We start from the raw sequence: 55,169 nt of genomic DNA, 5'->3' as shown, positions 1-55,169 counted from the left end.
GTAAGTGGCTATTTAATGATGTAGTGGAAAGATTGATGAATCAAATTCCACATCCTTACAATTATCTAAAATCCCTTCGCGTTTATTCTACCTAATCCTATTAAAATATTACCCAATCCATCTTAAAAGAATATCAAATACTATGCAAAGATTTGACGAATGGATTAAACAAAATGATACAGGAATGCAGAATGTCGGGGCCGGAACATGAAGCCCTGCACCACTGGTTAGAACCACTTATCAATGAAAGCAACACATTAATTTCAATTACAGATACTACTTTAGCAAAAAACACATTTGATAAAATTGATAAACATTTGGATGTTTACCGTTATTATTTCAAATAAAATTCAGGCTCAATCATTTTTTTGTTGCTTTTATCGTAAAATCAGCTGACTTACTACAAAAATGATGCTTGCATTTTGTTGTTACCCATATGTAATATATAATTATATAAAAGCAATCTACAACTGAAATAACACCTGCTGCTTTTTTTACAATCTATTGATGACGTCATGATTTAATGATCTGAATTCTAATCAAATAGCAGGTCTGTAAGGAAAACATTTCCTACCCACAAAAGTCCCATGCTACACATTTAAAATAAAATTGGATATTTCAAATTTTTTATTATTTTTGTAAGTGAATATTCACAAACTAAAATTTAAATCATGAACGGAAAAAATAACATAGCCATCGATTTTTTTGTAATGGGATTTTTTATGGCATACAGTTTTCTCTTGATTTATTTAAGGGACTTCGCACCGGGTAAAGTAGAGTGTGTGAATTCATCATATAGTATAGGAAAGCATTTTGAAACAAGATTGGCCCATGTTCACGGCAATCTGTTTGCGTTCCTAAATATTCTTATCGGTTATTTATTACTCCACTTTAGCAAACAACTTCAAAATGTTAAAGTCATCTCCTGGTTTGCTTTAACAGGATTGCTCATGCCAATTGGTATTTTATCTGAAGTAATATCTGGGCTTGCCTCCGGCTTTGATATTAATAGGCGCTATTGCTATGACAGCCTCTGTAATCTGGATTGGAATCTCTTTTTATAAAAATGAAAATCATAAAAGCGGTATAAAATGTTAGCAGAAAAAATTTCAGACAGACAAAAAGAAACCATAGAAGCTGCAGGCAGAATATTATCAAATTCCGGTGTAAGCGGACTAACCATTAAAAATCTGGCTAAGGAAATGCAATTTTCCGAAAGTGCCATCTATCGCCATTTTGCCAGCAAGGAAGCAATCATCATTGCCATGCTTGAATATCTTGCGGAGAATATGGATGAACGTTTAAGCAAAGTGATTCTATCAACACAAAAGCCTGAAGAAAAATTCATAGCGTTGTTTCAAAGCCAGTTTTTATTTTTCAAGAAAAATCCTCACTTCGTAGTGGCAGTATTTTCAGATGGGCTAATGGAAGAAAGTGAAGCTATCAATGAAGCTATCTCTAAAATAATGCAGGTAAAAATGAAACATTTGATGCCTGTTATAATGGAAGGACAGCAAAAAGGGATTTTTACCAATGCTATTACAACTGAAGAATTGATGCACATTGTAATGGGTACTTTTCGGCTACAAATGTTTAAATGGCGTATTGCAGATTTTCAATTCGATATAAAAAGGAATGGCGATAATATGTTACAATCTATTCTTACTTTAATTAAAAAGAAATGAAAACATATCTTTTTTATGTATTTACCATTATGCTAACCGGATTTGGTTTGCTAACTTTATTTCTTAGCATCTCTGTGATTTTTGATTTATTCGGTATTAGAGCAATGGAAGGTAATTATGTTTTGTTTGTAGTATGGTCTAACTTCATTAGTAGTGTACTTTATCTGTTAGCTGCTTACGGTTTTTTTCAATCAAAAAAATGGACTATACCACTAATCATAATTGCAGCAATTGTTTTGTTTATTGCATTGATCGGATTATTGATATACATCAATACCGGTGGTATTTATAAAACAAAAACTATCGGTGCGTTGATTTTCAGAATCATTGTAACACTTTTATTTGCAGCGTTTGCTTATTTCTTAAACAAGAAAAATTATATATATGAAAAATAAACATATTTATATTGCAATAGCTTTGTTATTTCTGATTGGTTGTATGAACAATGAAAAACATGTGGAGGAATCCAACAATACAATTGAAACAGGCGATACAGCAATACATATAAAAAGCAGGCCCAATTATACTGCTATTGGAAAGAAAATTGCAGCAGAAGCGCAGTTGGTGCTGGCAAGAAATCTTGCAGATGCAATCAACAAGGGAGGTGTTGCCTATGCCATACAGTTCTGTAATACACAAGCATATCCTAATACAGATAGTATGTCAAAAATATTAAATGCTGAACTTAAAAGAGTTTCCGACAAAAACTGAAATCCTGCCAACAAAGCCAATGAAAGTGAAAGAGAACAGATTGAATTATTGAAAATGAACATAGCAAAAGGAATAACACCCCAACCAAAACTCGTTGAATTAAATGGTAAAATGGTTGGGTACTACTCTATTGTAACCAATGCATTATGTATGCAATGCCATGGAAAAAAAGGAACAGACATTAATGCAAACACTTTAAAAGAAATCAATCAACTATATCCAAACGATAAAGCAACGGGATATGCCATTAACGAAATAAGAGGGTTATTGGTGGTTACCATGAACAAAAATTAAAAAAATACTAAATGAACATTCAGCAATTACATCCGGAAGAAAAAGCAGTTAGTGCTATCTCACTTTTTAAAGGCAAGGAAGGAGTTGTTACTGCTTTGCAGATTTTTCAAAATGAACAATTAAAAGCGCATGTGAGTAAAGTGCCCGCCTTATTAGTTTGCATTACAGGTAAAGCAGTTTTTGAAAATGGAAAAGGTATCAGAACAATACTGTTACCGGGTGACTATAACAACATAGAACCAATGGTGAAACATTGGGTAGCAGCCATAGAGTACAGTAATTTATTAATTATAAAGTAAAAAAAATTTTTAAAATAAAGTTAGTGAATATTCACTTAAATAATACTATCATGAAAAAATTTTTATTCATATTACTAATGGAGATGCTATCGGCACAAAGCTTCAGTCAGGTACTTAGTCTTCAGCAATGTATTGATTCTGCCATCCAAAATAATTATACTGTAAGAATAGCAGCCTATGATATAAAACAGACCGATGCTAAAGTTGAAGAAGCTAAATCAAACTTACTGCCAAAAATAAATACTGTTATCGACTACCGTTATTATATAAACCTTCCTTATCAGTTGCTACCTGCAGGCGTATTTGGCGGCCCGGCCGGTACTTATAAAGAAGCACAATTCGGTGTGCCGAACAATATCAATGCCAATGTTCAACTTAGCTATCCGCTGTACAATCCGGCATTAAAAGCTACCATTTCTACTATAGAAACCGGCACTGAAATAGCCGTTCTTCAAAAAATAAAGTCGCAGGAAGATATTGTTATGGAAGTATCGAATGTGTATTACAATGCGCAAGTCTTATTAAGCCAACTATCCTTTACTGACAGCAATATTGTAAATAGTAAGAACTTATTAAGTATCATGCAATTGCTATATCAGCAAAAAATGGCTACGGGTACCGATGTACAAAAAATTAATTTACAGTTGGCCCAATTACAAACACAAAAAGAAACAGTTGAAAGCCAATACCAACAGGTAATTAATATTTTAAAGTTTTTAATTGGATTTCCACCGGAAAAAAATATCAATATAATGCCTCATACGCACAGTAACACAAACAGTCATCAAAAAGATGATGCACTTACTGAAGTTAAATTAGCAGAAAAGCAAATAAATTTTTTACAGTCAGAAAAAAACACACTGCAAAAATCTAAACTTCCCATCATCAATTTGAACGGATTTTATGGCACTACCGGATTCGCCAATACTGGCGCAAATGATTTTATAAAATTTTATCCTTTAGGGTATGCCGGAGTGCAGGCTATACTGCCTTTATATACTGGTAATAGTGTTAAGAAAAAAATTAAGGGTAAGGAAATTGAAATTGAAAAAGCCAATACAAAATTGGCCATGATAAAAGACAAAAATGAAGTAGATAAAGAGAATAACGTTTACCAGTTAAATATTGCCAAAAGGAATCTTGTTACCATTCAACAACAAATCAATCTTGCACAAAATATTTACACCAATACCCTGCTTCAAAAAAAAGAAGGTATAGCCACATTAACAGATGTATTACAGGCAGATAATGCTGTGAGAGAGGCACAAAAAAATTATATAGATGCACTCATTGCTATAAGCAGGGCAGAATTAGAAAACAAAAAACTAACCGGAAACCTTCTAAATAAATAATCTTTTAAAAATGAAAAAAATACTTTATGCCATTACGCTTCTTGCCATTACAGCCATTGTAATTGCCAAATTAATGAGTAATAAAAAAACTGCGGAAGCTAAGATCTATCATTATAATAAAGAACAGCCAATTCTGGTACTGGCAGATACAGTGCATCTGACTAAGGAAGACATCAAAAAGAGTTATACCGGAAATTTTGATGCTTTTATGGATTCAAAAATCAGTTCTGAGCTGCAGGGTAAAATCAATACCATTGAAGTACATGAGGGAAGTTATGTACAAAAATGGCAGCCCGTTGTTCAATTAGATAATGCGCTACTACAATTGCAATTACAAACAGTAGAAGTGCAAATAAAAGGATTGGAAGACGATGCTAAAAGATATGGCATCCTCTCAAATGCCGATGCCATTCAGGGCATACAATTAGAAAAAGTACAATTGGCCTTACAATCTGCCAAAATACAACGCAACACTCTTTTGGAACAGATAGCAAAGACAACCATCAGAGCCCCATTCAATGGAATTGTTACCATGAAGTTCAATGAAATTGGAGCATTTGCTGCACCGGGTATGCCTTTACTACAAATCACAGACCTTTCACGATTAAAATTTACCATTAATGTTCCTGAAAATGATTTACCATTTTTTAAAACCAACAATACCTACCCCATTCAGGCAGATATATTTCCTGAATTAAACCTATCAGGTAAGGTTACCCTTATTGGTAGTAAAAGTGGAGTCGGCAATTTATATCCGGTTCAGTTTACATTGAATAATACGCCTGATTTTAAAATAAAAGCGGGCATGTTTGGAAAAGTTTACATCAACAATGCTTTCCCACAACCTGCCATTGTTATTCCGGGTAATGCAGTTGTTGGTTCTGATATTCAACCGCAGGTTTATGTAGTTAAAAATGGCAAGGTAGTTCTTCAAAATATCGTTATTGCTTCCAGAAACAATAACCAAATTATTGTTGCTAATGGTTTAATCCCCGGAGATATCGTTATTACAAGTGGACTCATTAACCTGTATGAAGGAGCAAATGTTTCAATTCATCATTAAAAATTGAGAATTACGAATTAATAAATAAAATAAATAATAATTATATGATTCAGGAAAAATTATTTGCCACCGAAAGCAGAATAATGAATTTATATAAAAGTATAATTGATGATCTGCAAAAAATTGTTTTGTCGAAACAACTATTAATGCCGGAAAGCAGCTGTTGTAGTGTTGTTGATAATAGTTTTTTAACCTGTAGAGAATTGCAAATAAACAAGCAAGAGAAGGTATTTACCAATAAAGCAGTTCAATAAATATGAAACAAAGTATTTAACCCATCGTGCATTTGAAACCTTTTTTAAGTATTGCAGCTAAAATCTGTTCATTCTTACAAAAAAAATCATTATAAAGAATTGCAATTCGTAATTTTTAATTCGTAATTGATCATGAACATAACAGAAATATCCATAAAACGCCCATCACTGATTATTGTGTTATTTGGGCTATTTACACTATTAGGCATCATTGGTTTTAAAAATCTGAGTTATGAACTCATGCCCGATTTTAATCAGCCGGTAGTAGTGATAAAAACGATGTACCCGGGTGCAGAGCCGGAAGAAGTAGAAACATCTGTTTCAAAAAAAATTGAAGATGCCCTTTCTAACCTTGAAGGGGTAGATTATATGATTACCAAATCATTACCCAATGCATCTGTTGTAATTGTTAACCTGAAATATGGTACAAATTTAGACAATACCATGCAGGATGCGCAAAGATATATTGATAATATCCGAAAAGATTTACCACAAGATGTACAAAGTCCGGAAATGAGCAAGGTATCTCCTAACGATTTACCCATTATGCAAATCAGCGCTACCAGTAATTTACCCGCTACCGTATTTTATCAAAAAATGAAAGATGATTATTTGCCTCAAATTCAACAAATAAAAGGTGTTGCAGATATTTCGATATTAGGTGGAGAAGAACGTGAAATACAAGTTAAAGCAGATCAGGATAAATTAAAACTGTACAAAGTATCCTTGCTGCAGGTAGTGGAGGCCATTAATCATTCAGGGTTAGATATTCCTGCTGGAAGGGTTCAAACACATGCACTTAGTAATTCGGTTCGGGTAATTGGCAAATTTTCACATATACAAAATATTAAAAATGTACAAATTACCATGCCTTCTCCAGGCAATCCTGTTTATGTAAAAGATGTAGCCACAGTTACAGATGGCATTAAAGAAATTACCTCTGTTAACCGATATAATGGTAAAAATGGCATTGGATTATTAATAAAAAAACAAGGTGATGCCAATGCAGTAGATGTATCGAAAGCCATTCATGCCAAACTTAAAACCATAGAACAGCAAAACAAAGCAGCAAATGTTCAATTTGCCATTGCAGATGACAGCACCAACAATACCATTGAAGCAGTTAATTCAGTTGTGTTTGATTTAAGCCTTGCCGTAATTCTTGTATCGGTTGTTATGCTATTGTTTTTGCGCAGTTACCGCAATGCACTCATTGTTATTGTTGCCATTCCTACCTCATTGGTTACGGCATTTGCAGTAATGTGGTTGTTGAACTACACTTTGAACCTAATGACCTTATTGGCCATGTCATTAATCATAGGTATCCTGGTAGATGACGCTACAGTTGTTTTAGAAAATATTCAGCGGCATTTAGACATGAAGAAAAATAAGAGAGAAGCTGCACTGGAAGGAAGAATGGAAATTGGTTTTTCTGCAATGTCAATCACATTAGTAGATGTAGTGGTATTTCTTCCCATCTTGTTCTTGCAGGTTTTCGTAGCAGATATGCTCAAGCAATTTTCAATTGTAGTAATAACCTCTACATTAACCAGTCTGTTAGTAGGCTTTACCCTAACACCCTGGTTAGCATCAAGAATAGGCAAAGCAGAAGATATGAAGCCAACCAACTTCTTCAATCGTTTTTTACTTTGGTTTGAAAAGCAAATAGATAATTTTATACAGTGGTATGGCAAGCAGCTGGTATGGGTATTAAATCACAAACTCATTACCGTTGGTATTATTATTTTGTTGTTTGTATTTACAGGCGTAATACTGAAACAGAGTATTATTGGCAAAGAATTAATTGCAACCGGAGATCAGGGTAAGTTTAGCTTGTATTTAGAATTTGATAAAACTACAGCACTTCAGCAAAACAATATTGTTTCCAGAAAAATTGAAGACTTTATTATTGCACAACCGGAAGTAGCCACGGTTTTTAGTAATATAGGTGGCCCGAGTACAGGTATTGGCAGCCTTGGTGTGGGTGCAGTCAATAAAACCGAATTTACGGTTCAGTTAAAAGACCCCAAAGAAAGAGGGGGTGAATCTACAGAAGCCTTCATGATAAGATTGCGAGGCGCTTTACAAAACAGCTATCCAGGCATCAATTTCTCCATGGCTGCATTAGGCCTTATTCCGCGTTCGGCTCCAATAGAAATTACATTGAGTGGTAATGATTTAAAAACCGTAATGCAATCGGGCAACAATTTAAAAACTGCACTTGAGAAAATACCGGGTGCAGACAATGTAAAGTTATCGGTAGAAGAAGGAAGCCCGGAATATCAGGTAATACCCGACAAAGATAAAATGCAACGGTTAGGTTTAACTACGGGTTATGTAGGTTTAAATTTAAGAACGGCTTATACCGGAAATGAAGATGCTACTCTAACACAGGATGGTACTGAATATCCTGTTCGAATTTGGCTAGATAATCTGGACAGAAAAAACTTTGAAAATATCAAAACATTAAACATCATCAATCCACAGGGAATACCGGTAAAAGTAGAACAATTTGCCAATATTGTTCAGCAAAATGCCCCATCGTTATTAGAAAGAAAAGATCGGCAGCCCTCTGTTACTATTACTGCAAATGCTTTGGGACGCCCTTCCGGCACCGTAGCAGATGACGTAGTGAGTTACTTGAAAAAAAATCCACTACCTGTTGGTATTGAAATGGCATGGGGTGGAGATATAAAAAGACAGAACGATAGTTTTGGTGCCTTAGGTTCAGTACTGCTCATTTCATTCATATTAATTTACCTCATTATGGTGGCACTGTATGATAGCTTTGTGTATCCCTTTGTGGTATTGTTTTCTATTCCGGTAGCTATTATTGGTGCATTTTTGGCACTCAATTTATCAATGAATCAATTAAGCCTTTTCTCCTTATTAGGATTGATTATGCTGATGGGCTTGGTAACAAAAAATGCCATATTGATTGTGGACTTTACCAACCAGCTTAAAGAAAAAGGAATGTATTATAAAGATGCTTTAATAGAAGCAGGCAAAACAAGAATGCGGCCTATATTAATGACCACGTTCGCCATGGTGATTGGTATGCTTCCTATTGCTATAGCTAAAGGAAGTGCCAGCGAATGGAAAAATGGTTTGGCATGGGTAATAATAGGTGGTTTATTGTCTTCACTTGTTCTAACTGTTTATATAGTGCCGGTGGTTTATTATTTTGTGGATAGAACAAAGGAAAAATGGAACAGAAAATAATAGTAATAATGTCTATGCAAACCTTAATTAATACATCATGAAGAAGGTTTACACTGAATCATTCATGAATTGCTATTGATAATTACAATCTGAAAAAACAGCAGATATGAAAAGATGGAAATTAATATGCATCTTTTTAATTATGACTTTTGGTGATACTTTATTTGCCCAGGATAACATGAAAAATCATTCATTAAAAATTTCATTCGACAATGATTTTTTAAATTTTCGAGGAGATGGTACCGACAGGTATTTTACCAATGGATTAAGGATAGATTATTTTTTTAAAAAAGAGAAAACAAGGTTTCCTTCTTCATTATTGTTAAAAATTTCTAACGATAAGAATCTTTATAGCTGGAGTGTAGCGCAATATATGTTTACACCATCTAGAATTGATATAGCAGATATTCAATATGGTGACAGGCCCTACGCAGGAGCTTTAGTTGCCATACATTCATTGAAGTCTTTTGATTATACTAATAAATTAAAGATTTCATCCGAAATATTTATTGGAGTAATGGGGCCCATGAGTTTAGCAGAGGAAACACAAATATGGGTACACAGCCTCATTCATTATACCAGGCCCAAAGGCTGGGCCAACCAGGTTCCAAATGACATTATTATAAACTATAACATTGGATTGGAAAAGGAAATGATTTACCTGCCTGGTAAATTATTATTCTCCACCAATATCGAAACTTTCAATGGCACTTTGTATAATGCCATGGGGGCAGGTTTTATGATGAAAGTGGGCAGGATCAATAATTGTTTTGTAAAAGATAACGCAAAAAATACCATGTTGAACCATAAAACACAATTTTATGTATTTATGAAACCTTCCGTAAGAGTGATACTAAGCAATGCCCTTTTACAAGGCGGGTTTATTACGAAAACTCATAAAGATTATAAAGGATATATTTTAAACAAAGATCAGATAGAGAGGCTAAATGTATTTGCAGAAGCAGGAGCGGCCTATGAACATCCAAAATTTGATTTGGCCATTACACAAAAAATGCGAACATCAGACTTTAAAGAAGGTAATGCAATAGAAGTAGGGAGCATCTCAATAAACTTTAAACTTTAATTTTTTAAAATCATTCCATGAAAAAATTATTCATTCACAACTTCGTCATTCTCGCCGGAATTCTTTCTTTTTTTATTTTTTCTTCCTTTAAAGAACATTATAAGTATCCAACCTTTTCATTAACAGTTGAAGTAAGTAATCTTAGAAATAATGGAGGTTCTGTGGTATTTGCGTTGTACAACCGTGAAGATGCATTCCCCGATGAACATTATAAAAAGTACTATAAAAAGATTGTTGGAAAAATAGATAATAAAAAATCCTCAGTAACCTTTGAAGACTTGCCGGCAGGAAAATACGCAGTAAGTATTTTGCATGATGAAGATAATAACGGCAAAATTAAAAAAGGATTTATTTTACCAAAAGAAGGTATTGGGTTTTCCAATTATCAATCAATAGGTCTTGGAAACAAACCAACATTCAGCAAAGCATCTTTTGAAATAAACAGTAATCTGGAAATAAAATTGAAGATGATTTATATGTAAATTTATGTTTAAATATTTTTATCGTTCGAAAGAAAATCATTCGAAAAGATGGCGGCAAAGAAATAATAGCCGTGTTCGATCCTTCCTATATTAAGAAAAGCTGGAAGCAAACTTACGGACTGGGTATGTTTTGGAGCGGCGTAAGACAGCGGGCATTAAAAGATATAGAGATAGGCTGTCTTGCTTTTGTTGATGTAACTGCCGGTACAGCCCTTCATGGAGAAGCAGTACAGACACCATCGCCCAAAACATTAAAACAAAAAGATAAGCATTGGTGAATCATTATGTGGAAGTTATAGAAAAGCATATCAACGATATACTTTCGGTAACCTGCTACCTGGCAGTGGATGGCTATTTTATGAAAAAAGAATTTATAACTCCGTTACTTGAACAAGGGCTGCATATTATTACCAAAGCCCGTAGCGATTCTAACCTGATGTATGTATTTAAAGGTGCCCAAAAATCTGGCAGGGGAAGGAAGAAATTGTATGATGGTAAGATAGATACCACCAGCATAGACAAGCGCAGACTGGCTTGCCGCTATAGCGATGAACAAATGAAAGTGTATGCTGGTGTTGTTTATTGTAAGCTGTTAAAACAAATGGTACTTGCTGCATTCATCTACTACTGTGACAATAAAAAGCCGGAAATTATTATCAGCACTGATACAACAATGGATACAATGACGATGTGTAAGTATTATGGGCTGCGGTTCCAGGTGGAGTTTTTGATAAGAGACGCAAACAACATACAGGTCTTGAAGATTGTATGGCAAGAGACGAACAAAAGCTTCATACACATTTTAATATAGCCATGACTGTGGTATCGGTTGCCAAAGCAGCATATCATCTATCAGTGCATCAGACTCAAAGAGGAAGTTTTTCGATGGCTGATATAAAAATGATACACATGAACCAGTTAATCACTAAAAGAATTTTCTGTAACTTAGCTTTAGACCTGAATTGCAGAAAAACAAAACGCATTTATCATCAATGCCTGAACTTCGGAAGGCTAAGAGCGTAGAAAAATTACCGGAGTATTGTTAATGTAAAATGACAATAACTCAAATAATCTAAACCAATTTATACTTTTCACTTACTTAGCAAATATTTACAAAGCAAAAATACCTGGAATGCTTTTCGTACAAATGAAAAAAAATAAATGCATTGTTAAATACCAAAATACAACACTAAATTATATTATCTCCAATAGCAAAGCAATTTGTGTAAGCACCTGTGATATATACAAATTTTACAACCAACTGTGTAACTGTAAAAGATTGTTTCTGTTTACTTTTATGGCATCATCATTGCATTTGCATTTCTATCAGTCGTAATTAAGAAATATCAGGGGAGTACCTTAAAAAAGTATTCAATATTTTGGTATGATTCCAATTAAAATCAAAAACATGAACAAGAAATTTATTGTTATTTTCTTTTTGTTAAGTGCCTTAGCATTTAATCAATTATCGGCTCAGTTTAGCCTTAATGTTAACATTGGCACGCAACATGTTTGGGGGCCAACCGGTTATGATTATGCTGAAAATTATTATTTTCCCGAAATTGGTGCATATTATAATGTAGCCGACCAGCAATATACATATCAGGAAAACAACAGATGGGTTACTACACGTAGTTTACCTTATCGTTATCAAAATTATGATTTATACAATGGGTATAAAGTTGTCATTAATCATCCAAGGCCTTATTTACACGATAATGAATACAGAAGCAGGTATGCACAATACCGCGATGTACACAACCAACCCATTATCCGTGATAGCAGAGATAATAAATATTTTGAAAACAAAGACCATCCTATGCACAATCAATGGAAAGGAAACAATCATGATAACAGGAATAATGGGCACGACAATAATGGCAAAGGATATGATATGATAAAGGCGGGAATGGTAATGACGGGCATAGCAATAGCGAACATGACAACTAAAACTATCAAAATATATTGAAGCAGTTATACTGAATAGCGTTTACCATGCGGCATTACTCTTTTTGAGTAGTGCCGTATTTTTTACTGTATTATCTCATTTCACAGAAGGGGAAAACAGCACACCTATGTTCAGTACAATTTTGAAAAGAAGAATCTTACTGCTATTCTTTTAAAATTTGCTAACTTTCATTGCCTATACCGGTAATTTATTTCCATTTAATAATTGATTAGCCATGAAATATTGGAATGCAGGAAACAGTCGTTTACCAATTGTTTTTATCTTTACTACTTTATTCTTCGGACAAATAATTGCACAGGATGACCATCCCATCATACCAATATGGAAAAATGGTGCTCCCGGTTTTGAACAATTAAAAAACATGCCGGAAAAAGCCAAAGACTGGTGGGTAAAAAACATCAACAACCCAACATTAACTGTATTCTTTCCTACAAAAAATATGACCAATGGTACAGCCGTTATCATTTGTCCAGGTGGTGGCCATTCTGCATTAGTATACAATGCAGAAGGAAAAGATGCAGCTGTATATTTAAATAGTTTGGGTATAACTGCTTTTGTTTTAAAATATCGTTTGTTCAGAGAGGCTGGTTCACCATACACTATGGAAAATACGAAACAAGATATTTTCAGAGCAATCAGATTCATTAAAAGTGAAGCCAAACTGTTACAGATTGATACAGCCAAACTTGGCGTAATGGGATTTTCAGCAGGTGGTGAATTAGCCGCATGGCTATCGTATCATTTTAATGAAGGGCATACTGTTGAGCATGATCATATTGATTCTTTTTATGCCAGACCGGCATTTCAAATTTTAATTTATCCCGGACCACTGGCAGTACCTAAATATGTACCCAACAATGCACCTCCTACTTTTTTATTGGCATCGAATGGTGATACCTGTTGTTCTGAATCAATTGTTCAACTCATGATGTTACACAGGAAGGCAGGAGTACCTGTTGAAATACATTTGTTTCAATTTGGTAGCCACGCATTTAATATGGGAAAAAGATCGGAATATATTACACTTAAAAACTGGCCCTATCGGCTTTCTGATTGGATGAATGATAATGGATGGCTCCATCAGTAAGCATATTTTTTCCATAAAAAACAAATGAACGCATCGAAACAACTATTTACGAAATATTTTTACGCTTTTAATGAAATCAATATTTTTTATCCAACATCAAAACAATATTAGCTATTAGGTAATTCAAAAATAAAATTGCTTAACTTTAAAAAACAGGTTTGTTAATTGAGGAATTTGCATTCAATAGCATTGCAACATTATAATAACAAACCTTATCCTAATCAATATTTTGTGAAGGTTCAACTCAATCCATATGAAAAAATGTATCACCATCTTTGTACTATTCATTATGCTGCAAAACAGTAAGGCGCAAACAAATCATTTAGGCATATTTGAAAGAAATAATGATGTAGGCAATACTTTGCCGGGAAATGCAATTTATAAAACTGATCAACAGGAATATATTGTAACAGGTTCTGGGAGTAATATTTGGTTTAACCATGATGGTTTTCATTTTTTGTGGAAAAAAATATCTGGTGATTTTATTGTACGAACCAATGTAGTCTTTTTAGGGAAAGGTGTGGAAGCGCATAGAAAAACAGGATGGATGGTGCGTAACACTTTAGATAGTACTTCAGCCATGGTGGCAGCGGCATTGCATGGAGATGGGCTAACTTCCTTACAATTTAGAAAAAACAATAATGAAAATATAGAAGAGAAAAGATCTGCTAATTATAACGTAGATGTCATTCAATTGGAACGAAAAGGGAATCTGTTCATTATGTCTGTAGCAAAACAAGGCAACGTATTTACTCGTGACACTATTCTTCTAAACTTAGCAAAAGAAGTGTATGTTGGCTTATTTATTTGTGCACATAATCCTGCTATTCTTGAAAAAGCCTTGTTTTACAATGTAAGAATCATTAAGCCGGCATCTGCTTTACTTGTTCCATATAAAGAATATTTGGGCAGTAATCTGGAAACAATGGAAGTAAGTACCGGAAAACGAAAAATAATTTATCATTCATCCAAATCAATACAGGCACCAAATTGGATGAAAGACGGTAAATCATTGATTTACAACGGGGATGGACTGTTGTATCATTTCAATTTAATTATGCAACTGCCTACAGTTTTAAATACCGGAAGTATTATTTACAATAACAATGATCATGTACTTTCGTTTGATGGAAAAAAGATTGGTATCAGCAGCTATAATGAACAAGGTGTTTCGCTCATATATACATTACCTTCAACAGGCGGTGAACCTGAATTAATCACACCAACAGGGCCTTCATATTTGCATGGCTGGTCGCCAGATGGCAAATGGTTAACATTTACCGGTCAACGTAATAATGAATTTGATATATATAAAATTCCCGCCAAAGGCGGGAAAGAAATAAAACTCACCAATACACCGGGTTTAGACGATGGGCCGGAATATGCACCCAGTGGAAAGTACATTTACTTTAATTCAGTTAGAACAGGCCGAATGCAAATTTGGCGTATGAAACCGGATGGCACTGAACAGGTACAATTAACCAATGATATTTATAACAATTGGTTTCCGCATGTTTCGCCGGATGGAAAATGGATTGTTTTTATTTCGTTTGAACCGGATGTAAATCCATCAGATCACCCATTTTATAAACAGGTATATTTAAGATTAATGCCGGTTAATGGCGGCCAACCCAAAGTAATAGCCTATGTGTATGGAGGTCAGGGAACCATCAATACGCCTTCCTGGTCGCCAGATGGGAAATACATTGCCTTCATTAGCAATAGTAATTAAAAACCATTGTTTTGTCCTACTAAAATTGTAAAATAATAGTTCAAACCCTTTACAGCACCATATTTCAGCCGATTTCAAAAGATGGGGGATTCCCTCCAATTTTGAAACAATCATTTTTTAGCCTGTAATCCTTTACAGCAAAGGATTACAGCGATTTTTTAGTTAAGTTTTGTCGGACAATAATGATTTTCTTCTAAAATTTTTTGCTGCTCTTCTGAAATATCGTCCAAAATTTTTACCATTCCTAATTCAACTATCACATATTTTAAACCCAGTTTTTTCAGCTCTTCTTTCACCATCATTATAAAACGAAAGCTTACCATATATTTTATGCAAAGTTTCAAAACAGATAAGCATTGAATTACAATAAAGATAGCTAAAATAATTATAACCCATTCTAATTCAATTTAAACACATTAAATTAAATTTTACCATTTACAATTTGGTTATTAAAAATTGATGTAAGCTGCTTCCCGCTCTAATTTCTTCATTGGCATTTTGTAAAAGTGTATCGCCGGGCAAAATGTTACCAAATATTTCAATTTTACTATTGTTTTCATTTCCCAATTGTACAGGAACCCAATTTACCTTGTTTTGATGTACACATAAAACAAAGGTTCCGGTAGTGGCATACAAAACAGCAGTTTTAGGAACAACCAGATTAGAATCTTTCGTGTTCAAAGGAATATTAACATCCGCAATCATACCCGGTAATAATTTTTTATCGGTATTGTATACATCCATTTCAATACGCTGTGAACGAAGCTTGGTATCTAATGCACCGGCCAACCGATTAATAGTTGCATGAAAAATAATATCAGGATAGGCTTTTACCGTAAAATTAATTTTGCTTCCCTGAGAAAGATATCGGGAAAATTGTTCGGGTATTAAAACTACTAACCTGAGTTTGTTTCTATCCTGCAATACAAACATAGGTAAATCAGAGCCTTTACCAGATGGGCCAACATACGATCCAGGATTGACGTTTCGTAAAGTAATCATACCTGAAAATGGTGCCTGAATGGTTAAATACTTTTTGGTATCTAAAATTTCCCTGTACGAAGCTTTTGCTGCCTGCCATTGCGCATAATCAGATTTTTGTTTGGCTAATGCAATATCTAAATCGTTCGGAGAAATGGTACCAGGAGTTCTACTGGTCTTTAATAATCTGTTATAAGCTGCATCACTGGCAATATAGATGGCCTCTAAAGATTTTAATTTAGATTCTGCAGCCAATAATTGTGCATTAATTTCCGGCGCTTCTGTGGTTGCCAGTAATTGACCATCCTTTACCTGACTGCCTACATCAACCAACACATCTTTTACAAAGCTGTTAATTTTGGCATAGATATTCACCTCCTGAAAAGCAATTAATTCTCCTGGTAATTTTAATGAACCATCCAGCTTTTCTTTGTACACAACAAAGGCTGGTGTTGCAGTATGGGCCACACTACTATCTTTTTTATTGCCGGCATCTTTAGCAGAATGCCCACCATGGCAACTTTGTACAATAATAAGTGTGGGCAGAAGCAATAGGTACATCCATTTTTTACAAATCATTTTCATGTGTATTTTGATCTAATTCAGGAATATAATGTTTACTCATTTTATCATGTGGATCTAACGAAACAGATTCAGTAGTTGTTTTATTTTGAACCCATGCAAATACCAAAGGCAATATTAACAACACAACAATAGTAGATGCTACTAACCCACCAATTACGGCCCGGCCTAATGGTGCTGCTTGTGCTCCGGCTTCTCCAATACCCGCTGCCATAGGCAACATGCCCATTACCATGGCAACTGTGGTCATTAAAATTGGGCGTAAACGAACAGTAGCCGACTCAACAGCAGACAATACTGCATTCCCATTTTTTATTCGTAACGCCTCTGCATTGGTAACTAATAATACAGTATTGGATATAGAAACACCTACGGACATAATCATGCCCATATATGATTGCAAATTCAAAGTAGAATCGGTGAGCAATAACATGGCAAGAGAGCCTAACAACACAGCAGGTACAGTACAAAGAATAACCAATGAAACTTTAAATGACTGAAAGTTTGCAGCCAGCATTAGAAAGATGACAATGATGGCTGTAATTAAGCCGCCTTGCAAACTGTCTAATGTTTCTGTAAGCACCTGACTTAATCCGCGTGTTTCTACATATAAACCTCTGGGTGGTTTACCGAGTGCTTGTATGGCATTTTCAACATCCTGTGTCGCAGTACCTAAATCTTTTTTAAATATATTGGCGGTAACGGAAAGCGCAGAGATAGCACCAATATCATCATCCTGCCCATAAACGGAATCTTCATGAATTGTTGCCACATCGCCCAACATAGGCCGGTTACTTCCGGGCACTAACGGTATCTGATTGATGTCGGAAACTGATGACATTTTACTTTCCGGAATTTCTACCTGTACCAAATAACTTAAAGATGTTTTGGGATCAATCCAAACATTTTTTTCAGTAAACCGAGAAGATGAAGTTGCAGCAACAAAAGATCGTGAAATTGCGGCGATATTGGTACCTAACTGTGCAGCTCTAACCCTGTCTACATGAATATTAATAGCAGGATAATGAATCGCTTCATCTAATTGTACATCCCGTAAATAAGGTATTTGCTGTAATTTTTGTATAACGCGCTGTGCAAATACTTCATTCTGTAATTTATTTTTTCCGATTATTTTTACTTCAATAGGCGTAGGTGAACCTTGACTTAATATTTTATCTGTTAACTCAATCGGTTCAAAAGAAAGTTTTACCTGCGGCAATACCATATACATTCTTTTACGAATGGCATCTTTTAATGTATCCATATCAAGCGCATATCCTTCTTTAAATGCAACTTGCAGTACTGCTTCCTGCGGACCAGCCATAAATAAGTATATAGGATTTGTTGAAAACTGTGATCCGTGAATACCTATCATGGCAGAAGAAATAGAAACATTCTCTTTGCCAACAATATCATACAAAACATTTAAAGTAGTCAATACATCTTTTTCTGTTTTTTCAATACGGGTACCATCTTCATCGCGAATACGCAACTGAAACTGACCAATATCTGCCTTGGGCAATACATCTCTACCAATCAAAGAAAATAAACCAACAGCTAATGCAACAGACACAACAATATATACAGCAGTAATCCATTTTTTATAAGGCAACAAACTATTTAAAACCTGAACAAACTGAAGTCTGAATCGATCAAATCGAGTAATTTTTCCATCATTATTAAAATCTGCTCTGGTAGCTAGTATTTCTTTTTGCTGCCAGGTATTTTGTTCAGACTCAGGTGTAATAGCAGCAGCTTTAAACTGCTCTGCATCAGATTTTCTTTTTATTTTAAACCATGAAGTACGCTTGGCTGAATCATTGTGCCGGTAATCATCTTTCATGAACCAATTGGCTAACACCGGCACTAGTGTTTGTGACATGATATAAGAAGTAACCATTGAAAATGTAATGGCTAATGCAAGTGGTAAAAATAAAGAACCGGGAATGCCATTCATGGTAAAAGCCGGAGCAAACACTGCCAATATACAAAACAGGATGAGTAATTTAGAAAATGCAATTTCCTGACATGCATCCCATACTGCCAATGCTTTCGGTTTACCCATACTTAAATGCTGGTGAATATTTTCTATGGTAACCGTTGATTCATCTACCAATATACCAATGGCCAATGACAGGCCACTTAAAGTCATGATATTAATGGTTTGATGAAATAGCGAAAGAAATAATACGCCTGAAATAATACAGGTGGGTATAGTTAAAATTACAATCAGTGCACCACGAGGATCACCTAGAAATAACAGCACCATTAAACCAGTTAAAATTGCACCAATAATGCCTTCACTTAATAAGTTTTTAACGGAATTAATTACATAAGTTGACTGATCAAACTCGTACGTTAAATGAACATCTTCCGGCAATAACGATTGGAATCGCGGCAATGCCTTTTTTAAATTTTGAACCACCTCCCACGTAGAGGCACTGGCTGATTTTGTGATGGGCAGATAAACAGAACGTTTCCCATTTACTAAAACATATCCTACCGTAACATCGGCCCCATCTTCTACAGTTGCCACATCTTTTACATAAATATTTTCTGCAGTACCGGTGTATAAAGGAATGTCTTCAAAATCTTTGACCGTATTAATGGTTGCATTGATGGGTGTAAAATAATTTTTATCTCCAATACGCACATTGCCGGATGGAATGGACTGATTATTCACCCTTAGCGCAGCCACTAATTGATCGGGTGTAATATTATGGGCACGCATTAATGCCGGATCTGCTTTTATTACAACGGTGCGGGCATTGCCGCCAAATGGAGCCGGTGATACTAACCCCGGAATTGAACTGAAACCTGAACGGATATAAACATTTGCTAAATCCTGTAACTCGTTATTGCTGCGCGTTTTACTGCTTAACACCAATTGCCCTACGGGTAAGGTAGAAGCATCAAATCGAATGATAAAAGGTGGATTGGTACCGGGTGGAAAAATGGTTTGTGCTCTATTACTGAATGCAGTTACTTCAGCTGCCGCCTGAGCCATATTAGTTCCCTCATAAAACGTTAATTTAATAAGGGTTAAACTTTGAATGTTTTTTGTTTCAATACTTTTTACACCAGATACATACAATAAAAGGTTTACATAATTTTTACCGAAGTAAGCTTCCATTTGATCGGGAGTAAAACCACCATAAGGATGAGAAAGATAAATAACGGGTAAATCAATATTTGGGAAAATATCAATTTTTATAGTACGTATAGCCCTAATACCAAAAAAGAATAAACCGGCAACCAGTACTAAAATAGTAATGGGTTTTCTTAATGCGGTTCTAATTAAATTCATGCTTTAATAGTTGAAATACATTAATATAAATTATTTTATTTGCTGCATTAGTAAATCCCAATCTCCCGAAGCGGCTGCTTTTAGTAAGAGTGCCTGCCATATATTAATACATGCAAGTTTTGCAGACGTTTCTGCCCTATTTACAATATACAATGCCTGTTGCAAATCTATAATGGTAGCTAACCCATTTTCATATAGTACAGATTTTTGCAAAAAAGCATCACGTGCGGCTTTTAATTGAATAGGTACTTCTCGATAACTTTGCAATGTATTTTGAATACGCTGATCTGCCAGTATTAAAGCATCTTGCAATTGCGTATAAGTTTGATCATATTCCTGTTTATATGTCTCCGTTAATTCTCTTTGTGCATTCACCTGTTGTTTTATCTTAGGTATACTCATGATATTAAATGCCAACGATAAGCCGGCAATGTAATTAGAGCGCAGTGGTGTAATGCCATCAAAAAAACTTTTTGAGTAATTGTTGGGCGAAGCAGCACTGTACTGACTGCCAAAACCAGAACCTCTTGTTTGAAAAATACCAAAAAGATTAATACCGGGCAGGATGCTTTTCTTAATTGCATTTGCCTGCATTTCACTTTGCCGAATTTTACTTTCAAAAAATTTTACTTGTGGGTTAGCAGTAATATTAAATGATGAAACAAAATTTTGAGGAATGCGATTAAAAAAAGAAGTGTCTAAGAAAAATGTTTCAGGTTTTTGATTAAGTAATTGTGCCAATGTACTTTCTGCCTGCTGCCTGTTAGAGATAGCATCAATGAGAATTAAATATGCATTGGAATATTCTGAATTGGCAATAGAAGAATCAACCCCGGGATTAAGTCCATTCAAGGTTCTTGCCAATACGGCAGTTCTAAAAGTATCTGCCCGGTTTAAGTTTGCCTGTGCTTCGATTACCAAACCCTGTGCTGTTAATAAATTAAAATATGCTCCTGCCACTTTTACACTTAACACAAATTTTTCCTGTTCAACATCAGCAGAATCTGTTTGTACCACTGCATTAGCCGCTGCAATGCGGGATTGCTTTCTGCCAAACGTAAATGCCTCCCAGTTAGTAGAAATTAAATACAATGATCCAAAAGCTGCATTCCATTGCTGGCTGTTAAATACAGGCCCTGCTGATGAAACACCAAAAGCGCCATAAGGTGCACCGGGCCCATACAAACCATTAATACTTCCATAATTCTGCTGCATACTTGCCAAAATATTAGGCAAGTAATCATTTTTTACATTTTGTAATAAATAATTGGAAGCTTTTAAGTAGTGCTGCTTTGCTTTAATAGTTTGATAATTATTTAACCCGGAATGGATTGCTTCACTTAACAATAATGGTTGTTGCTGAGCATTAGAAAACTGAATTGTCAATATCAAACTGAAAAACAAAAACACAAAAACACATTTGGTATAGTTTAAAACCATATTATCAATTTAATCAACACTTAAAATTTATTCATTCCTAAAAATTAACCTTTAATGAATCACATTTTTTATTCATCATTTTCCTGGCTTGTAATTGTAGCCACAAAATGCCAGGCTTTTTTTGCATCTCTATCAATTATGCTTTGTAATAACTTTTCATGCAAGTCTTGTTTTAGCATAAACAAGTCTGTATCAACAAAAACTTCCTGAAAAAAATTTTTTAGCTGGGCGGCTATTGTTTTATACAAATCACATAAAATTTCATTACTACATGCTTCAGCAATGGCAAGATGGAATGATATATCAGCGTCAATACATTTTGCAACATCATTCCCAATAGCTGCTTTATAACGTTCTTTTAAATATTTACGCATGCAGTTAATTTGCCGGCTTGTTCTGTAAATAGCCGCTTTCTCTGCAATTTTTAGTTCCAGTAATTGCCTTACTTCATTTAGCTCCTCGCCTCGTGCCGACTGCAAGCGATGATACCATGGCACAGGTGTTCCATTTTTTAAAGCAACAAAAGTACCTACACCCTGCTGAACTTTTAAAATTCCGGAATAAGAAAGTATTCGGATGGCTTCCCGAATGGTTGATCTGCCTACACAAAAATATTCCATCAATTCGGGCTCAGTGGGTAATTGATCGCCTATTTTAAATTTTCCTGAGGCAATGTGTTGTTGCAATTTTTCTGCAACCACATCACTCAGCGAATTTTTTTTTACAGGTTCTGTATGCATATATTACATCATATCATCTGATGAATAAAAGTAAATTAATTTTATTACCAGACCAACATCTTTTGTTAAAAAGCATGTTTTATTAACCTATTTTAACTGAATTTTAAATAATTACCTGACAATGAAAAACGGGAAATATGATTACTGAGCCAATGAAACCCTGACTAAAACGCCAGCCCTGGTAACAATAGTAGGTGCAGCAGTTGAAATAAAAGGAGTCACTCTTCGTTGATCAAAAAACAGCCGGAGATTGATACGGTTATTATAAACATAATCAATAGCGGGTTGAATAATGACAACCTGTTGGCCTCCGGTTCCATAGGCTGTGGATTGGTCTATCCTGCTGTTACTGGTTGCATCATTTCTAAACGACAAATCGAGTTTAATGGTTAAATCGTTCTGCAATTTTGCATTCTTCATGCCCGGCAACTTAAACGGTAAACGTAAGCCACGTTTACGCCAATTGAAGCCCGTTGTCCACTGTGTACTGTTTGTTTCACTTAGCTGGTAATCAATTAAACTTAAACTCAATTGTCTGCTTTTGGCATATTCTAATTTTAAACTTAACTGTTTAGTGGTGGTAACTTCAATACCCAGTAACGGAGCAAACTGCTCTTGCATAGTGATATTGGGAACCAAATAATAAGGTATATAGTTACCACTCAGCGTATCTATAAAGCCCGGTGCACCATAACGAAATGGATCCTGATACAATAATGCACTGGAAAAGCTGTTCATACTTAAAGTGGCAGAATAAGCATGCGTAATATTAATGGCTGTAAAAATTTTAGCCAATGCAGGTATTTTACTTAACCCTGTATAGCTTAAGCGCCAATTGGGTTTTGGAAGAATACCACTAAATGGATTGGATCGAATACCCGATCCGGATCCCTTCAATAAAGGGAAAGTAGAAGGATCTTTTTTGGTATAAGCAGATAAAAAAGCGGGTATTAAAACATCTTGGGAATAGCGCCCGTAACCCGTTGCAAATCCGTCTGAAGTAAAAGTTGGATTCTGCTTCCAATAAGGATTTAAATTGGCTACTCTTTTTGAAATAATTTGTCTGTTATTTTCAAACTGAAGAAAAGTAGAAGATAATTCATTGGGATTGGTTTTTCGAAACAATGTTCCTAAAGCAATATAAGATACGCTGAAACCTCCGGCAGTATATGGATTAAGATGTTGCTGCGGCAATCCCAGCCCCGTTGTGTCTTTAAATAATTCACTGTAGTTTTTTGAGAAGCTTTTATTTAAACTTAGATCTACCCTGAATTCTCTAACAGGTTCTAACTGCGCAGTTAATCCTAATTTTTGTTCAAAATTTTGCTGATACAAGTAGTTGAAAGTACCGTCTTTTGTAATTAACCCTTGTGCCGCTTTTCTGTTTAACCAACTACTATCGGGTTGTCGGCCAAACACATAATCTAACCCTGGTTGCATGGTTTTCATGTCCTGCCCAAAAGCAGTGGTATTTCCTAACCAGCCGGGCACACGGCTATTGTAATTTTCGCCATAGTTCACTGATACATTTTTTATCATGGTAACCAAATGACCGGCTGCTCTAACAGCGCCATTCATTTGTGTGGGCTGATTGGCCTGTTGCAATCGCAATGCAGTTCTGTAATCACGCCGTTGTTGCCGCCATTTTCGCAATGCTATTCTTTTCTTTTTACCATGCAACCTGTTACCTGCAGTATCTGTAATCGCTTCTTCCCGGTTGGGTAAAGTAATTCCTAACGGGTTAGCATTTGCGCCATTAGGGCTGCTCACAGGTTTACCGGTTTGGTTATTAAAGAATTGTTTGGGCGGAGGCGGAGGACGATAGTCTAAATTCCGCAACCATTTTGATTTGGTATAAAGCCTTGTAAAATCAAACTGTGTATTTAAATTATTTTGTTGACTGTTTTCTAAGGTATTACCTAATGAAACAGCCAGTAAACTGGCAGCTATCCAGTTATAGGTAGTAGCATAACTGTATCGGGCTGCTATCCAATTAGTGAACGGGAATTTTGCAAGGGGTAAAGTATACGTTGCACTTGCTCGTTGCTGATAAAGGGTTGTTCGGCCACCACTAATAAAATTCTGCCATACTGAATCTTTTTTAGCTTTGGTATTAATCATTCCATAAGGTTCATCTACCCTGCCAAAACTGGTTGCAGAAAAATCGAGATTTACGGAACGTGCTACATCCCATCTAAAATTATAATATTTATCGAACGTAAAATATTTGTTGTAGGTAGTATCTACCAACATTACTTTGGTTTGTTGCTGATCGGTATTAATAATACGGGGAATATACTGCCCAAACTGCCGGTTCACATCGGCCCTGAAGCTAATGAGAGAAGGCCGCAGGTTCACATTAAAATCGCGAATAAAAGAGGTCCATTGGCTGTTTCCTTTAATTATTTTTTTGAAAGGTTCTTTGTATCTGGGTGGTGCATTATAAGTATATCCTAATCCGGCACGCCATTTTACTAAATTATTGAGCAAAGTAGTGGGGTTGTTTTGTACCGTTTGTGTAAAGGAATAGCTGACATCAAAATTACTGAGGCTCCATAAGTGCACTTTGCCTTTTGGCATTACACGTACATTGGTGAAATTGATGGTTTTGATGGTGGTTTGGTCAATTGCTGCATTTTTAATGGAATCGCGTTTGGCTTTTGTTTGCGCTGCACTTAGTTTTTGAGATAAGGTAATATCCAAATCAAATGGATCATATTTTGGTGAACTTACGGTTTTATCAAAACTGGCAAATACCGGCACCGATAACCTGGTGCCCTTCGGTAACAATTTACCCGCATCAATAGCAATAGAGGCATCAAACTGTGTAAAATTATCCAAAGCCCGTTGCCCAATATGCGATTCTAAGGAACCCCAACCTGCCGTATGCATACTTCCGGAAATAGACATTTTTCCCAAATCGGCCAAACCAATATCTACCCTTCCAACAGCTGCATAAGCACCCCTTTCATTAATATTCGATAGCCGTAATTCATCTACCCAAACTTCAGCACTTAGCGGTGTGGTATTGGTGCTGGCATTTTCTACGCCAATTAAAAATGCATTGACTGCACCAATATTCGGGTTACCTAAAACAGAAAATGTTTTATCCCCAATTACCTGCCGATATATGGTACTAACGGAAGCACCACTATTATTACGTTGTAGTTTTAAATTAGTTAATGTTTGAATATCGAAATCGAGGTTATTTTGTGTTGGCCATACTATAGTATCGGAAACAGGCGAATAATTGCCGGGTGGTGTAACCTTTAAAGGAACTTTTATTTCATAATAATTATTCAGATAGTCTTGCCCTATTCTAACCACCAAATTTAACTGATTGTCTTGCAATGCAGTATTTGGAGCCGCTTCCACATGCGCAAACATGAGCATTTTGCCATACAAACGCATATCATAATTGGGCAAAGTTTTAAACACTGCTCTGGAATTTCCCGGAGTAAGATGACCCACCTGTAAACTCAATGATTGTTCATTTTGTAAAATATTGATACCATTATTGCTTAGCTGTTGCACACGCTGAATGCCGGGAGGAATAACATAGTTTACCGGGGTACGACTACTGTTTTCCTCTAAATTTACAGCAAGGGTATTAAAGGTAATTGTGCTGGTATCAATAGGTGTATAAGAACCTGTTGTATCTAATTTAAACGTAAACTGCCGCCATTGATTGCGTACCAGTTCTAATTTTGCGAAGCGCAATACTACTGAATCCTGAAACCCTGTTAAATACATCCGCATAAACTGGATGGATTTAAAATCTGGTATTTGGCCTGTTTTACTGGCATAATCGCTCAATGGTATCCGAAACAAATACCAATTTTCAGTTCCGGTAGTTCCATCTGCATAGGTTACCGGCACTATGCGTTTATCAGAAATATATTTTGTTACGCCTACATCCATACCCGGCGCAAGATTTACCTGATATTCAAAATATTCTTCATCTTCATTTAAAGTATTATCATGGTTTAAATCTTCATTATCAGGATATAAAGTTGCTGCCGGAGAAAAAGGTGATGTTCCGGTAGCAATGGGCGAATTGCCTTGCGGATTATTGAAATTTTTATAACGCTCCAATATTCCTGCCCCACTTGCATCAAAGCTCGGATCGCGATACCATTTATAATCATCATTCGAAGGATCCTGAATGGCACGTTGATAAATAGGTGAATTTGTGCCAAAATTTGCTGTTATTTTAGAAAGATAATCGGTACGTTTTCTTCGCTCCCCATCATTATCTAAACCATCCAAACCCACATCCTGATATACCCTATCGCCAGGATTGTTGCTGAATGCATTGGTTACTTGAATAGGATTCACAGGCACTCTTCCCCAAGTTGTACTACTATCAATAGCAGCGGGTGAGGTAGGGGTATTTAGTCCGTTTTCATAAAAACGTTTGCCATCTTTCAGAATATCTTCACTTACATTACCAAAATCAATCATTAACTGGCCGCCGGTACTATTCGGCAATTTGATAAAAGGATCCTGAATCCAGAATTGTACATACTCAATATTATTGGTTTCAAAATCTGTTTGATCAATAGCCCGCATAATACCACCCCATCTTTTTTTCGGATTTAATAATTTTCCATTGGCATTTACCTGAGAGGGATCATTGTCATAATTATAAGGGCCAATATCTGTAGGATAGTATGCTACATCGAAAGTTGAGGTTTGAGTATTTACAATATTGGTAGTAAGCTGCGGAAATAACTCATTGGTATATACCAGTCTTACACGAGGATCACTCAGTGCTGCCAAATTTCCTCTCAGCGGATTGTTGGGGCTGTTCTTGTCTTGCAAATTCGGTTCAATATTATACCAGGCAATTTTTGCTCTGTTTTTATTATAGTCAACAGAATCTATTAATAATGCTTCCGGAAAATTAGGATTACCAGCCGGAGTGGAAGCCAAAGCCCATGCCGTTGATGGAAACCTTAAATCAATATTAGAAGTAGTTCCCTCAAAATCATCTAAATAAATTAAACCATTATTGCCCGATCCAATTTGGGGTGGATGGCCGGGTTTAAAATAAGCACCTTCGCCATAAGCAGCAATGGTACTCATGGTTTTGGTAGAATAGAAAGGCAGCTTATTCAAAGCTCTCGTCAATCCGGGCCAGTTAGAGTGATAACTGAAATCAACACCATACATGGTATTGCGAATAGGATCTTCACCATAATTCATTTTGGTAAAGAATGGCCGTTCATTCAAACGCTCTATAGTAGCACCAATGGCTAATTTTTTACTGGCGGCATAATCTAACCGTAAACCAAGGAAACCTCGTTGCTGAATACCAAATGAAGCATTGTTTTCATAAGAAACATTTACGGGAATACCGGAATTAATAATAGCCTGATTTAAAATTTTGACAGAACCTAAATTATAATCAATGGTATAATCAACTCCTTCAGTTAAGGTTTGCCCTCCTGCAGTAAGTTTTACTGATCCGGGAGGTATATTATATGCACCGAGATAAATATCGCTTCCACTGGTGCCTTTTGCCTGCCCCTTCATCACAAAGCGGTCTACGTTAGCATAGGTTTGCGCAATGGCTTTAATGGAATCATATAATTGGTAATACACATATTTTTGAATCAGCGCTGCCGGTTGTCCTGCAAAAGCCAGATTTTGTAAATCTTTACCAAAAGGCTCTAGCACGGGAAAGATAATTTTACCTTGTTGAGACAAGATGGTAAAACCTTCCAGATAATCGAAAATACCATCGGGCTGAGGATCATTCTGATTATTTAAGCGGTCTAAATTTAAAATGGTCAATAAAGGCTTTCCTTCAACAGATGGAGCTGATTCAGGTAAATATCTTTTCAAACCACCACTGGGTTGGTTGTATAATACATTCAATTGAAAACCATCTCTTGACACACCGGCCAGATCTAATGAGTATACGTTTTTCATCATCAATCCCCAAATGGGCAAATTGGTGCGGGCTGATGTAGCTTTCAATAATTTTAAATACAATACTTTTTGTACCCCTTGTGTAGAATCTACAGCAACATCCTGCGAAAATTCACCTACCTGATATACCTGCCCATTGTAAGTGTACTGATAAGCCACTGCCAACACATCATTCGGTTGCAGTTGTGCATTCAATGACAAGAAACCAATTTGCGGATTAAAATAATATTCAGTAGGTGCTAATTTGCGTGCAAAAGTTTTTTCATAATCATTTACCTGCGTTAACCCTTTACTTTGCAAAAATGCACCTACAGTAGATGGGTCTCGGTTTTGCGTAATAGCACTATACAAAGTATTGGCGCCATTTTGTGGTAAAGGGCTGCTCGTTAGTGATTGAAAATTGGGATTATAAGGCTGTGGTTCACCCAAATCCATCAACCCTACTATGGCACGTGTATCAGTAGTTGAACCATTTCTGTTGGTTACCCAAACTTCAATGCGTTGTATTTGTACCTGACTATTTACAATCGGCAAATTACTCATGGCCGTATTGTAATTATTACGGAAATATTGTGCTAACAGAAAGTCGCGGTTCTCATCGTAATCATCTAATTTTTTTTGAAAATTGGTGATGGCCGCACCACCCTGCAAAGCCTGTGTTTGCCGTTGCGACTGCTGGTTCGCTAATACAGCAGTAACACTTAATTTACCAAACTGCAACTGTGTTTTTATACCGAACAAATTTTGTGCACTCGACATGAGTGCCCCCTTGGTTTGAAAGGCAATATTACCGGCCTCAATACTTCTGATAATTTCATCGTCCATGCCTTTATAATTCAACTTTAACTGATTGAGATAATTAAAGTTAGCCAGTGTATTATAATTAATGGGAAGCTTTAATTTATTTCCAATATTGGCATTTACATTTAAATTGGTATTCAGGTTAAAATCAAATCCACCGGTTCTCCGGGCTGCTTCCGGCAAAGTGGGATTTAATGTATTTTGACCATTATAACCCATTTGAATATCTACGCTACCCTGAGGTTTTATGTCTACTTTTAAACCATCCGGACCTACACCAAAAATCCGGTCAAATAGTGTATTATAAACTCTTACCGGCGGTCTTTGAACTTTTTTATTGAGTAAGGTTAAAGCATCGGCACGTTGTTTAAAATAATCGTCCTGTTGTTGCTGGGTTCTTAACTTGTAATACTCTTCAAAAGTTAAAGCGGTCGGTTTTCTGAAATAAGTATTCCCTACTTTTTCTAAAATATAATATTGATTGGTTTTGGGGTCGTACTCTACTTTTTGTTTGATATATGAGGTATCATTTAAATCGAACGGATTTTTATTTTGCCAGGATAAAAAATCGCCCCTCCGGTCATGAATAGGAAAACGCAATGAGTTTCCTCCTTTTTTTAGTGTATCAGTAGTTTGGGCAAATAAACATCCATACGGAAACAACAACACCGAAGCAGTTAGTAAAAAAGCAGTAAGCAATAAGGTTCCTTTCTTCAAAAAAAGCAGGCTTGGTTAGGTAAATTTATAGGCTATTGTTATAAGTTTTTTAATGATTGCTTAATAATTTCTTCTAAAGATAATTCAGGTTTTGTTAACATAATTTTTTTAACTGCATTTTCTGCGGCCGGCCGGCCAATACCCAATGCAATCAGTGCCTGAACAGCGTCATCATCTACAGATATTAAGTTATTGGCGTTAGATAATCCAGTAACATCCATTTCTTTTTTGCTAATCTTATCTCTTAGTTCTAATACCAGTCTTTCAGCCGTTTTTTTGCCAATACCCTTTACAGTGGCCAGCAAAGCGGTATTACCCTGCGCTATAGCCTGACTAATTTCATGTGGTCTTAAACCAGACAACATCATTCTGGCAGTAGCAGCACCCACACCCGATACACCAATTAACAGTAAAAACATTTCTTTTTCTGCCGGTTCGGCAAAACCAAAAAATGTTTGCCCATTTTCGGTAATATGTAAGTAAGTGTGTAATAAGCCGGTCGACAAATCTTTGATGGCAGAATAAGTATGCAAACTAATTTGCATTTCATACCCAATACCATTGGCCTCTATAATGGCATGCGCCGGCGATTTAACCACAAAACTTCCTTTTATATATGCTATCATAGTTGCAGGGTCAAAAATAGGGTTTTCATTCATAATATAACCTGCAAATAGGCCAATATGATAGTATTCTAAAATAAAAGCGGATATTTGCGGTCATTTTTACAAAAAAGTACAACAATTATATGAGCAAGATTTCAGCCGCTATTACCGCTGTTGGAGGTTATGTACCCGAAACGAAACTAACCAATTTTGATTTGGAGAAAATGGTGGATACCAATGATGAATGGATAAGAACCCGTACAGGAATAGAAGAACGCAGAATTTTAAAAGAACCCGGCAAAGGCAGCAGCGATATGGCTGTTCCTGCTATCCAGGAAATATTAAAGAAAAAAAAATTACAAGCAACCGATATTGACTGTATTATTTGTGCCACCGTTACACCCGATATGGTTTTCCCCGCTACTGCCAATATTATTGCAGATAAATTAGGCGCCACCAATGCCTGGGGATTCGATTTGAGTGCAGCCTGCAGTGGCTTTTTATTTGCCCTTACTACCGGTGCGGGCTTAATAGAAAGCGGCCGCTACAAAAAAGTAATTGTAGTGGGTGTAGATAAAATGAGTGCCATTATAGATTATACCGACCGCTCCACCTGTATTATTTTTGGAGATGGTGCCGGTGCCGTATTGTTAGAACCCAACACTGAAGAATTGGGTATTCGGGATAGTATTTTACGCAGTGATGGTTCAGGTGCCAAATACCTGCACATGAAAGCAGGTGGTTCTGTAAAACCCGCCACTGTTGAAACTGTTTTAGCAAAAGAGCATTTTGCCTATCAGGAAGGACAGGCTGTATTTAAATTTGCAGTGAAGGGCATGGCAGATGTGAGCGCTGAAATTATGGAAAGAAACAATCTGACTGCAGCAGATATAGCATGGCTGGTACCCCATCAGGCCAATCTTAGAATTATTGATGCTACAGCCAACAGGATGGGATTAGACAAAGAAAAAGTGATGATTAACATTCAACGATATGGCAATACAACTGCTGCTACCATTCCGCTTTGCTTATGGGAATGGGAAGACCGCTTAAATAAAGGCGATAATATTGTTTTATCTGCTTTTGGAGGTGGTTTTACATGGGGGGCCATTTTGCTGAAATGGGCTTATTAAAATAACAATTGAATTTGTTGAGGTGATGGCGGTATTCCATCACCTTTTTTATATTCTAACCCACTGTATATAATCTGTAGATGGCAATTCTGTTACGCCCAATTGCCGTAACATGGTTACCAACTGACCTCTGTGATAGGTACTGTGATTAAAAATATGCAGCAATATTTGCCACAAAGGCTGCTCAAAATATTCTTTTTTTGAATTTTTATATAAAATCACTTTTTCCAATTGTTCATCATTTAAACCATTCATCCATTCCACCCATAGTGTATCCTGACGGGCCAAGCCATTAAGTACATCGCTGGTACTTAATCCGGCATCTTTTAGTTGCCATGCAGTTTGTGGCTCTTCGCGCAGCCGCTGCCACCAAATGGTTTCTGCACCCAGTAAATGTAATAACGTACTGTATATACTTGGAAAACTACTCACCACTATTTGATGGTGCTTTGCCGGTTCTAAATTTTGAATAACATGTATCAATTGCAAATTAGCCCATTGATTATAAATGGCATATGAAATAAATAGCGATTTCATGTTCAATACGTTCTATTCGATCAAAAAAAGTTGTTGATTAAAATTAGATAAAAAACAGCTCAATTCGAACCTTCAATAAAAATAAACCGCATCCCGAAAAATAATCGCAGGTATACTTTAAATTCACCTTTATTTTTGTAACCCATAGTACCATAAAACCAGCCAAATTATGAAGCACATATTCCCCTTTACCGGCATCAGTTCAGTTGCATTGCATAGCACCAGTGAGGAAAATGCCGAGTTTGCACATATTACACCAATCTATGCCACATCTACATTTACTTTTTCTACTGCAGAAGAAGGAATGGAAAGATTTGCAGGGGAAGATAAATCCAGAATTTATGGTCGTTGGGGCAACCCTACTTTTACGGCTGCAGAAGAAACCATTGCAGCATTAGAAGCCTTTGGCATAAAAAACAATAATGGCACACCGCTACAATTGAAAGCATTGTTACATGCCAGCGGACAGGCAGCAATGACAACTCTTTTCATGAGCACACTAAAAGCAGGAGATGCCGTATTATCGCATTACTCCTTATATGGCGGTACTCATGAATTGCTACTAAAAGTTTTATCCAATGCCGGTGTTCACACTATTATTGCAGATTTAAGAGATGTGGCACAGGTGGAAGATATTATCAAAAAAAATCCGGCTATCAAATTAGTGCATTTAGAAACCCCGGCAAACCCAACCATTCAGTGTATCGACATTGCAGCCATTACCCAACTTGCAAAACAACATCATATACTGGTTTCCGTAGATAATACATTTGCTACACCTTATTTACAACAACCTTTTAAATATGGCGTTGATTTTGTTTTTCACTCCACCACTAAATTTTTAAACGGGCATGGTACAGCCATTGGTGGTGTTTTAATTGGAAATGATATTGAATTTATGCAAACACATGCCTGGAAATGGCAGGTTTTACTAGGCGGCAACAGCAATCCCTTTGATGCTTTTTTATTGATGAACGGATTAAAGACACTGGAATTGCGGATGGACCGCCATTGCAGTAACGCAAAAGCAGTAGCTGAATTTTTAGACCAGCACCCGGCCATTGAAAAAGTAAATTATGCCGGATTAGCAACCCATCCTGATTATGCTATTGCAGCCAAACAAATGAAACATCCCGGCGCACTCATGAGCTTTGAAGTAAAAGGTGGATTAGAAGCAGGTAAAAAATTTATAGATAAATTGCAAATGTGTGTTCGGGCAATTTCACTGGGCACATTAGATACTTTATTATCCCACCCCGCCAGCATGAGCCACAGAGGCGTTAGCGTGGAAGAACGTTTGAAATTTGGCATTACAGATGGATTAATTCGGTTAAGTGTGGGTATTGAAAATATTGCAGATATTTTAAATGATTTTGATCAGGCATTATCTTAATAAACATATGAATATTCAAATTAGAAAAGCTGAAAAAAAAGATTGCGCAAGATTATTAGAATTAATTCATGAACTGGCTGTTTTTGAAAAAGCACCGGAAGAAGTAACCGTTACCTTACAACATTTTGAAGAAAGCGGATTTGGTGAAAAGCCTGTTTGGTGGGCATTGGTAGCCGAGGTAGAGGGTGTAGTTCAGGCATTTGCACTTTACTATATTCGGTACAGTACATGGAAGGGGCAGCGCATGTATTTAGAAGATATTTTGGTAACGGAACAAATGAGGGGTAAAAAAATTGGCAGCCTGCTTTTTGATGCGCTTATTCAGGAAGCAAAAGAAAAAAAATTAAATGGAATGGTATGGCAGGTATTGAATTGGAATGAACCTGCCATTCAATTTTATAAAAAGTATAATGCCAAAATTGAAGATGAATGGATGAACTGCTCGCTTCAGTTTTAAAAAATAAAATGGGTAGCTTTCAATAACGGCTACCCATTTTCGTTTATACTTTTTTGGGGCATTTTAACTAACGCCATCTGTTGTAATATTCTTTGCAATTTTTTGAACCAACCCCTGCAATACTTTACCCGGACCTACTTCTGTAAAATGCGTAGCGCCGTCAGCAACCATTGCTTCCACACTTTGTGTCCATTTAACAGCACCGGTTAATTGCACTATTAAATTTTGTTGAATGGTTTTGGCATCATTCACTGCCTGTGCCACAACATTTTGATAAACCGGGCAAACGGGTTCACTAAAATTGGTTTTTTGAATGGCTTCGGCTAATTCTTTTTTGGCAGGCTCCATTAAAGGAGAATGAAAAGCTCCTCCAACCGGCAATACCAAAGCACGTTTGGCGCCTGCTGCTTTCATTTTTTCGCAGGCAATTTCCACTCCTTTAATGGTACCACTAATCACCAATTGTCCGGGACAATTGTAATTGGCAGCCACCACCACTTCGCCTGTTTCCTGTTGTACTTCCGCACAAATGGCCTCAACTTTTTCATCGGGCATTGCCAATATGGCGGCCATAGTAGAAGGTTGTAATGCACAGGCTTTTTGCATGGCATTGGCACGAACTGCCACTAATCGTAACGCATCTTCAAATTGCAACACTCCATTGGCTACCAAGGCAGAAAACTCTCCCAACGAATGGCCTGCTACCATATCAGGCTTTGGTGAAGGCAGCATGGCATAAGCAATCACTGCATGCAAAAAAACTGCCGGTTGCGTTACATTGGTTTGTTTCAACGCTTCATCTGTTCCGGTAAACATGATATCGCTAATGCGAAAACCCAATATTTCATTTGCCTTTTCAAACATTTCCTTTGCAATAGCATGTTGCTCATACAATTGTTTACCCATTCCACTAAATTGCGCACCCTGTCCCGGAAAAACATATGCATGTTTCATTATAAAAAATTTATTGAATTCCTATATTAAAAATTACGATTGCTTTTTAAATGTTTTCATCTGCTGCCAATAAAACATCCATTTAAAATTAATGCAAGTATACTTATAAATTAAAAACCGAAGTATTGTTTTATACAACTATCCTGTAAAATATTTAAAATAGTTTGTATTATATGCATACAAAAGCCGGTAGCAAAAACAACCGGCCAATTGTGCATCGGGCTTTTCTCTCAGAACTTCGTGTTCAATTCCAAATATTTCAGAAATTCATTCCGGGTAGTTTCTTCTTTAAATTTACCTTCGTAAAAAGAGGTAATGGTAGTAGAAGTATCATCCTCAACACCTCGGCTAGCCACACATAAATGCTTTGCATCAATTACAACTGCTACATCGTTGGTACCCAAAATTTGTTGTAATTCGGTGCCTATTTGCATGGTAAGCCGTTCTTGCACCTGTGGCCTTTTAGCAAAATATTCTACCATTCGGTTTAGCTTGCTTAATCCTATTACTTTACCATTGCTAATGTAGGCTACATGCGCTTTTCCAATAATGGGTACAAAGTGATGTTCGCAATTGCTGTAAAAAGAGATATTTTTTTCAACCAGCATTTGGTTATACTGGTAGGTATTATTAAACAAAGTCACTTTAGGTTTATTGGCAGGATTCAATCCTCTGAATATTTCTTTAATATACATTTTTGCCATTCGCTTAGGCGTACCTTTTAAACTGTCATCAGTTAAATCTAACCCCATAATTTCCATAATAGAACGGAAATGTTTTTCGATAGCTTTTGTTTTTTCCTCATCAGATAAATCGAAAGCATCTTCCCGAAGAGGTGTATCTACTGATGTAAGGATGTGATTATCACCCATTTCATCAATCAATACATCGGTTAATTCTGCTTTAGTTTTGCCATTAAGCTGGATACTCGACATAGTTTCGCTCTGTTTCATATAAAAATATTTTTAGTTCTAATTGTTCGTCCAGCTTATCACGCAGCAACTGATAAATAACTTTTGCTATGTTTTCGGCTGTGGGGTTTACTTGTTGAAAGTAACCCGTATCTAAATTCAAATTTTTATGATCAAATTGGTCTAATATTTCTTTTTTTATCAATGCACTCAAAACTTTTAAATCTAACACATAACCGGTATCGGGATTGGGTTCACCGGTTACTTTCACAATTAATTCATAATTATGACCATGAAAATTTTTATTATTACATAAACCAAATACAGTTGCATTTTTTTCATCACTCCATGCATTATTATGCAACCTGTGGGCGGCATTAAAATGTTCTTTACGATATACTGCTACTTTGTTTTGCTTCATAATTTTCCTTTCTGTTACACTTGCTGATGCAATTCACATACAACTGTTCACACAGTTCGGTTGCACACTTCAAAAAAAACCTAAAAACCCAACTGAAAACTTTTTTTACAGGCACTGCATCAGAAGTGTGCTGATCAAGTGGCCTGTACCGATAGAAAGCTTTTTTTAATACACTGAAATATTTATCAAAATTAGCCTGCTAACCAATAGTAACCAATTAATGATTATTTTGTTTAAAAATTTTTTATTTTTTTTAAACAAAACAGCTAACCTGTAATTTTGTCGTATTGTTTTTTTTGCATGGTATTTGAACATCTTAAACTCTTAACTTCATTCAAAATTAATTGAGCATGTACTTACAAAAAGAATTTGAGCAATATGCGATTCATCACAGAAGAATCAGCAGTGCAACATTACATAATTACCGCAACCATTTCAATCCAACCGCTTTAACCCCTTATATCATTGAAGAACGCTCCCTCAATGTTGCCCAAATGGATGTTTTTAGCCGGCTTATGATGGACCGTATTATTTTTTTAGGAGAAGCAATAGATGATTATGTGGCCAATATTGTAACAGCGCAATTGTTGTTTTTAGATAGTACAGACCGCACCAGAGACATACAAATGTATATCAACAGCCCTGGTGGCAGTGTATATGCCGGCATGGGTATTTATGATACCATGCAATTTGTTACCCCCGATGTTTCTACCATTTGCACCGGCGTAGCAGCCAGTATGGGTGCCGTTTTATTATGTGCAGGTGTAAAAGGAAAGCGCACCGCATTAAAACACAGCAGAATAATGTTGCACCAACCCAGTGGCGCTATTGGTGGCCAGGCAACAGATATTGAAATTACTGCCCGTGAAATCAAAAAATTAAAGTTAGAACTGTATGAAGTAATTGCAGAGCATACAGGAAAAGATATTGAAACAGTAGGTAAAGACTGCGACAGAGATTTTTGGATGACTGCACAAGATGCCAAAGCATATGGATTGGTGGATGAGGTTTTATTCCGTAATCCTAAAAAAGATAAAAAAGACTAATTGCTGCATTGTCTGCCATTTTTACCAACATTTTAAAGCAAAATATTTATGATTACGAACAAATACATCATTAATCCTTACTTAAATGAAGAAGGAGAAGAAGAAAACAACAATAAGGAAGAGAAAGAACCCATGAGCCCTCAGATGCTGAAAAAAATGGAGAAACTTTTTTTTGAAAGAAGAGCAGTTTATTTGTGGGGAATAGTAGATGATAAAAGTGCCAGAGAGTTGGTGAGCAAATTGTTATTGTTAGATGCAGATAAACCCGGAGAAGAGATAAAATTATACATCAATAGCCCCGGCGGAGTAGTTACCAGTGGCATGGTAATTTACGATACCATTCAACTCATCCAATCGCCCGTAAGCACTATTTGCATGGGATTAGCTGCCAGTATGGGCTCTATTCTATTAAGTGTTGGCAAAAAGGGGAAAAGATTTATTTACCCGCATGGCGAAGTAATGATTCATCAACCCAGCCTTAGTGGTTATATTCAGGCCACATCAGCCGATATTGAAATTCAGGCCGATCAAATGAAAAAAACAAAGGATTTAGGCGCGAAAATTTTAGCTGAAAATTGCGGTAAACCAGTAGAACAAATCATGACAGATTTTGACCGCGATTATTGGATGGATGCGAAAGAAGCCGTTGAATATGGTATTGTAGATGCCGTACTTACCAAAATATAAATCCTGCATCATTACCGAATGTCACTTTTAACCTAAACGGTATCAACAAATTAGTAACTTTGCCAGTCACTACATGTACCTACGGGCAGTGGTTGTATGTTGTTTTAATGTGTTAACCCATTCATTAACAGCTTATTAAAACACACAAAAATTGTATTATGGCCAAACAAACACATTTACATTGTTCATTTTGTGGAAGAAGCCGGGCAGAAGTAAAAATTCTGATAGCCGGACAGGAAGCGCATATTTGTGAAAATTGCATTGAACATGCTCAGGAAATTATTGCACAGGAACTAAAAGATAATAACATTCAACCTGCCGCAAACTCAACTAAAATATCTATAAAAAAACCCTTAGAAATTAAAAAATTTTTAGATGAGTATGTAATTGGGCAGGATGAAGCAAAAAAAGTTTTAAGTGTAGCGGTATACAATCATTATAAACGTATTACTCAAAAAACACAGGCAGATGATATTGAAATTGATAAAAGCAATATCATTATGATTGGCGAAACCGGTACCGGAAAAACATTGTTGGCTAAAACCATTGCCAAAATGCTGAATGTACCTTTTGCCATAGTTGATGCTACTGTTTTTACAGAAGCAGGTTATGTGGGTGAAGATGTAGAAAGTATGCTAACGCGCCTGCTGCAAAATTGTAATTATGATGTTAATGCTGCAGAAAAAGGAATTGTTTATGTGGATGAGATTGATAAAATTGCCAGAAAAGGCGATAACCCATCTATTACCCGTGATGTAAGCGGAGAAGGTGTTCAACAGGGATTATTGAAAATGCTGGAAGGTACAGAAGTTTTAGTTCCTCCGCAGGGCGGCAGAAAACATCCCGAACAAAAAATGATTAAAGTAGACACAAAAAATATATTATTTATTTGTGGTGGCGCTTTTGATGGTATTGATAAAATAATTGCCAGAAGAATTAATACCAATGCCATTGGATTTAATGTAGATAAAGATGAACAGGAAAATAAAAGAAACAACCTGCTGCAATTTGTGAGTGCACAAGATTTAAAATCGTTTGGTTTAATTCCTGAATTATTAGGCCGTTTGCCGGTATTAACCCATTTGGATCCCTTAGATAAATCTACCTTACGCAATATTTTAACGGAGCCTAAAAATGCATTAATTAAACAATACAAGCGTTTGTTTGAACTGGAAAATATTATATTAACTATTGACGATGAGGTATACGACTTTATGGTTACAAAAGCTTTGGAATACAAACTTGGGGCCAGAGCATTGCGCAGTATTTGCGAAAGTATTTTAACCGATGCCATGTTTGAGTTACCCGGATCACGGCAAAAAGAATTTCATGTAGATCTGGCTTATGCCGAAAAAATGTTCAATAAAAGCAAATTAAGCCTTTTAAAAGTTGCATAGCCAACATACAATTGAATTAACCCCTAACAAATCAAATCATTAAAAAATAAACACATGAATGAACTGATTGAACGCTTAGTAGCAGAAGCCGGCTTAACGCCCGAACAGGCACAAAAAGCCATTGAAACAATAGCAGGATATGTAAAAGAAAAATTTCCTATGTTGGGAGGCGCAGTCAATAATATTTTCAAAAAATAAAAAAATGAGGAAGTCTCAAAAGTAAAATGATGCGTTTGAAAATGGCTTAAATGAAAACTTTCTCCACCCCCTCCCTTACCGAATAATATAAGGCTGCCTCGGACTTTTGAAACAGCCTCATTTTTTTGCCACTTTCCTTATCAGTTCATACAACTGTTATCTGCAAAATAAGGTATATCATCGTGCGATATTTTATCTTTCTGTTGCCAGTATGCCAGTGTTACTATTTTCCCGTCTTTTGTTTTGAGTGCCCTGCCAAAAATTGCATTAGTAACATTAAAGGTTACATCGGTAACACCTATAGTAAACAATTCAGGAACTATTTTTTCGTTCGGCAATGCTGATTCAACAACTGTATTTTTCGCTGCGGGATTGATTACGGGAACAACTACAACGGTATATCCGTTATAGGTTAACAGATTTTTTAAAAACATTACGCGTTCGCTGGAAATATTGCGTTCTACGATAGCACATTTTATTCCATCCAAATCTTCAAATTCATGATTTTTATTGATGGCCATACACATTATTTTTTAAAAAGCAGCGGCTGCTAATGAATAAATGTAAGTATAAATCCAACTACCCACACCGGTAATAATTACCCCCGCAATGCAAATGAAAAAACTAAATTGAACGGGTTTGGGAATCTGAATAGGCGCTATTACTGCGGCAGATTCACGATGAAAAATTACTACTACTACTCTCAAATAATAATACAATGAAACCACTAAATTCAAAGCTGCAAAAGTAATCCACCCAAAATAATTGCTTTGTGCACCTGATAATAACAGGAAAAATTTTCCAAAAAAACCTGCAGTAGGTGGTATACCTGCTAATGAAAACAATCCCAGCAATAACACCCATGCTAAAAAAGGATTGGTTTGATAAAACCCTTTAAAATCTTCAATTTTTTCTTTTCCGGTGATGGCTGCCACCAATGCTATTACCCCAAAAACACAAAGGTTAGAAAATAAATACACCACTATAAAATAAACAACTGCAGCGCTACCAGTTATATTTTGACCCAATAAAGCAATTAAAATAAACCCTACCTGTGTAATGGAAGAGAATGCCATGAATCTTTTAAAATTCTGCTGTCGCAATGCAAATAAATTTCCAACTACAATCGTTAACGTTAGCAGAATCAGGACCATCACATGCCATACATTTTCTAAAGAATTAAATACTTTGAATAAAAAATTCAGCAAAACAAATAAAACAGATGCTTTAGAAACAACTGATAAAAAAGCCGTAATAGTTACCGGAGATCCTTCATAAACATCTGCAGTCCATAAATGAAAAGGCACTACTGAAATTTTAAAAGCCAGTCCAACAAAAAAAAGTACAAAAGCCAAAATAGAAAAAAAATTTATAACCAAATGATCGGCAATACTAATAAAACTGAGCGAACCAGTGCAGCCATATAGTAATGAAATACCAAATAATAATAATGCAGATGCGAAAGAAGCAGAAACAATGAACTTAAATGCAGCTTCAGAAGATTGTTTTTTTTGCAAATGAAAATTAGCCAATATAGCCAAAGGAATGCTAGAGAGTTCTAACCCCACATAAAAAAACAGTAAGTTGGTAGCTGAAATCATACAAAACATTCCCAATAAAGAGCTGAGCAATAATACATAGAACTCCATTATCTGTTCATGATGAAGCAACCAGTTATATGCCTGTAAAGAAATGAGATAAGTTGCAAACACAAGCACCGTTTTTTCAAAAGCATTGAAGGGCGTTAATTGAAACATGGTACTTAAATCAGTGGAATAACCAACCTGCCAAAAGCCTGCCAGTACTGTTACTAACAACATGACATTTACCCATTGCATGGTCCATTCCTGTTGCAGTTTCTTACCTGAAAGTTGTACCAGTAATAAAATAAAAATAGTGAGCAACAAGAGCAGCTCTTGTTTAAAAGGTAATAATAGTTGTATATAATAATACGTCATGTGGCTGAAGGGATAGAATGATTCAATTATTTAAAAATATATTGTTGAAAAAACAGTATTGAAGGTGTAATTAATTTCAATAATAAAAATGGTGTAACACCAACCAATAAAATACCCAATACCAAAATAGTACCCGCCCATTGTTCATACCAACGTGCATCTGTTGGCGTATGCTCAAATTGCTTTGCCTTGCCCATTAATACCGTACCAATGGCTCTAAGCACATATACAGCCGTAATTACAATTGATGCGGCAGCTGCAATGGTGGCAATTCTGTATGCTGTAACCGGCTGCTGCCAGGAACCTACTAAAACCGTCATTTCTGCAGTAAAGCCACTCAACCCCGGCAAGCCCAATGAAGTAAGACCTGCCAATATAAACAAACCACCAATAAAAGGCATATATACCAGTAATCCACTCATTTCCTGAATAATGCGGGTATGTGTTCTGCTGTATATCATTCCAATTGCAGCAAAGAAAAGAGCAGTCATCAATCCATGTGAAACCATTTGTAATACTGCACCTGTTAAAGCCACCGGCGTTAACATACCAATTCCAAGCAATACAAATCCGCAATGGCTAATGGAAGAATAGGCATTCATATATTTCAGGTCTTTTTGAACCATAGTAGCAAAAGCACCATACAATATGGCAATAGCTGCAAGCAGAATAATATAAGGCGCATAAAACTGAGCCGCTGCAGGCATCAGTAATAGCACCAATCGCAATAACCCATATCCGCCCAATTTCATTGAAATACCTGCTAAAAACATAGAGCCTGCAGTTGGTGCAGATGAATGCCCATCCGGTACCCATGTATGAAAAGGAAACAATGCCGTAAATACCCCAAAACCAATAAACAAAAAAGGAAAAAATGTTAGCTGTACCGCATAAGGGAGTTGCATGTGAGCAATTTGCAACATATCAAAACTTTGCAACTGGCCGGGTTCGTGGTAATACAAACCTAAAATGCCCATAAACAGTAATGCAGAAGCGCCAATTAACATTAATACCAATTTAGTTGCACTATAGGCCTTTTTACCATTACCCCATATCAGAATGAGTAAAAATTTTGGGACTACGGCAATTTCCAAAAAGAAAAACATTAAAAATAAATCAATCGAGATAAAGAAACCATAGGCTCCCAAAGCCAATAATGTTAACAAAATAAAAAATTCCTTTTGCAAAAGCACTTCTTTCCATGAAACCAGAATAGCTGCTATTACAATGAATGCAGTTAAAAACAACATCACCATCGAAATACCATCTACACCAATATGATAATGAATGTGTAAAGGAGCAAACCAGATGATATCTGTTTGTAATAGCATTGCTCCATTTGTTGTTGTTTGTAAACCCAAATATTGTATCAGTACACCAATAATTACCAACAACTGTATTACCGAACCGGCTAAAGCAATCGGCTTCATATACTGCTCATTTTTAACCATCAATAGCAATAAAACAGTTAGCAGCGGAGCGATTAATAAAAAATTAACAATCATATTTTTTGTTCAGGTTTTAGCAACAGCAATCAGTTTTTATATAATACCACTGCCAATAAGCATAGCACACCTATTAAAAAATACAAAAGGTATTGCTGTATTTTACCTGATTGTATTTTTTTTATTAACAATGAAATTTGAAGTGTAAGTAAACCACTTAAATTCACCATCCCATCCACTATATTTTTATCCATCCAAGCGGTTGTATTGCCTATTCCATTCATTACAATTTTGTGTGTAATAAAGAGATATATTTCATCGATATAAAACTTTTGTCGAATGGTAACATACAACCATCCAAACGATTTTTCTAATAAAGCAGGTAAATTATTTTGCTGATAATACAATACTGCCGCATAAAAAATGCCAAGTACAGAGAGTGAAACAGGAATAACGGAAAAGCCAAAATGTATTTCCAACAACAAAGGCTTTCCATTAGCACTTATAAAAGTTCCAAAGGGAATAAAGCCTGTAATCAATACCAGGATAGCAAGTATTATTAATGGTATCCGAATCGGCCAGCCACCCTCATTTGTGATTGAAGTAGCATCTGAAACAGGCTTGTTCCAAAAAATACTAAAATACAATCGAAACATATAAAAGGCAGTAATAGCAGCAGTAATCAATGCTATAGCATATAACCATTTATTGCTTTCATAAGCTGCAGATAAGATTGCTTCTTTACTAAAAAAACCAGAAAAGGGAGGTATACCTGAAATAGCCAAACAGGCGATTAAAAAACTAACATGGGTAACAGGAAGTTGTTTGCGTAATCCACCCATTTCATGCAAATCATTGGTATGCACAGCATGTATAATAGCCCCGGCACCCAAAAACAAAAGCGATTTAAAAAATGCATGTGTAAATAAATGAAACATAGCTGCAGTATAACCTTCATGAATACCATTCAGGCTATCATCTACACCCAGAGCCAGCATCATATAACCAATTTGAGAAATGGTAGAAAATGCCAATACTCGTTTAATATCAGACTGTGTGCAAGCTATGATGGCAGCAAACAATGCCGTTCCAGCACCCACAATTGCAATAATGTACAAAACTGTTGCATCCATTTGGAAAACCGGGAAAAATCGTGCGATTAAATACACTCCGGCAACTACCATTGTGGCTGCATGTATTAAAGCAGAAACAGGAGTAGGTCCTTCCATGGCATCGGGCAACCAGATATGCAAAGGAAACATCGCTGATTTTCCGGCAGCACCCATAAATAAGAGCAGACATGCCCAGGTTAACACCGACATGCCCAAAAATGATGCAGTCGCACCATGCCATAATACCTGTTGCTGTGAAATGGAACTAATCATTTGAACAATATCAAAATCATTGACCAGACTACCCAAAATCAATATACCGATTAAAAACCCAAAATCAGCAAAACGGGTAACAATAAAAGCTTTTTTTGCTGCAGCAACGGCCTCCGGTTTTGTGTAGTAAAACCCAATTAACAAATAAGATGAAATACCCACCAATTCCCAAAACATAAACAGTTCAAAAAGATTACCGGATAATACCAACCCCAGCATGGCAAATGTAAATAAGCCTAAATAGGCAAAATAATAGCCATACCTTTTTTCTCCTTTCATATAACCCATACTAAACACATGCACCATCAACGAAATAAAGCTAACAATTAGCAGCATCATGACAGAAACAGCATCGATGATAATGCTAAAATCAATTGACAGATAATCGGTAAAAACAAGCCATTTCACATCTACCGGCACAAACAAAGCATAGGCTCCATTGATTTTTCCATATTCAAAGAAATATTGCCAGGCAAATACAAATGCCAAAATATTTGTAATCACCAAAACGAGTGTAGAAAAATAACCGGAAAATATTTCCATACGTCTTCCGGTAAAAAAACGGATTACCACAAATGCACTTAATGGTAAACTGAGTATTAGTATCATCATCAACCCTTCGTTCATAGCAGTAATTTAAACATTCAAATAATCCAATTATGTTTGTATTTAATTTATATGTTACACAATAAAATAATTTTTAAATAAAATTCATTTCAATATTGCATTTTCTCTGTTTCAGCCACATCAATTTGTTGTTGATAACGATATAAATGAATGATAATGGCAATGGCAACTGCGGCCTCGGCAGCCGCAATTGTAACTACAAACAAAAAAAAGAAAACACCATCTAATTTTTCTGGATAGAGGTATTTATTAAATGCCACAAAATTGATGTTTACACTATTCAGCATCAATTCAATACTCATTAAAATTGCAATCATATTCCTTCGTGTTAACAGACCAAATACCCCAATAAAAAACAAGGCTGTACTTAACAATAAAATATGTTGCAATGTTATTTGTTGCATCATTTGTTTAACTATTTTTAATTTCTGTTTTTTGTTTCATGGCAATTACAATGCTTCCTATCATGGCTGCCAGTAATAAAATACTTACCAGTTCAAAAGGCAATGCATAACCGTACTGTTGTACACTCATTAATTGTGTACCAATATTTTCAACTGCCGCATTCATTACAACATGGCTCTCTACAAAATAAAAACGGGCTATTATACTGCCAATAAATGCAGTTCCAAAAACAACTGCAGCAATACTAAATATGTATTGCAATAAAGAAGATTGGGCCATTTTTTGCCCGGATTGCTGCGTAAGGAAAATTGAAAAAATAATCAACACTACAATTCCGCCAACATAAATAATAATTTGAACCGCTGCAACAAAATTTAAATCCATCCAAAAATACAAACCGGCAATTCCCAGTAAAGAAAATAAGAGCCAAATAGCTGCCCTAAAAATATGCCGGGCTGTTACAGCTAAAATTCCGGTTATTAAAATAAAGAGTGCAATGCCGTAAAATATAATTGTTTCCATATTATTCAATACCGGCTCTTAATTTTGAACCCGGTTTATTTAAGGTTTTCGTTAATTGTTTTCTATCGTATACACTATGTTCAAAATTTTGTGCCATCACAATGGCTCCTGTTGGGCAAGCTTCTACACACAAATTGCACATGGTGCATAATTCCAAATGATATACAAATGTATTCAATGCTTTTTTCTTTTTCCCTTCCGGCGTAATATCAAATTGGGTAATAATTTTAATGGTTCCATTTGGGCAGGCTAATTCACAGGCAGTACAACCGGTGCAGGCATGTTCATTATTTTCATCGTGCAGCATCACAACTTCACCTTTAAACCGATCGGCCAACTTTAAAGTATTCCGATTATCCGGGTACTGTTCGGTAATAATTTCCTTTGGATGAAAAAAATAATATCCGGTAACGCGCATGCCTTTCAGTAAAGATTTTACTGCATTATAAACATTCTGTATGTATTGTTGTATGCTCATTTTTTTATTTTTGTTACCAGCTATTCGTACAATGTTCAACTTTTGTTGCGTAGCACACTTGTACTGCAATAAGTATAGTATCTTTAAAACGTTTCCACGAAAAAATCAACTTCTATAAATACCATTTTAATATTGCTACAACCGTCATCAATAACATATTCAACAAACTGATGGGTAATAAATATTTCCACTCTAAATTTAATAACTGATCAATTCGTAACCGGGGAAATGTCCATCTAAACCACATGATGAGTAATATCAACAAAAAGGTTTTCCCAAAAAACCAAATTGAAGATGGAATATAATCCATTAAATGGTTAAAAGCCTGCCAATGGCCAATATGCAAGGGCATCCATCCACCAAAAAATAAAATTGCAGCAACGGCACAAACAATAAAAATATTGATATACTCTGCCAGAAAAAACAAAGCAAATTTCATCCCGGAATATTCGGTATGGAAACCGGCCGTTAGCTCTGATTCTGCTTCAGCCAAATCGAAGGGCGCACGGTTTGTTTCAGCAGTAACTGCAATCATGAAAATGATGAATGCAATTATTGCCGGGATATGACCTTTAAAAATCCACCATCCATTTTCCTGTGAGGCAATAATCTCATTTACACTCAGGCTTCCGGTTAAAATAATCATGGTAATCACAGCAACACCGGCCGACAATTCATAACTAATAATTTGTGCGCCGCTGCGCATGGCACCTAATAACGAATATTTGTTATTGCTAGACCATCCTGCCATTAAAATAGCAATTACGGAAATAGAAGCTACCGAAGAAATATACAATACACCAATATTAATATCCCAAATTTGGAAATTTTTGGCAAATGCAATAGGTGCCATTATTAGCATGGCAGCAATCATAATCATAAATGGCGCCAAATTAAATAAAAAGCGATCTGCCCCATCAGGCGTTAAACCTTCTTTCAACATGAGTTTTAAAGTATCGGCAGAGGTTTGTAACCAACCCTTAGGCCCTACCCTGTTGGGGCCTAAACGAATTTGCATAACGGCCGACACTTTACGTTCCATAAATACCAATAGTAACCCCAGTACAGCAAATAATGCAATTACCAATATACCCAGCAAAATATTTTCTGCCACTAAGGCCAAAGTGCCGCCAATATGCAACTGCAACCAGCTTTGAACCGCATTTTTGATTGCTTCTAAACTAATCATATTCATTTATTAATAATCATCTGTCTATGTCAGGAATAACCAAATCTAAAGTTCCCATCGTGGCTACCAAATCACCAATTTTTCCTCCTTTTGCCATTTGATTCAATGCCGATAAATTTGAAAACCCCGGTGATCTGAATTTAATTCTATAAGGTGTTGTACCTCCTTCACTTACAATATAAACCCCTAATTCACCCCTGGCTGTTTCTACGCGTTGATAAAACTCACCCTTGGGTAATTTTAATACAGCCTTTGTCTTTGCCTGAAAATCGCCTTCCGGAATATTATCAATTAGTTGTTCAATGATGTGTACCGACTGCTGCATTTCCTGAATACGCACCCAATAACGGGCAAAAGAATCGCCGCCTGTTTCTATGATTTCTTCAAACTGCACTTGTCCATACACATCGTAGGGATAGCGTTTGCGCACATCACAAGCTACACCGCTGGCACGTGCAACCGGACCACTGCAGCCATACGAAATGGCATCTTCAGCTGATAAATAGCCTACTCCTTTCATTCTGTTTTGAAAAATAATATTACCGGTAACCAATTCATTGTATTCATCAATTTTCTTTTTATAGAGCGCTATAAAATCTTTTACTTTTTGCTGAAACTGTGAATGCAAATCGGCCATTACACCACCCGGCACCATATAATTCATCGTTAAACGGGCACCACAAGTTTCTTCCATAATTTCATTAATGGTTTCTCTTTCTCTGAATGCATAAAAGAAAGGGGTAAAAGCACCTACATCCATAGCCATTGCCCCCCACCACAATTCATGTGAAGCAATACGGGTAAGTTCATCCATAATAACCCGTATATATTGTGCCCGCAAGGGCACTTCTACCTGCAAACCTTTTTCAACACACAAGGCACAGGCATGGTTATTAATGTGTGCCGACAAATAATCCATTCTGCTGGTAACGTATATGAACTGACGATAAGTAAGGCTTTCACACATTTTTTCGATAGAGCGATGAATATATCCTAAATGTGGTTCTATATTTTTAATGGTTTCTCCCTCCAGTGTAATCACTAAATGCAATACACCATGTGTTGCAGGATGCTGAGGCCCTACATTAATGATAAAATCTCCTTCGGGAGTTTTGCCTACCACTTCGTGCATACCGAAAATTTAAAATAGTTTAAATTATTATCATTTGAATCATGCCATTATCATAATCTGATCATATTCACCGGATCTTCAAAATCTTTACGTAATGGCCATCCATTAAAATCATCCGTTAAAATCAATCGTCTTAAATCGGGATGATTGATAAAATTCACCCCAAATAACTCATACACTTCCCTTTCCAGAAAATCGGCCGCTTTCCATATATCACTCACGGTTTCTATTTCAGGATTATCTCTGTTTAAAACTGACTTTATCACCAGATTATGTTGCCACTGTAAAGAGGTTAAATGATACACCATGGTTAAATGTGTTTTCCAATCAACACAGGTTAAACAAAATAAATAATTACAGTTAAACTCCGGCAGTGTATGTAATGCTTTAGCCAATGGCTTCCACCGATCGGCAGTTACCAGTATATTCAACCACTCGCCGCCCTCTTCAAAAACAAGGGCAGCGTTCCAATTCATTAATGCTATTTTCAATGCTTCATTGGTCATTCTGTAAGATTCTTAACGGTAATGGATTGTTGTTCGCGGGTTAAGCCGCTTTTTATTTTTTCCTGTAAAGTAATCAGTGCATGTAATAATGCTTCGGGGCGGGGCGGACATCCTGCAACATACACATCTACAGGAATAATATGATCTGCACCCTTCACCACAGAATAGGTATTATAAAAAAATGGCCCGCCACTAATGGCACAAGCGCCCATGGCTATTACATATTTTGGATCAGCCATTTGATCATATAATCTTTTTAACACCGGTGCCATTTTGTTTACAATGGTGCCGGCAATAATAATCACATCTGCCTGTCTGGGCGAGGCACGAGCCACTTCAAATCCAAAGCGGGAAAAATCGTATTTGGCAGATGCTGTTGCCATCATTTCAATACCACAACAACTCGTAGCAAAAGTGAGTGGCCACAGCGAATTAGCTCTGGCCCAATTAATAATATCGTCTAACTTACTGGTTACAATGGTTCCTCCCGGAGCCTGATGTACTTCACCCGGGAAAACACCTATAACTGTATTGGCTGGTGTTACATCCATTTTAATGCTCTTTTTTTATGCGCATATAAAAACCCAATAAATAAAATCATGATAAAAAAAATCATTTCTATCAATGCAGGGAAACCAATTTTTTGAACTACTACAGCCCAGGGATACATAAATACCAATTCAACATCAAACAATAAAAAAACAATAGCATATAAATAATACCCCACATGAAATTGCGACCAGGGCGTTCCTGTAGTAGGAATGCCACACTCATAAGGTTGCCCTTTTTGAGTATTGATACTGCCTTTTGTAAATAATCTGGATACAAGGATACCACCGGCTGAAAAAATAATGGCAGCAATGGTAAGAATGAACAAAGCAATGGCACCCATAATACTTATTTTGTGAACTACTAACTTAACAAGTAAAATTTAAATTACGAATAATTTTTGATAAGCTGATATTGGCATGGATAGTTTTTTAAAAGTCTATCTTCAGTTGTTATGCATTTGAAAGTATTACGCAACTGCTATAAAAATAGCAAAGCCCCCAAAAATGGGGGCTAAGTTTATGAGCAAGCAACCAAACCTAACGTTCTTTATGAACTGTAGAAACAGTCTCTCTTTACTATAAGAGTATCTCTCGTGCAATTACAATTTTTTGTATTTCAGAAGTGCCTTCACCAATGGTACAAAGTTTGGCATCTCTGTAAAATTTTTCTACGGGAAAATCTTTGGTATAACCGTATCCTCCAAAAACCTGAACCGCATCTGTTGCCACTTTAACGGCCACTTCACTGGCATAATATTTTGCCATTGCGGCTTCCCGTGTATATTTTTCACCCATCATTTTAAGATGACAGGCTTTGTTGATTAACATTTCAGCGGCTGCAATTTCAGTAGCCATATCAGCCAGTTTAAAACTGATGCCTTGGAAATTGGCAATGGGCTGATTAAACTGATGCCTTTCTTTGGCATATTGCACTGCAGCTTTGTATGCACCTTTTGCTATGCCTAATGAAAGTGCAGCAATGGAAATACGACCCCCATCCAGTATTTTTAATGCCTGATGAAAGCCTGCTCCAACTTCACCTACCCTTTGCACATCTGAAATACGGCAATTATCAAATATCATTTCTGCGGTTTCACTGGCTCGCATACCCAACTTATTTTCTTTTTTACCCGCACTAAAACCCGGCATACTTCTTTCCACAATAAATACAGATGCATTATTTTTAGCACCCGGTTCGCCCGTTCTGCATACTACCACTGCTACATCTCCCGATTTGCCATGCGTTATCCAGCATTTGGTGCCATTAATTACCCAGTCATTCCCATCTCTTACAGCTACCGTTTGCATATTTCCAGCGTCACTTCCGGTATTCGGTTCGGTTAAGCCCCATGCACCAATAAATTCTGCACTGGCCAGTTTTGGCAAATACTTCATTTTTTGTGATTCGGTTCCAAAAGTTAAAATATGGTTGGTACATAATGAATTATGCGCTGCCACACTTAAACCTATTGAGCCACATACCTGCGCTATTTCCTGAATAATAGCACTGTATTCGAAATAACCTAAACCCGCACCTCCATAAGCCTCCGGTACCAACACCCCCATTAATCCTAATTTACCCATTTCTTTAAACAGCCCAACGGGAAATTCCTGTTGTTCATCCCACTCCATTACATGCGGCAAAATATACTGTTTTGCAAAATCCCTTGCTGTTTGTGCTACCTGTTCTGTTAATTCGCTTTGATTAAATTCCATACCAATACTACAATACTAACTAATGTTAGTTCACAAATGTAGAAGTTTTTTTGAGTTCACCAAGAAAATTATTCTACCGTACAAAAAGCACTGATTTGCCGATAAGTTTCTGCATTTAAAAAAGGAATTTTTTGCAAATCGGCTACAGATTGAAAAGACCCTTGTTGTTTGCGAAGAATTAAAATGGCTTTTGCTACATTTTCGGGTATAAAAGGATGATGCAATAAAGCAAAAGGCTCCGCACGATTAATATTGATTTTGGGAATTTGCTGCGTATTGATGTAAATATATGGCTCAATCGTAGCATACAATGAATCGGGAAAACCGGGTACTTGTTTTAATTGCACTGTTTGTACAAAACCCTCTAATTTTTCTCTGTAATGCACAATGCCATAGGCCAGTGCAGGCGATATTCCGGGAATTTGCCGGAATGCTTGTACATCAGCCTGATTCAGTTCAACCGAATGAAAAGCAAGGACGGTTTGAGTAGGTTTGTTACCTGCAGCATTTTGTAATGACTGTATTTGTATAAAAGGCAACATGGCATTGGCTTCCTCCGGAAATAGACCCCAAATTTTTCGAATATCTTCCGGCTTAAAAAACTTTCCGCCTTTATTGCGATAATGCAATATTGTTTGAATTAATTTTTGACGCAACCCCATTTGTACCATGCCCGTCGAATCAATGGTATTGGGATCAAAATAAAACAAATGTAAAGCCTTACGGAGCGGTGCGTCATCGGGCATACTTTTTTCCATATTTACATCATCCATTTGCAATGCTGTATTGGATAATGTAAGCACCTGCAAATCGGTGGGCGCCTGTTTAGAAAAATAAGGCAAACTGAATACAAGTACAACTATAGCCAATAGTATAATGATGCCGGTGGTTTGCCGGGTTGAAAAATGCAAATAATGCTTTCTCATTGGTTGCATACAACGAGGTTAATTTTCGGTAGGTAATTGTTGAAATTGCACGTATGGCTTCTCATTTATCCATAAAAATAAAAAAATATTTACACATACAACACCAAACCATCATAACCCAAATGAATATGTTGCGGCAGTTGTTTGCTGACAGAAGCATGTAAACCCAACTGGTGACTGATATGTGTAAAATAAACTTCTGGAACAGATAGTTCATTCGCCAAAGCAATAGCTTCTTGCATACTAAAATGAGAGATATGCGGCTCCTGACGCAAAGCATTCAGCACTATAACTGAGGAGCCTCTAATTTTTTCTTTTTCCTGTTCATCAATTTTATTGGCATCGGTAATGTAGGTAAAATCACCAATTCTATACCCCACCACCGGCATCTTTAAATGCCATACCCAAATGGGTTGTATGTGTAAAGATTGAATTTGAAAAGAAGCATGATTGATCAGATGCAAATCAATTCGAGGTACGCCAGGATAGGCATTTTCGGCAAAAGCATAATAAAAATCGCGTTGCAAAGCCTCTGCTGTTAATGTATTGGCATAAACCTGCATATTGGTATGCTGAAAATAATTGTATGCACGAACATCGTCTAAACCCGCAATATGATCTTTATGCGGATGTGTAAATAAAACGGCATTTAACCGACGATTATTGATACGCAGCATTTGGTAACGAAAATCGGGTGTAGTATCAATAACAAGGGTAACCGGCTCCTGTAAAGATTCTACTAATACACTACTACGAAGGCGCTTGTCTTTTAAATCTGTTGAAGTACATACTGCACAATCACAGCCAATCATGGGAACACCGGTACTGGTGCCTGTTCCAAGAAAAGTAATTTTTAAATGATGGTTTTGCACAATATCAAAAGTACCTTAATTCCATCATAAAAAAAAGGATGCAGTTACGAGGTGCATCCTTTTCATATTTATATAAAATATTGTACTTATGCGTTGTCAACCGATTTAGCATTTTTCACAATCTCATCGTACAATAACTGACTTTCATGCGTTAATTTATCATAATTGATAGTTACCTGCGGAATTAAATCGAATAATGTATTAATTCTTCCTTCCGTATCTAAGTATTTATTCAACACTACCACTTTTTTAGATTCCAACAAGCACCATCCGCTTTGAAAAGTACCACGTTCATAACGAACAATATAATCGCTCTCTCCTAAAATATTTTCTAATTTGTCTAAATTATTTTGCGTGTATTTCATAATTAAAACTGATGCACTACTATGATAACAAAATTAATAATGAAGCAGCAATGTAAAATTTAGATTTATCCACATTAAAACTGATAGCTCAATGTTGTATACAATTGTCTCGGTGCAATGGGTGTAATACTGTAATTATCATGAACCAAATAATTCAGTGTATTAAAAATGTTGGATAGTTTGCATAGTACAGATACTTTTTTATATGCATAACCAACAGACACATCAACAGTTGTAAAATCTGATAATGAAACTAACCGGCTGCCGGATACTGATTGCCCCAATAAATTGTTGTACCCTCCATAACGAGTGCCGGTATAAAAACCGGAAGCACCTAATTTAAACCCTTTCAACATATTGTTAGTAAATGTATAGAAAATACTTGCATTGGCTGTATTCCTTGGGGCATTTACCAATTGTTCCCCTTCAATATTTGAACCCTTTGCACCGGAAGTATGTGTGAACCGGATATAATTATAAGCATAACCGGTAATAAAATAGAAGCTTTTAGAAAGGTTGCCATTCAATCCAACCTCTACCCCATCACTGGTTGTTTCACCACTAAGCATTTTTATGTTTGAATTGGTATTGGGCGTAATGCCATCGGCCAAATACTGTGCCTGCTGTGCCAGGTTACTATTAATAATTCTGTATATACTAATATTTGCTGATAATTTACCATCGGCCAGTATATTCTTGGCACCTACTTCGTATTGGTTAATAATTGATGCTTTTAAAGGATTACCATATACATCTACACCGGTATTTGCAGTAAAATTGTTTGCATAGCTGGCATAAAAAGATACGTTTGTAGCAGGTTGAAAAACCAACCCTATTTTAGGCGAGAATACATTATAGGTAGCAGTAGCTGCAGAGCCTTTTACTGACACAGCCGGACGTGAATTGTTGGTCATACTATCAATCGTTGTTTGTACGTTAGCCTGATAACTATAACGTAAACCGGCAAATAATTGCACTTGTTTTGTAATGGTAATTAAATCTTGCAGATAAATGCCTGCCCGATATGATGGCGCGGTTGTGGTTGCCACCTTCACGGCATCAGGTATATCTGTACGCTGAATGTATTGGGAAGGATTCAATAAATTAATGGTATCGTAAGTTTTCAAAAGGCTTCCATTGGCATTATATATGTTAAATGCATCGGTTTGTGTAACAATACCGGTATAATCGGCACCTGCCAAAAAATGATTTTCAATATTTCTTATATTGAATTTTCCATCAATATTCATTTGTGCGGCATAGTCTTTTTCAACACTATGTGCTCTTGCCAAAGGGCGTGCTATAATCCCTGTTTTACCGGCTGTATTTAAATTACCGCATCCGTAATAATCAACATCTGTATTTTGAAAAGATGTTGAAGCGTTAAAAGTAAATTTATCATTTAAAACATGTTTAAATGTTGCAGAGGTAGAACTTTGAAGAACATTATTATATGCCCATAAAACATTTTGAAATCTTGACCGCGGAATGGCTTTAGTTAACACTCTTCCGCTATCTAATAACCCAACTCCGGGATCGGGCGTTAATTGTGCATTCAGATAATCTTGCTGAACAATCAATGAAGATTTTTTTCCGAACCTGTACATTAAAGAT

General features: G+C 36.2%; 51 protein-coding genes and 1 pseudogene (1 of these 52 only partly in view). 24 read left to right on the top strand and 28 right to left on the bottom strand.

Annotation, left to right across the window (positions count from 1 at the left end):
• The first annotated feature begins 173 nt into the window (after positions 1-173).
• The 17 genes and pseudogenes from JK139_RS07450 (at position 174) to JK139_RS07370 (ending at position 15,234) form a co-directional block, all read left to right on the top strand.
• On the top strand, positions 174-347 hold the full coding sequence (locus JK139_RS07450; RefSeq protein ID WP_179853764.1) for a hypothetical protein: 174 nt from the start codon (positions 174-176) through the stop codon (positions 345-347).
• A gap of 324 nt (positions 348-671) precedes the next feature.
• Positions 672-1,064 carry a hypothetical protein gene (locus JK139_RS07445; RefSeq protein ID WP_218330938.1) on the top strand — a complete coding sequence of 131 codons (393 nt, stop codon included), beginning with the start codon at positions 672-674 and terminating at the stop codon, positions 1,062-1,064.
• A gap of 27 nt (positions 1,065-1,091) precedes the next feature.
• Positions 1,092-1,685, top strand: coding sequence for a TetR/AcrR family transcriptional regulator (locus JK139_RS07440; RefSeq protein WP_074420320.1), 594 nt, complete (start codon positions 1,092-1,094; stop codon positions 1,683-1,685).
• Positions 1,682-2,080, top strand: coding sequence for a hypothetical protein (locus tag JK139_RS07435; protein WP_074420321.1), 399 nt, complete (start codon positions 1,682-1,684; stop codon positions 2,078-2,080). Before JK139_RS07440 ends, JK139_RS07435 begins: the two co-directional genes overlap by 4 nt.
• Positions 2,070-2,396: a hypothetical protein gene (locus JK139_RS07430; RefSeq protein ID WP_074420322.1), complete on the top strand. Its 327-nt coding sequence runs from the start codon at positions 2,070-2,072 to the stop codon at positions 2,394-2,396. The genes JK139_RS07435 and JK139_RS07430 overlap by 11 nt, the downstream gene beginning before the upstream one ends.
• A gap of 12 nt (positions 2,397-2,408) precedes the next feature.
• A pseudogene (locus JK139_RS07425) lies at positions 2,409-2,690 on the top strand (c-type heme family protein); the annotation flags it as partial.
• Positions 2,691-2,701: 11 nt separating this feature from the next.
• Positions 2,702-2,989 (top strand): cupin domain-containing protein, encoded by a 288-nt coding sequence (locus JK139_RS07420; protein ID WP_074420324.1) that lies wholly within the window; start codon positions 2,702-2,704, stop codon positions 2,987-2,989.
• A 50-nt stretch (positions 2,990-3,039) separates the two neighbouring features.
• On the top strand, positions 3,040-4,341 hold the full coding sequence (locus JK139_RS07415; protein WP_143439429.1) for a TolC family protein: 1,302 nt from the start codon (positions 3,040-3,042) through the stop codon (positions 4,339-4,341).
• Positions 4,342-4,351: 10 nt separating this feature from the next.
• On the top strand, positions 4,352-5,404 hold the full coding sequence (locus tag JK139_RS07410; protein ID WP_074420326.1) for an efflux RND transporter periplasmic adaptor subunit: 1,053 nt from the start codon (positions 4,352-4,354) through the stop codon (positions 5,402-5,404).
• 386 nt (positions 5,405-5,790) lie between these two features.
• Positions 5,791-8,880, top strand: coding sequence for an efflux RND transporter permease subunit (locus tag JK139_RS07405; protein WP_074420327.1), 3,090 nt, complete (start codon positions 5,791-5,793; stop codon positions 8,878-8,880).
• Between the two features lie 106 nt (positions 8,881-8,986).
• The gene (locus JK139_RS07400; protein ID WP_081301315.1) at positions 8,987-9,964 is read left to right on the top strand and encodes a lipid A deacylase LpxR family protein; all 978 of its coding nucleotides are present in this window, start codon (positions 8,987-8,989) and stop codon (positions 9,962-9,964) included.
• Positions 9,965-9,981: 17 nt separating this feature from the next.
• Positions 9,982-10,446: a DUF2141 domain-containing protein gene (locus JK139_RS07395; protein ID WP_081301316.1), complete on the top strand. Its 465-nt coding sequence runs from the start codon at positions 9,982-9,984 to the stop codon at positions 10,444-10,446.
• Between the two features lie 71 nt (positions 10,447-10,517).
• Positions 10,518-10,724 (top strand): hypothetical protein, encoded by a 207-nt coding sequence (locus tag JK139_RS07390; protein ID WP_143439430.1) that lies wholly within the window; start codon positions 10,518-10,520, stop codon positions 10,722-10,724.
• Complete coding sequence (locus tag JK139_RS07385) at positions 10,718-11,257, top strand: hypothetical protein (protein WP_143439431.1); 540 nt, start codon at positions 10,718-10,720, stop codon at positions 11,255-11,257. Before JK139_RS07390 ends, JK139_RS07385 begins: the two co-directional genes overlap by 7 nt.
• A 597-nt stretch (positions 11,258-11,854) precedes the next feature.
• A complete protein-coding gene (locus JK139_RS07380; protein ID WP_218330937.1) occupies positions 11,855-12,415 on the top strand; it encodes a hypothetical protein in 561 nt (186 codons plus the stop codon).
• A 214-nt stretch (positions 12,416-12,629) separates the two neighbouring features.
• Positions 12,630-13,502: an alpha/beta hydrolase gene (locus JK139_RS07375; protein WP_218330936.1), complete on the top strand. Its 873-nt coding sequence runs from the start codon at positions 12,630-12,632 to the stop codon at positions 13,500-13,502.
• A 253-nt stretch (positions 13,503-13,755) separates the two neighbouring features.
• Positions 13,756-15,234, top strand: a complete 1,479-nt coding sequence (locus tag JK139_RS07370) for a TolB family protein (RefSeq protein ID WP_218330935.1) — start codon at positions 13,756-13,758, stop codon at positions 15,232-15,234.
• A 158-nt stretch (positions 15,235-15,392) separates the two neighbouring features.
• On the opposite strand, the gene JK139_RS07365 is transcribed toward JK139_RS07370, so the two are convergent.
• The 7 genes from JK139_RS07365 to ruvA all read right to left on the bottom strand — a co-directional run bounded on the left by JK139_RS07365 (position 15,393) and on the right by ruvA (position 30,398).
• A complete protein-coding gene (locus JK139_RS07365; RefSeq protein WP_179853765.1) occupies positions 15,393-15,536 on the bottom strand; it encodes a hypothetical protein in 144 nt (47 codons plus the stop codon).
• A 133-nt stretch (positions 15,537-15,669) separates the two neighbouring features.
• Entirely contained in the window at positions 15,670-16,800 is a 1,131-nt protein-coding gene (locus tag JK139_RS07360; RefSeq protein ID WP_228733163.1) for an efflux RND transporter periplasmic adaptor subunit, read from the bottom strand.
• Positions 16,784-20,104, bottom strand: coding sequence for an efflux RND transporter permease subunit (locus JK139_RS07355; RefSeq protein ID WP_218330934.1), 3,321 nt, complete (start codon positions 20,102-20,104; stop codon positions 16,784-16,786). Before JK139_RS07355 ends, JK139_RS07360 begins: the two co-directional genes overlap by 17 nt.
• 30 nt (positions 20,105-20,134) lie before the next feature.
• Positions 20,135-21,544, bottom strand: coding sequence for a TolC family protein (locus JK139_RS07350; RefSeq protein ID WP_074418109.1), 1,410 nt, complete (start codon positions 21,542-21,544; stop codon positions 20,135-20,137).
• A 68-nt stretch (positions 21,545-21,612) separates the two neighbouring features.
• Positions 21,613-22,284, bottom strand: coding sequence for a FadR/GntR family transcriptional regulator (locus tag JK139_RS07345; RefSeq protein ID WP_074419828.1), 672 nt, complete (start codon positions 22,282-22,284; stop codon positions 21,613-21,615).
• 141 nt (positions 22,285-22,425) lie between these two features.
• Positions 22,426-29,739, bottom strand: a complete 7,314-nt coding sequence (sov, locus tag JK139_RS07340) for a T9SS outer membrane translocon Sov/SprA (protein ID WP_228733162.1) — start codon at positions 29,737-29,739, stop codon at positions 22,426-22,428.
• Positions 29,740-29,777: 38 nt separating this feature from the next.
• Entirely contained in the window at positions 29,778-30,398 is a 621-nt protein-coding gene (gene ruvA / locus JK139_RS07335; RefSeq protein WP_228733161.1) for a Holliday junction branch migration protein RuvA, read from the bottom strand.
• An 89-nt stretch (positions 30,399-30,487) separates the two neighbouring features.
• Here ruvA and JK139_RS07330 point away from each other — a divergent pair, with 89 nt between their 5' ends.
• A complete protein-coding gene (locus JK139_RS07330) occupies positions 30,488-31,477 on the top strand; it encodes a beta-ketoacyl-ACP synthase III (RefSeq protein ID WP_074419827.1) in 990 nt (329 codons plus the stop codon).
• A gap of 48 nt (positions 31,478-31,525) precedes the next feature.
• On the opposite strand, the gene JK139_RS07325 is transcribed toward JK139_RS07330, so the two are convergent.
• Positions 31,526-32,014: a DinB family protein gene (locus JK139_RS07325; protein ID WP_218330933.1), complete on the bottom strand. Its 489-nt coding sequence runs from the start codon at positions 32,012-32,014 to the stop codon at positions 31,526-31,528.
• Between the two features lie 169 nt (positions 32,015-32,183).
• On the opposite strand from JK139_RS07325, the gene JK139_RS07320 reads away from it, so the two are divergent.
• A complete protein-coding gene (locus JK139_RS07320; protein ID WP_074418135.1) occupies positions 32,184-33,407 on the top strand; it encodes a trans-sulfuration enzyme family protein in 1,224 nt (407 codons plus the stop codon).
• A gap of 7 nt (positions 33,408-33,414) precedes the next feature.
• Positions 33,415-33,864, top strand: a complete 450-nt coding sequence (locus JK139_RS07315; RefSeq protein WP_068246285.1) for a GNAT family N-acetyltransferase — start codon at positions 33,415-33,417, stop codon at positions 33,862-33,864.
• A gap of 63 nt (positions 33,865-33,927) precedes the next feature.
• Here JK139_RS07315 and fabD read toward each other — a convergent pair whose 3' ends face one another.
• The 3 genes from fabD to JK139_RS07300 all read right to left on the bottom strand — a co-directional run bounded on the left by fabD (position 33,928) and on the right by JK139_RS07300 (position 36,150).
• Positions 33,928-34,818 carry an ACP S-malonyltransferase gene (gene fabD / locus JK139_RS07310; protein ID WP_218330932.1) on the bottom strand — a complete coding sequence of 297 codons (891 nt, stop codon included), beginning with the start codon at positions 34,816-34,818 and terminating at the stop codon, positions 33,928-33,930.
• 230 nt (positions 34,819-35,048) lie between these two features.
• The gene (folE, locus tag JK139_RS07305) at positions 35,049-35,771 is read right to left on the bottom strand and encodes a GTP cyclohydrolase I FolE (RefSeq protein ID WP_228733160.1); all 723 of its coding nucleotides are present in this window, start codon (positions 35,769-35,771) and stop codon (positions 35,049-35,051) included.
• A complete protein-coding gene (locus JK139_RS07300; RefSeq protein WP_074418138.1) occupies positions 35,734-36,150 on the bottom strand; it encodes a 6-pyruvoyl trahydropterin synthase family protein in 417 nt (138 codons plus the stop codon). Before JK139_RS07300 ends, folE begins: the two co-directional genes overlap by 38 nt.
• A gap of 350 nt (positions 36,151-36,500) precedes the next feature.
• Between JK139_RS07300 and JK139_RS07295 the strand changes: the two genes are divergently transcribed.
• The 4 genes from JK139_RS07295 to JK139_RS07280 all read left to right on the top strand — a co-directional run bounded on the left by JK139_RS07295 (position 36,501) and on the right by JK139_RS07280 (position 39,478).
• Positions 36,501-37,196 carry a ClpP family protease gene (locus tag JK139_RS07295; RefSeq protein ID WP_074418139.1) on the top strand — a complete coding sequence of 232 codons (696 nt, stop codon included), beginning with the start codon at positions 36,501-36,503 and terminating at the stop codon, positions 37,194-37,196.
• Between the two features lie 48 nt (positions 37,197-37,244).
• On the top strand, positions 37,245-37,883 hold the full coding sequence (locus tag JK139_RS07290) for a ClpP family protease (RefSeq protein ID WP_074419376.1): 639 nt from the start codon (positions 37,245-37,247) through the stop codon (positions 37,881-37,883).
• Positions 37,884-38,041: 158 nt separating this feature from the next.
• Complete coding sequence (gene clpX, locus JK139_RS07285; protein ID WP_218330931.1) at positions 38,042-39,280, top strand: ATP-dependent Clp protease ATP-binding subunit ClpX; 1,239 nt, start codon at positions 38,042-38,044, stop codon at positions 39,278-39,280.
• Between the two features lie 54 nt (positions 39,281-39,334).
• Positions 39,335-39,478 (top strand): hypothetical protein, encoded by a 144-nt coding sequence (locus tag JK139_RS07280; protein WP_176712999.1) that lies wholly within the window; start codon positions 39,335-39,337, stop codon positions 39,476-39,478.
• A gap of 140 nt (positions 39,479-39,618) precedes the next feature.
• On the opposite strand, the gene JK139_RS07275 is transcribed toward JK139_RS07280, so the two are convergent.
• The 17 genes from JK139_RS07275 to JK139_RS07195 all read right to left on the bottom strand — a co-directional run.
• Positions 39,619-39,999, bottom strand: a complete 381-nt coding sequence (locus tag JK139_RS07275) for a hypothetical protein (protein ID WP_068246217.1) — start codon at positions 39,997-39,999, stop codon at positions 39,619-39,621.
• A 12-nt stretch (positions 40,000-40,011) separates the two neighbouring features.
• Positions 40,012-41,436, bottom strand: a complete 1,425-nt coding sequence (locus JK139_RS07270) for an NADH-quinone oxidoreductase subunit N (RefSeq protein WP_218330930.1) — start codon at positions 41,434-41,436, stop codon at positions 40,012-40,014.
• Positions 41,437-41,462: 26 nt separating this feature from the next.
• On the bottom strand, positions 41,463-42,941 hold the full coding sequence (locus JK139_RS07265) for a complex I subunit 4 family protein (RefSeq protein WP_218330929.1): 1,479 nt from the start codon (positions 42,939-42,941) through the stop codon (positions 41,463-41,465).
• A gap of 29 nt (positions 42,942-42,970) precedes the next feature.
• Positions 42,971-44,893, bottom strand: coding sequence for an NADH-quinone oxidoreductase subunit L (nuoL, locus tag JK139_RS07260; RefSeq protein WP_074419379.1), 1,923 nt, complete (start codon positions 44,891-44,893; stop codon positions 42,971-42,973).
• 89 nt (positions 44,894-44,982) lie between these two features.
• Positions 44,983-45,300, bottom strand: coding sequence for an NADH-quinone oxidoreductase subunit NuoK (gene nuoK, locus JK139_RS07255; protein ID WP_228733159.1), 318 nt, complete (start codon positions 45,298-45,300; stop codon positions 44,983-44,985).
• Between the two features lie 4 nt (positions 45,301-45,304).
• A complete protein-coding gene (locus tag JK139_RS07250; protein WP_074418565.1) occupies positions 45,305-45,820 on the bottom strand; it encodes an NADH-quinone oxidoreductase subunit J family protein in 516 nt (171 codons plus the stop codon).
• A gap of 1 nt (position 45,821) precedes the next feature.
• A complete protein-coding gene (locus JK139_RS07245; RefSeq protein WP_074418567.1) occupies positions 45,822-46,298 on the bottom strand; it encodes a 4Fe-4S binding protein in 477 nt (158 codons plus the stop codon).
• A gap of 112 nt (positions 46,299-46,410) precedes the next feature.
• Positions 46,411-47,487, bottom strand: coding sequence for an NADH-quinone oxidoreductase subunit NuoH (gene nuoH, locus JK139_RS07240; RefSeq protein ID WP_081298667.1), 1,077 nt, complete (start codon positions 47,485-47,487; stop codon positions 46,411-46,413).
• Between the two features lie 16 nt (positions 47,488-47,503).
• Positions 47,504-48,619: an NADH-quinone oxidoreductase subunit D gene (locus JK139_RS07235; RefSeq protein ID WP_074419380.1), complete on the bottom strand. Its 1,116-nt coding sequence runs from the start codon at positions 48,617-48,619 to the stop codon at positions 47,504-47,506.
• A 50-nt stretch (positions 48,620-48,669) separates the two neighbouring features.
• A complete protein-coding gene (locus JK139_RS07230; protein ID WP_179853740.1) occupies positions 48,670-49,095 on the bottom strand; it encodes an NADH-quinone oxidoreductase subunit C in 426 nt (141 codons plus the stop codon).
• Between the two features lie 26 nt (positions 49,096-49,121).
• Entirely contained in the window at positions 49,122-49,676 is a 555-nt protein-coding gene (locus JK139_RS07225; protein WP_074419382.1) for an NADH-quinone oxidoreductase subunit B, read from the bottom strand.
• Positions 49,667-50,017 carry an NADH-quinone oxidoreductase subunit A gene (locus JK139_RS07220; protein WP_074419383.1) on the bottom strand — a complete coding sequence of 117 codons (351 nt, stop codon included), beginning with the start codon at positions 50,015-50,017 and terminating at the stop codon, positions 49,667-49,669. Before JK139_RS07220 ends, JK139_RS07225 begins: the two co-directional genes overlap by 10 nt.
• Before the next feature lie 235 nt (positions 50,018-50,252).
• Positions 50,253-51,392 carry an acyl-CoA dehydrogenase family protein gene (locus JK139_RS07215; protein ID WP_074419384.1) on the bottom strand — a complete coding sequence of 380 codons (1,140 nt, stop codon included), beginning with the start codon at positions 51,390-51,392 and terminating at the stop codon, positions 50,253-50,255.
• A 68-nt stretch (positions 51,393-51,460) separates the two neighbouring features.
• Complete coding sequence (locus JK139_RS07210; RefSeq protein ID WP_074419385.1) at positions 51,461-52,327, bottom strand: helix-hairpin-helix domain-containing protein; 867 nt, start codon at positions 52,325-52,327, stop codon at positions 51,461-51,463.
• Between the two features lie 80 nt (positions 52,328-52,407).
• Positions 52,408-53,190: an MBL fold metallo-hydrolase gene (locus tag JK139_RS07205; protein ID WP_317196296.1), complete on the bottom strand. Its 783-nt coding sequence runs from the start codon at positions 53,188-53,190 to the stop codon at positions 52,408-52,410.
• An 86-nt stretch (positions 53,191-53,276) separates the two neighbouring features.
• Positions 53,277-53,555, bottom strand: coding sequence for a hypothetical protein (locus JK139_RS07200; RefSeq protein ID WP_228733158.1), 279 nt, complete (start codon positions 53,553-53,555; stop codon positions 53,277-53,279).
• Between the two features lie 74 nt (positions 53,556-53,629).
• Positions 53,630-55,169, bottom strand: partial view of a TonB-dependent receptor gene (locus JK139_RS07195; protein WP_218330928.1) — the 3' portion only. 896 nt of this gene lie beyond the right edge of the window; the window shows 1,540 of its 2,436 coding nt (coding positions 897-2,436); its start codon lies beyond the right edge, outside the window; its stop codon occupies positions 53,630-53,632.

It is taken from the genome of Hydrotalea lipotrueae, assembly GCF_019249625.1.
In the GTDB taxonomy this organism is placed as follows: domain Bacteria; phylum Bacteroidota; class Bacteroidia; order Chitinophagales; family Chitinophagaceae; genus Hydrotalea; species Hydrotalea flava.
The sequence above is the reverse complement of the archived record's forward strand: the minus strand, read 5'-3'. Positions and strand labels throughout refer to the sequence as shown.

What these genes read in the sequence shown, in the direction of transcription:
- JK139_RS07275 (WP_068246217.1), bottom strand. Translation starts at nt 39,999, where the DNA reads ATGGCCATCAATAAAAATCATGAATTTGAAGATTTGGATGGAATAAAA.
- JK139_RS07265 (WP_218330929.1), bottom strand. Translation starts at nt 42,941, where the DNA reads ATGATTGTTAATTTTTTATTAATCGCTCCGCTGCTAACTGTTTTATTG.
- JK139_RS07395 (WP_081301316.1), top strand. Translation starts at nt 9,982, where the DNA reads ATGAAAAAATTATTCATTCACAACTTCGTCATTCTCGCCGGAATTCTT.
- JK139_RS07435 (WP_074420321.1), top strand. Translation starts at nt 1,682, where the DNA reads ATGAAAACATATCTTTTTTATGTATTTACCATTATGCTAACCGGATTT.
- JK139_RS07210 (WP_074419385.1), bottom strand. Translation starts at nt 52,327, where the DNA reads ATGCAACCAATGAGAAAGCATTATTTGCATTTTTCAACCCGGCAAACC.
- JK139_RS07315 (WP_068246285.1), top strand. Translation starts at nt 33,415, where the DNA reads ATGAATATTCAAATTAGAAAAGCTGAAAAAAAAGATTGCGCAAGATTA.
- JK139_RS07415 (WP_143439429.1), top strand. Translation starts at nt 3,040, where the DNA reads ATGAAAAAATTTTTATTCATATTACTAATGGAGATGCTATCGGCACAA.
- JK139_RS07220 (WP_074419383.1), bottom strand. Translation starts at nt 50,017, where the DNA reads ATGGGTGCCATTGCTTTGTTCATTCTTACCATTGCTGCCATTATTTTT.
- JK139_RS07325 (WP_218330933.1), bottom strand. Translation starts at nt 32,014, where the DNA reads ATGAAATCGCTATTTATTTCATATGCCATTTATAATCAATGGGCTAAT.
- folE (WP_228733160.1), bottom strand. Translation starts at nt 35,771, where the DNA reads ATGAAACAGAGCGAAACTATGTCGAGTATCCAGCTTAATGGCAAAACT.
- JK139_RS07215 (WP_074419384.1), bottom strand. Translation starts at nt 51,392, where the DNA reads ATGGAATTTAATCAAAGCGAATTAACAGAACAGGTAGCACAAACAGCA.
- JK139_RS07375 (WP_218330936.1), top strand. Translation starts at nt 12,630, where the DNA reads ATGAAATATTGGAATGCAGGAAACAGTCGTTTACCAATTGTTTTTATC.
- JK139_RS07280 (WP_176712999.1), top strand. Translation starts at nt 39,335, where the DNA reads ATGAATGAACTGATTGAACGCTTAGTAGCAGAAGCCGGCTTAACGCCC.
- JK139_RS07345 (WP_074419828.1), bottom strand. Translation starts at nt 22,284, where the DNA reads ATGCATACAGAACCTGTAAAAAAAAATTCGCTGAGTGATGTGGTTGCA.
- JK139_RS07450 (WP_179853764.1), top strand. Translation starts at nt 174, where the DNA reads ATGATACAGGAATGCAGAATGTCGGGGCCGGAACATGAAGCCCTGCAC.
- JK139_RS07440 (WP_074420320.1), top strand. Translation starts at nt 1,092, where the DNA reads ATGTTAGCAGAAAAAATTTCAGACAGACAAAAAGAAACCATAGAAGCT.
- JK139_RS07225 (WP_074419382.1), bottom strand. Translation starts at nt 49,676, where the DNA reads ATGGATGTAACACCAGCCAATACAGTTATAGGTGTTTTCCCGGGTGAA.
- JK139_RS07295 (WP_074418139.1), top strand. Translation starts at nt 36,501, where the DNA reads ATGTACTTACAAAAAGAATTTGAGCAATATGCGATTCATCACAGAAGA.
- nuoK (WP_228733159.1), bottom strand. Translation starts at nt 45,300, where the DNA reads ATGATGCAACAAATAACATTGCAACATATTTTATTGTTAAGTACAGCC.
- JK139_RS07230 (WP_179853740.1), bottom strand. Translation starts at nt 49,095, where the DNA reads ATGAATTGGAACGCTGCCCTTGTTTTTGAAGAGGGCGGCGAGTGGTTG.
- JK139_RS07290 (WP_074419376.1), top strand. Translation starts at nt 37,245, where the DNA reads ATGATTACGAACAAATACATCATTAATCCTTACTTAAATGAAGAAGGA.
- JK139_RS07405 (WP_074420327.1), top strand. Translation starts at nt 5,791, where the DNA reads ATGAACATAACAGAAATATCCATAAAACGCCCATCACTGATTATTGTG.
- JK139_RS07245 (WP_074418567.1), bottom strand. Translation starts at nt 46,298, where the DNA reads ATGAGCATACAACAATACATACAGAATGTTTATAATGCAGTAAAATCT.
- clpX (WP_218330931.1), top strand. Translation starts at nt 38,042, where the DNA reads ATGGCCAAACAAACACATTTACATTGTTCATTTTGTGGAAGAAGCCGG.
- JK139_RS07380 (WP_218330937.1), top strand. Translation starts at nt 11,855, where the DNA reads ATGAACAAGAAATTTATTGTTATTTTCTTTTTGTTAAGTGCCTTAGCA.
- JK139_RS07355 (WP_218330934.1), bottom strand. Translation starts at nt 20,104, where the DNA reads ATGAATTTAATTAGAACCGCATTAAGAAAACCCATTACTATTTTAGTA.
- JK139_RS07420 (WP_074420324.1), top strand. Translation starts at nt 2,702, where the DNA reads ATGAACATTCAGCAATTACATCCGGAAGAAAAAGCAGTTAGTGCTATC.
- JK139_RS07270 (WP_218330930.1), bottom strand. Translation starts at nt 41,436, where the DNA reads ATGACGTATTATTATATACAACTATTATTACCTTTTAAACAAGAGCTG.
- JK139_RS07200 (WP_228733158.1), bottom strand. Translation starts at nt 53,555, where the DNA reads ATGAAATACACGCAAAATAATTTAGACAAATTAGAAAATATTTTAGGA.
- JK139_RS07350 (WP_074418109.1), bottom strand. Translation starts at nt 21,544, where the DNA reads ATGGTTTTAAACTATACCAAATGTGTTTTTGTGTTTTTGTTTTTCAGT.
- JK139_RS07370 (WP_218330935.1), top strand. Translation starts at nt 13,756, where the DNA reads ATGAAAAAATGTATCACCATCTTTGTACTATTCATTATGCTGCAAAAC.
- JK139_RS07445 (WP_218330938.1), top strand. Translation starts at nt 672, where the DNA reads ATGAACGGAAAAAATAACATAGCCATCGATTTTTTTGTAATGGGATTT.
- JK139_RS07400 (WP_081301315.1), top strand. Translation starts at nt 8,987, where the DNA reads ATGAAAAGATGGAAATTAATATGCATCTTTTTAATTATGACTTTTGGT.
- JK139_RS07410 (WP_074420326.1), top strand. Translation starts at nt 4,352, where the DNA reads ATGAAAAAAATACTTTATGCCATTACGCTTCTTGCCATTACAGCCATT.
- JK139_RS07360 (WP_228733163.1), bottom strand. Translation starts at nt 16,800, where the DNA reads ATGAAAATGATTTGTAAAAAATGGATGTACCTATTGCTTCTGCCCACA.
- JK139_RS07250 (WP_074418565.1), bottom strand. Translation starts at nt 45,820, where the DNA reads ATGGAAACAATTATATTTTACGGCATTGCACTCTTTATTTTAATAACC.
- ruvA (WP_228733161.1), bottom strand. Translation starts at nt 30,398, where the DNA reads ATGAATGAAAACCCTATTTTTGACCCTGCAACTATGATAGCATATATA.
- JK139_RS07300 (WP_074418138.1), bottom strand. Translation starts at nt 36,150, where the DNA reads ATGAAGCAAAACAAAGTAGCAGTATATCGTAAAGAACATTTTAATGCC.
- JK139_RS07235 (WP_074419380.1), bottom strand. Translation starts at nt 48,619, where the DNA reads ATGCACGAAGTGGTAGGCAAAACTCCCGAAGGAGATTTTATCATTAAT.
- JK139_RS07365 (WP_179853765.1), bottom strand. Translation starts at nt 15,536, where the DNA reads ATGATGGTGAAAGAAGAGCTGAAAAAACTGGGTTTAAAATATGTGATA.
- nuoL (WP_074419379.1), bottom strand. Translation starts at nt 44,893, where the DNA reads ATGAACGAAGGGTTGATGATGATACTAATACTCAGTTTACCATTAAGT.
- fabD (WP_218330932.1), bottom strand. Translation starts at nt 34,818, where the DNA reads ATGAAACATGCATATGTTTTTCCGGGACAGGGTGCGCAATTTAGTGGA.
- JK139_RS07320 (WP_074418135.1), top strand. Translation starts at nt 32,184, where the DNA reads ATGAAGCACATATTCCCCTTTACCGGCATCAGTTCAGTTGCATTGCAT.
- JK139_RS07330 (WP_074419827.1), top strand. Translation starts at nt 30,488, where the DNA reads ATGAGCAAGATTTCAGCCGCTATTACCGCTGTTGGAGGTTATGTACCC.
- nuoH (WP_081298667.1), bottom strand. Translation starts at nt 47,487, where the DNA reads ATGATTAGTTTAGAAGCAATCAAAAATGCGGTTCAAAGCTGGTTGCAG.
- JK139_RS07430 (WP_074420322.1), top strand. Translation starts at nt 2,070, where the DNA reads ATGAAAAATAAACATATTTATATTGCAATAGCTTTGTTATTTCTGATT.